Origin of the sequence: Streptomyces sp. NBC_01546 (assembly GCF_045208355.1) — a bacterium.
Lineage (GTDB): Bacteria > Actinomycetota > Actinomycetes > Streptomycetales > Streptomycetaceae > Streptomyces.
The window spans coordinates 1637204-1694874 of the sequence record NZ_CP109379.1; the positions used below are offsets into that span (position 1 = coordinate 1637204).

Annotated in this window: 47 protein-coding genes, 1 tRNA gene and 1 pseudogene (2 of these 49 running past the window's edge); 27 read left to right on the forward strand and 22 right to left on the reverse strand. The window is 72.3% G+C overall.

Features of this window, described 5'->3' with window-relative positions; genetic code table 11:
• Window positions 1-544, reverse strand: the 5' portion of a protein-coding gene (locus OHA89_RS07865; protein WP_215142109.1) for a VOC family protein. 263 nt of this gene lie to the left of the window's left edge; the window shows 544 of its 807 coding nt (coding positions 1-544); it begins with the start codon at window positions 542-544; its stop codon lies beyond the left edge, outside the window.
• Between the two features lie 123 nt (window positions 545-667).
• Between OHA89_RS07865 and OHA89_RS07870 the strand changes: the two genes are divergently transcribed.
• A complete protein-coding gene (locus OHA89_RS07870) occupies window positions 668-1333 on the forward strand; it encodes a TetR/AcrR family transcriptional regulator (RefSeq protein WP_406365759.1) in 666 nt (221 codons plus the stop codon).
• A 25-nt stretch (window positions 1334-1358) separates the two neighbouring features.
• Here the strand turns inward: OHA89_RS07870 and ligD are convergent, their stop codons facing one another.
• Complete coding sequence (gene ligD, locus OHA89_RS07875) at window positions 1359-2378, reverse strand: non-homologous end-joining DNA ligase (RefSeq protein WP_215142105.1); 1020 nt, start codon at window positions 2376-2378, stop codon at window positions 1359-1361.
• Window positions 2379-2453: 75 nt separating this feature from the next.
• On the opposite strand from ligD, the gene OHA89_RS07880 reads away from it, so the two are divergent.
• A complete protein-coding gene (locus tag OHA89_RS07880; RefSeq protein ID WP_257553394.1) occupies window positions 2454-3527 on the forward strand; it encodes an ATP-dependent DNA ligase in 1074 nt (357 codons plus the stop codon).
• Window positions 3528-3537: 10 nt separating this feature from the next.
• On the opposite strand, the gene OHA89_RS07885 is transcribed toward OHA89_RS07880, so the two are convergent.
• Together OHA89_RS07885 and OHA89_RS07890 are read right to left on the reverse strand one after the other, a co-directional pair.
• Window positions 3538-4920 carry an NAD(P)/FAD-dependent oxidoreductase gene (locus tag OHA89_RS07885; RefSeq protein WP_266613811.1) on the reverse strand — a complete coding sequence of 461 codons (1383 nt, stop codon included), beginning with the start codon at window positions 4918-4920 and terminating at the stop codon, window positions 3538-3540.
• Between the two features lie 144 nt (window positions 4921-5064).
• Window positions 5065-6060: an NAD(P)/FAD-dependent oxidoreductase gene (locus tag OHA89_RS07890; protein WP_406365760.1), complete on the reverse strand. Its 996-nt coding sequence runs from the start codon at window positions 6058-6060 to the stop codon at window positions 5065-5067.
• 81 nt (window positions 6061-6141) lie between these two features.
• Here OHA89_RS07890 and OHA89_RS07895 point away from each other — a divergent pair, with 81 nt between their 5' ends.
• Together OHA89_RS07895 and OHA89_RS07900 are read left to right on the forward strand one after the other, a co-directional pair.
• Window positions 6142-6759 carry a helix-turn-helix domain-containing protein gene (locus OHA89_RS07895; protein WP_266613813.1) on the forward strand — a complete coding sequence of 206 codons (618 nt, stop codon included), beginning with the start codon at window positions 6142-6144 and terminating at the stop codon, window positions 6757-6759.
• Window positions 6756-7244 carry an NUDIX hydrolase gene (locus OHA89_RS07900; protein WP_266613814.1) on the forward strand — a complete coding sequence of 163 codons (489 nt, stop codon included), beginning with the start codon at window positions 6756-6758 and terminating at the stop codon, window positions 7242-7244. Before OHA89_RS07895 ends, OHA89_RS07900 begins: the two co-directional genes overlap by 4 nt.
• Before the next feature lie 238 nt (window positions 7245-7482).
• Here the strand turns inward: OHA89_RS07900 and OHA89_RS07905 are convergent, their stop codons facing one another.
• The 5 genes from OHA89_RS07905 to OHA89_RS07925 form a co-directional block, all read right to left on the reverse strand.
• Entirely contained in the window at window positions 7483-8895 is a 1413-nt protein-coding gene (locus tag OHA89_RS07905) for a hypothetical protein (RefSeq protein ID WP_406365761.1), read from the reverse strand.
• Between the two features lie 253 nt (window positions 8896-9148).
• Window positions 9149-9808, reverse strand: a complete 660-nt coding sequence (locus OHA89_RS07910; protein ID WP_266613818.1) for a GPP34 family phosphoprotein — start codon at window positions 9806-9808, stop codon at window positions 9149-9151.
• 67 nt (window positions 9809-9875) lie between these two features.
• Window positions 9876-11945 (reverse strand): MDR family MFS transporter, encoded by a 2070-nt coding sequence (locus OHA89_RS07915; RefSeq protein WP_406365762.1) that lies wholly within the window; start codon window positions 11943-11945, stop codon window positions 9876-9878.
• Window positions 11946-12018: 73 nt separating this feature from the next.
• The gene (locus OHA89_RS07920) at window positions 12019-13374 is read right to left on the reverse strand and encodes a 6-phospho-beta-glucosidase (protein ID WP_266613820.1); all 1356 of its coding nucleotides are present in this window, start codon (window positions 13372-13374) and stop codon (window positions 12019-12021) included.
• Between the two features lie 135 nt (window positions 13375-13509).
• Window positions 13510-14496, reverse strand: a complete 987-nt coding sequence (locus OHA89_RS07925; RefSeq protein WP_257553403.1) for a helix-turn-helix transcriptional regulator — start codon at window positions 14494-14496, stop codon at window positions 13510-13512.
• 218 nt (window positions 14497-14714) lie between these two features.
• Here OHA89_RS07925 and OHA89_RS07930 point away from each other — a divergent pair, with 218 nt between their 5' ends.
• From OHA89_RS07930 to OHA89_RS07940, 3 genes are all read left to right on the forward strand, one after another.
• Entirely contained in the window at window positions 14715-15383 is a 669-nt protein-coding gene (locus tag OHA89_RS07930; RefSeq protein WP_266613822.1) for a helix-turn-helix transcriptional regulator, read from the forward strand.
• 64 nt (window positions 15384-15447) lie between these two features.
• The gene (locus tag OHA89_RS07935; RefSeq protein WP_215142087.1) at window positions 15448-16005 is read left to right on the forward strand and encodes a toxin-antitoxin system, toxin component; all 558 of its coding nucleotides are present in this window, start codon (window positions 15448-15450) and stop codon (window positions 16003-16005) included.
• A complete protein-coding gene (locus OHA89_RS07940) occupies window positions 16002-17189 on the forward strand; it encodes an MAB_1171c family putative transporter (protein ID WP_266613824.1) in 1188 nt (395 codons plus the stop codon). The genes OHA89_RS07935 and OHA89_RS07940 overlap by 4 nt, the downstream gene beginning before the upstream one ends.
• Window positions 17190-17195: 6 nt before the next feature.
• Here OHA89_RS07940 and OHA89_RS07945 read toward each other — a convergent pair whose 3' ends face one another.
• Both OHA89_RS07945 and OHA89_RS07950 read right to left on the reverse strand, forming a co-directional pair.
• Window positions 17196-17972 (reverse strand): DUF4239 domain-containing protein, encoded by a 777-nt coding sequence (locus OHA89_RS07945; protein ID WP_266613826.1) that lies wholly within the window; start codon window positions 17970-17972, stop codon window positions 17196-17198.
• 97 nt (window positions 17973-18069) lie between these two features.
• A complete protein-coding gene (locus OHA89_RS07950) occupies window positions 18070-18222 on the reverse strand; it encodes a hypothetical protein (RefSeq protein WP_406365763.1) in 153 nt (50 codons plus the stop codon).
• Window positions 18223-18879: 657 nt separating this feature from the next.
• Here OHA89_RS07950 and OHA89_RS07955 point away from each other — a divergent pair.
• The gene (locus OHA89_RS07955; RefSeq protein ID WP_406365764.1) at window positions 18880-19878 is read left to right on the forward strand and encodes an alpha/beta hydrolase; all 999 of its coding nucleotides are present in this window, start codon (window positions 18880-18882) and stop codon (window positions 19876-19878) included.
• Here the strand turns inward: OHA89_RS07955 and OHA89_RS07960 are convergent.
• Together OHA89_RS07960 and OHA89_RS07965 are read right to left on the reverse strand one after the other, a co-directional pair.
• A complete protein-coding gene (locus OHA89_RS07960) occupies window positions 19800-20675 on the reverse strand; it encodes a helix-turn-helix transcriptional regulator (protein WP_406365765.1) in 876 nt (291 codons plus the stop codon). The genes OHA89_RS07955 and OHA89_RS07960 overlap by 79 nt on opposite strands.
• A gap of 27 nt (window positions 20676-20702) precedes the next feature.
• Window positions 20703-21122, reverse strand: coding sequence for a DoxX family protein (locus tag OHA89_RS07965; RefSeq protein ID WP_266613831.1), 420 nt, complete (start codon window positions 21120-21122; stop codon window positions 20703-20705).
• 153 nt (window positions 21123-21275) lie between these two features.
• Between OHA89_RS07965 and OHA89_RS07970 the strand changes: the two genes are divergently transcribed.
• On the forward strand, window positions 21276-22715 hold the full coding sequence (locus OHA89_RS07970) for a M20/M25/M40 family metallo-hydrolase (protein ID WP_406365767.1): 1440 nt from the start codon (window positions 21276-21278) through the stop codon (window positions 22713-22715).
• Between the two features lie 89 nt (window positions 22716-22804).
• Here the strand turns inward: OHA89_RS07970 and metG are convergent, their stop codons facing one another.
• Window positions 22805-24520 (reverse strand): methionine--tRNA ligase, encoded by a 1716-nt coding sequence (gene metG / locus OHA89_RS07975; RefSeq protein WP_257553409.1) that lies wholly within the window; start codon window positions 24518-24520, stop codon window positions 22805-22807.
• 438 nt (window positions 24521-24958) lie between these two features.
• Here metG and OHA89_RS07980 point away from each other — a divergent pair, with 438 nt between their 5' ends.
• The gene (locus OHA89_RS07980) at window positions 24959-25537 is read left to right on the forward strand and encodes an RNA polymerase sigma factor (protein WP_406365768.1); all 579 of its coding nucleotides are present in this window, start codon (window positions 24959-24961) and stop codon (window positions 25535-25537) included.
• Window positions 25538-26358: 821 nt separating this feature from the next.
• A pseudogene (locus tag OHA89_RS07985) lies at window positions 26359-27078 on the forward strand (IclR family transcriptional regulator C-terminal domain-containing protein); the annotation flags it as partial.
• Between the two features lie 402 nt (window positions 27079-27480).
• Here OHA89_RS07985 and OHA89_RS07990 read toward each other — a convergent pair.
• The 3 genes from OHA89_RS07990 to OHA89_RS08000 form a co-directional block, all read right to left on the reverse strand.
• Window positions 27481-28944 (reverse strand): serine/threonine-protein kinase, encoded by a 1464-nt coding sequence (locus tag OHA89_RS07990; RefSeq protein WP_406365769.1) that lies wholly within the window; start codon window positions 28942-28944, stop codon window positions 27481-27483.
• Window positions 28945-29141: 197 nt separating this feature from the next.
• A tRNA-Leu gene (locus OHA89_RS07995) sits at window positions 29142-29226 on the reverse strand.
• Window positions 29227-29384: 158 nt separating this feature from the next.
• Window positions 29385-30326: a beta-ketoacyl-ACP synthase III gene (locus OHA89_RS08000; RefSeq protein ID WP_215146668.1), complete on the reverse strand. Its 942-nt coding sequence runs from the start codon at window positions 30324-30326 to the stop codon at window positions 29385-29387.
• Window positions 30327-30529: 203 nt separating this feature from the next.
• Here OHA89_RS08000 and fdhD point away from each other — a divergent pair, with 203 nt between their 5' ends.
• A complete protein-coding gene (fdhD, locus tag OHA89_RS08005; protein ID WP_406365770.1) occupies window positions 30530-31357 on the forward strand; it encodes a formate dehydrogenase accessory sulfurtransferase FdhD in 828 nt (275 codons plus the stop codon).
• A 63-nt stretch (window positions 31358-31420) separates the two neighbouring features.
• Here the strand turns inward: fdhD and OHA89_RS08010 are convergent, their stop codons facing one another.
• On the reverse strand, window positions 31421-31852 hold the full coding sequence (locus OHA89_RS08010) for a (2Fe-2S) ferredoxin domain-containing protein (protein ID WP_257553413.1): 432 nt from the start codon (window positions 31850-31852) through the stop codon (window positions 31421-31423).
• Window positions 31853-31861: 9 nt separating this feature from the next.
• A complete protein-coding gene (locus tag OHA89_RS08015; RefSeq protein WP_406368442.1) occupies window positions 31862-32902 on the reverse strand; it encodes a bile acid:sodium symporter family protein in 1041 nt (346 codons plus the stop codon).
• Window positions 32903-33040: 138 nt separating this feature from the next.
• On the opposite strand from OHA89_RS08015, the gene OHA89_RS08020 reads away from it, so the two are divergent.
• From OHA89_RS08020 to OHA89_RS08050, 7 genes are all read left to right on the forward strand, one after another.
• Window positions 33041-33892, forward strand: a complete 852-nt coding sequence (locus OHA89_RS08020; protein ID WP_266613851.1) for a LysR substrate-binding domain-containing protein — start codon at window positions 33041-33043, stop codon at window positions 33890-33892.
• 115 nt (window positions 33893-34007) lie between these two features.
• Window positions 34008-35831, forward strand: coding sequence for a long-chain fatty acid--CoA ligase (locus OHA89_RS08025; protein WP_266613852.1), 1824 nt, complete (start codon window positions 34008-34010; stop codon window positions 35829-35831).
• Window positions 35832-35990: 159 nt separating this feature from the next.
• Window positions 35991-37259, forward strand: coding sequence for an ABC transporter substrate-binding protein (locus tag OHA89_RS08030; RefSeq protein ID WP_406365771.1), 1269 nt, complete (start codon window positions 35991-35993; stop codon window positions 37257-37259).
• Between the two features lie 9 nt (window positions 37260-37268).
• Window positions 37269-39965, forward strand: coding sequence for an ABC transporter permease subunit (locus OHA89_RS08035; protein ID WP_406365772.1), 2697 nt, complete (start codon window positions 37269-37271; stop codon window positions 39963-39965).
• On the forward strand, window positions 39962-40735 hold the full coding sequence (locus OHA89_RS08040; protein ID WP_406365774.1) for an ABC transporter ATP-binding protein: 774 nt from the start codon (window positions 39962-39964) through the stop codon (window positions 40733-40735). Before OHA89_RS08035 ends, OHA89_RS08040 begins: the two co-directional genes overlap by 4 nt.
• A 91-nt stretch (window positions 40736-40826) precedes the next feature.
• Entirely contained in the window at window positions 40827-41675 is an 849-nt protein-coding gene (locus OHA89_RS08045; RefSeq protein WP_266613855.1) for an aldo/keto reductase, read from the forward strand.
• A gap of 11 nt (window positions 41676-41686) precedes the next feature.
• Window positions 41687-42112 (forward strand): RICIN domain-containing protein, encoded by a 426-nt coding sequence (locus OHA89_RS08050; protein ID WP_406365775.1) that lies wholly within the window; start codon window positions 41687-41689, stop codon window positions 42110-42112.
• An 88-nt stretch (window positions 42113-42200) separates the two neighbouring features.
• Here the strand turns inward: OHA89_RS08050 and OHA89_RS08055 are convergent, their stop codons facing one another.
• Entirely contained in the window at window positions 42201-42506 is a 306-nt protein-coding gene (locus OHA89_RS08055; protein WP_406365776.1) for a 4a-hydroxytetrahydrobiopterin dehydratase, read from the reverse strand.
• A 188-nt stretch (window positions 42507-42694) separates the two neighbouring features.
• Between OHA89_RS08055 and OHA89_RS08060 the strand changes: the two genes are divergently transcribed.
• Both OHA89_RS08060 and OHA89_RS08065 read left to right on the forward strand, forming a co-directional pair.
• Entirely contained in the window at window positions 42695-44476 is a 1782-nt protein-coding gene (locus OHA89_RS08060; RefSeq protein WP_406365777.1) for an FAD-dependent oxidoreductase, read from the forward strand.
• 33 nt (window positions 44477-44509) lie between these two features.
• Window positions 44510-45304 (forward strand): helix-turn-helix domain-containing protein, encoded by a 795-nt coding sequence (locus tag OHA89_RS08065; protein ID WP_266613857.1) that lies wholly within the window; start codon window positions 44510-44512, stop codon window positions 45302-45304.
• Here the strand turns inward: OHA89_RS08065 and OHA89_RS08070 are convergent.
• Window positions 45290-45706, reverse strand: a complete 417-nt coding sequence (locus tag OHA89_RS08070) for a hypothetical protein (protein WP_266613858.1) — start codon at window positions 45704-45706, stop codon at window positions 45290-45292. The two genes, OHA89_RS08065 and OHA89_RS08070, sit on opposite strands and share 15 nt — an antisense overlap.
• 475 nt (window positions 45707-46181) lie before the next feature.
• Between OHA89_RS08070 and OHA89_RS08075 the strand changes: the two genes are divergently transcribed.
• From OHA89_RS08075 to OHA89_RS08100, 6 genes are all read left to right on the forward strand, one after another.
• Complete coding sequence (locus OHA89_RS08075) at window positions 46182-52400, forward strand: DNRLRE domain-containing protein (RefSeq protein WP_406365779.1); 6219 nt, start codon at window positions 46182-46184, stop codon at window positions 52398-52400.
• A 12-nt stretch (window positions 52401-52412) separates the two neighbouring features.
• Window positions 52413-52928, forward strand: a complete 516-nt coding sequence (locus tag OHA89_RS08080; RefSeq protein WP_257553424.1) for a hypothetical protein — start codon at window positions 52413-52415, stop codon at window positions 52926-52928.
• Window positions 52929-53137: 209 nt separating this feature from the next.
• The gene (locus tag OHA89_RS08085; RefSeq protein WP_266613860.1) at window positions 53138-54175 is read left to right on the forward strand and encodes a hypothetical protein; all 1038 of its coding nucleotides are present in this window, start codon (window positions 53138-53140) and stop codon (window positions 54173-54175) included.
• Entirely contained in the window at window positions 54172-54750 is a 579-nt protein-coding gene (locus OHA89_RS08090) for a toxin-antitoxin system, toxin component (protein WP_406365780.1), read from the forward strand. The genes OHA89_RS08085 and OHA89_RS08090 overlap by 4 nt, the downstream gene beginning before the upstream one ends.
• Window positions 54751-54822: 72 nt before the next feature.
• Window positions 54823-56322, forward strand: coding sequence for an NAD(P)/FAD-dependent oxidoreductase (locus OHA89_RS08095; protein WP_406365781.1), 1500 nt, complete (start codon window positions 54823-54825; stop codon window positions 56320-56322).
• Window positions 56319-57476: a DUF6545 domain-containing protein gene (locus tag OHA89_RS08100; RefSeq protein WP_266613862.1), complete on the forward strand. Its 1158-nt coding sequence runs from the start codon at window positions 56319-56321 to the stop codon at window positions 57474-57476. The genes OHA89_RS08095 and OHA89_RS08100 overlap by 4 nt, the downstream gene beginning before the upstream one ends.
• Before the next feature lie 133 nt (window positions 57477-57609).
• Here OHA89_RS08100 and OHA89_RS08105 read toward each other — a convergent pair whose 3' ends face one another.
• A protein-coding gene (locus OHA89_RS08105) for a bifunctional 5,10-methylenetetrahydrofolate dehydrogenase/5,10-methenyltetrahydrofolate cyclohydrolase (protein WP_215146742.1) crosses the window boundary here: on the reverse strand, window positions 57610-57671 show its 3' portion. Its footprint extends 784 nt past the window's final position; only the last 62 of its 846 coding nucleotides appear in the window; its start codon lies off the right edge, out of view; it ends in the stop codon at window positions 57610-57612.

Below are 57671 nucleotides of genomic sequence, written 5' to 3' on the forward strand. Positions count from 1 at the left end.
TCGTGCCGGCCGGTCTGACCGTCGTGTACGTGCCGCCTTCGAACGGCACGCCGCCGATCTGCCAGCCGAGCACCGCGTGGTAGAACTCGGCCGCCGCGTCCAGGTCGCCGGTGTACAGCTCGGTCCAGCACAGGGAGCCGACCTCCGTCACCGCGCCCAGGCCCCTGTTCTTCCTCGGCTGCCACACCCCGAAGCCCACGCCCTCCGGATCGGTGAACATCGCCATCCGGCCGGAGTCCATGACGTCCATCGGCTCGAACGTCACCGTGCCGCCCGCCTCGGCCACGGCCGACGCCGTCGCATCCGCGTCGGCCGTCTGGAAGTACATCTGCCAGGCAGCCGGACCCTGTGCCGCCGGGACGGTCATTCCGCCCGCGACCGTCTTGTCGCCGAGGTGGAACATCCCGTATCCACCGGCCTCCTCGCCGCCCGCCCGGAAGTCCCAGCCGAACAGTCCTTCGTAGAAACCGGCGGCCGCGCCGATGTCCGGGGTACCGAGGTCCACCCAGTTCGGGGAGCCGTCCTTGTAGTCCGTGGTGAGCATGGTCCGCGCCCCTTCCGCTGTCCTGTCGTGTCCCGTCCCTCTTCGAGCATGGCACCCGCCACTGACAGCGGCCCCGGGCCCGCTCCACAAGGTGAACGACCGTGCGTTCGATAAAATGGCGAGATGGCAGACGGACGCGTGGAACGCGGCAACCGGACGCGGCGAACCGTTCTCGACCGGACCGTGGCCATCGCCTCCGTGGACGGCCTGGAAGGCCTGTCCCTGGGGAAGATCGCCGCGGATCTCGGCCTGAGCAAGAGCGGTGTGTTCGCCCTCTTCGGCTCCAAGGAGGACCTCCAGCTCGCCACCGTCCGCGCCGCCGTGGACGTGTTCGTCGAGGAGGTCGTGCGGCCCGTACGCCACGACCCCGCGGGCGTCGCCAAGGTGTGGCGGGTGTGCGAGCGCTGGCTCGGCTACTCCGCACGCCGCGTCTTCCCGGGCGGCTGCTTCTTCTGCGCGGTCTCCGCGGAGTTCGACGCGCGCCCCGGCCCCGTACGCGACGAGATCGCCAAGGTCCGCTCGGACTGGACGCGTTACATCGAGCGGGTGCTGGACGAAGCGCGGCTGACGGGCGGGCTCAGGGACGGGGCCGACGCGGCGGACGTGCCACAGCTCGCCTTCGAGGTGATCGCCCTGATGGAACTGGCCAACGCGCATTCCGTCCTGCACGACGACCCGATGGCATACGAGAGGGCCGGCCTAGGCATCCTCGACCGGCTGCGGGCGGTGGCGGCCATGCCGGAGGAACTCCCGCAACGGCCGCCCGCGTCAGCGGGTGACCACCGATGACGTGGCGGAAGCGGCGCCCGGCGGGTCAGTCCTCGTGCTTTGCCCGGCTCGGCTGGACGCGCTTGGGTTCCCCCGGCATCTTCGGGTAGTCCGGGGGGTAGGGCATGTCGCCCAGGCCGTGTTCGTGTTCGTCGCGGGCGGCGAGTTCGAGTACGGCGTCCAGGGTGAAGGCGTGGTCGTCCATGTCCGCGTGGAGGTCGCCCAGTTCGGCGAAGCGGGCCGGCATCGTCACGATGTCGAAGTCGCGCGGCTCGGCGTCGTCCACCTCGTCCCAGCGCAGCGGCGCCGACACCGGGGCGTGCGGGCGGGGGCGGACGGAGTAGGCGGAGGCGATCGTGCGGTCGCGCGCCGTCTGGTTGTAGTCGACGAAGATCCGCTCGCCGCGCTCCTCCTTCCACCAGGCCGTCGTGACCTTGCCCGGCATACGGCGTTCCAGTTCCCGGCCGAGGGCGATGGCGCACCTGCGGACCTCGGTGAAGGTCCAGCGCGGCTCGATCGGAACGAAGACGTGCAGGCCGCGGCCGCCCGAGGTCTTGGGCCAGCCCCGCAGCCCCAACTCCTCCAGCAGAGCGCGCAGTTCATGTGCGGCTGCCACCGCGTGGTGGTAGTCCGTGCCCGGCTGCGGGTCCAGGTCGATCCGCAGCTCGTCCGGCCGGTCGGTGTCCTCGCGCCGCACCGGCCACGGGTGGAAGGTGAGGCAGCCCAGGTTGGCGGCCCACAGGACGGCGGCCGGCTCGGTCGGGCAGATCTCGTCGGCGCTGCGTCCGCTCGGGAAGGCGATGTGGGCGGTCGGGATCCAGTCGGGAAGGTTCTTCGGCGCCCGCTTCTGGAAGAAGGACTCGCCCTCCACCCCGTCCGGGAACCGTTCCAGGGTCGTCGGCCGGTTGCGCAGGGCGCGCGTGATGCCGTCCGCGACCGCGAGGTAGTACTCGGCCACGTCCCGCTTGGTGAGTCCGCGCTCGGGGAAGTACACCTTGTCCGGGCTGGACAGCCGTACCGTCCGCCCGCCCGCGTCCAGCTCGATGGCATTGCCGGCAGCACCCATGTGCGCCACGGTAGGCGGGTCCGGCCGGGTGCGCACACCGGGCGGGCCCGGACGTACCACCGCAGAATCGAAGACATGGATCTGCCGGTGATGCCGCCCGTGAAACCGATGCTCGCCAAGTCCGTGGCGAAGATCCCGCCTGGGATGCAGTACGAGGCCAAGTGGGACGGTTTCCGGGCCGTCGTGCACCGCGACGGAGACGAGATCGAGATCGGCAGCCGGACGGGCAAGAGCCTGACCCGGTACTTTCCCGAACTGGTGGCGGCCCTCAAGGAGAACCTGCCCGACCGCTGCGTCGTCGACGGCGAGGTCGTGATCGTCAACGGCGGGCGTCTCGACTTCGACCGGCTGACCGAGCGCATCCACCCCGCCGCGTCGCGCGTGAAAATGCTCGCCGAGACGACCCCCGCCAGCTTCGTCGCCTTCGACCTGCTCGCGCTCGGCGACGAGGCGCTCCTCGACACCCCGCTCACCGAGCGCCGCAGCGCCCTCGCCCGGTCCCTCTCCACCGCTCGGCCCCCCGTTCACCTCGCGCCCGCGACCACCGATCCCGCGCTCGCGCAGGAGTGGTTCGAGCGGTTCGAGGGCGCCGGGCTCGACGGGGTGATCGCCAAACCCCTCGACCTCCCCTACCGGCCCGATGCCCGCCTCATGTTCAAGATCAAGCACGAGCGTACGGCGGACGTCGTCCTCGCGGGTTTCCGTTTCCACAAGAGCGGTCCGATTGTCGGATCGCTGCTGCTCGGGCTGTACGACGGCCACGGCGCCCTCCAGCACGTCGGCGTGTGCGCGGCGTTCCCGATGAAACGCCGCGCCGAGCTGGTCGAGGAGCTCGAACCGCTGCGCATGCCGGACCCCGAGGGCCATCCGTGGGCCGCCTGGGCCGACGAGTCCGCCCACGAGAGCGCCCGGCTGCCCGGCGCGCAGAGCCGCTGGACGGGGAAGAAGGACCTGTCCTGGGTGCCGCTGCGCCCCGAGCGGGTCCTCGAGGTGAAGTACGACCACATGGAGGGCGACCGGTTCCGGCACACCGCCCAGTTCCGCCGCTGGCGGCCCGACCGGGCGCCGGAGAGCTGCACCTACACCCAGTTGGAGGAGGTCGTCGGATACGACCTCGCCGAGGTGCTCGGCCCAGCCCCGACCGGCTGAACGCCCGGGCTCACCCTGCCGTCAGCTTCTCCCACTCCGCCCGGTCCGGTCCCACCGCGTTCGGCTCGTAGTCCGGCCGCGCGGCCAGCCAGCGCGCCACCCGGGCCCGGATCTCCGGATCCGCGTACGCCCGCTCCGGGGGATCCGCCAGGTGCCGGACCCTGGCCCGTGCCCGCATCACCTCCGGATCCTCCAGCGCGCAGTCGAACAGCGCCGCCACCTCACGGGCCGTCCCCGTACGCCCGACCCGGGTCGCGAACCGCTCCCCGATGGCGGCGTCGGCGATGACCTGGAAGTCGAACCACGGCTTCAGGGTGCGCACCGCCCAGGCATGGTGGTCGGCGGCGAACCGCTCCGATTCCGGGTCCTGATGCGCCGTACGGGCCACCCTGCGGGCAGCCCACAGAGCGAGCGAGGTGCCCTGCCCGAGGGTCGGGTTGGTGTGCGTGATCGCGTCCCCGACCGGCACCATCCCGGTCACCACCGGCCCCCGCTCGTCGACCAGCGCGCTCCACCGGTTGTCCAGGCTCGCGGTGGCCAGCACCTCCGACAGCGGTTCGGCGCCCAGTGCCAGCCAGGCCGCGCCGGGCGGGAAGGAACGGGCCGCGCCCTCGAACACGGCGGGGTCGCGCAGCGCCGAGCGCGTGGCGTCCGTGGTGTGCACGAACAGCGTCACGGCGAAGACCCGGTTGTCGGCGGGGAAGACCGCGCACCCCGCGAAGGCGCCGCCCGTCACCGCCCAGGGGCGGCGCGGCCCCTCGTCCATCCCCTCGGGCAGCCGGTACCAGCGGCAGAAGTACGCGAGCCCCGTGCGGTGCCGCTCCACGACCGGCGGACGGCAACCCGCCGCGGTGAGCCAGCGCTCGACGCCGCCGCGCCTGCCTCCCGCGTCGACGACGAGGTCCCCCGGGTAGCCACCGACCTCCGTGGTCACTCCCGTCACCCGGTCCCCGGGGGCCGTGAGCAGCCCGGTGACCGGTTCCCCGTACCGCGAGACGACACCCGGTTCGGCGCGCAGGGCGGTGGCCAGCGCGCTCTCCAGAACGATGCGACGGGCCTGGAGCATGACGAGGTCGTCGTCGCCGGGGCGCGCGGGCGGCCGTACGTCGAACCAGTCCAGCTCGTGCCGCTCGCGCGCTCCGAGCCTGAGCATCTCCGCGTGGACATCGGGCAGTTCCTCGCGCAGGACGTTGCGCGCGGCCCCCAGCAGCGCGTGCGGCTGACTCGCCTGCGGCACGGCCGGGCGCCGCCAGCCGAAGAAGTCGCGGTCGAGCGCGGTTCCCGGGGCGCGCGTGTCGCGCTCGAACAGTTCCACCGTGTGGCCCTGCCGTGCCGCGAGCAGGGCGGTGGCAAGCCCTCCGACACCTCCGCCGATGACGAGTAGATGTGCCATTGCGCCCCCCCTGAGCCGATGAACCGTACGACGATCACACCGCCCAGAGCCTGCGCGATCGAGAGGCGGCCGAAACCCGCACGATTGTCCGAGACGGCGGTCGTACGCAGGCCCGCTCGGCCCCGTCTCCGGCCTGCGGCCCGCCTACCGCGCGCCCGCCGCCGCGCGGTACGCCTCCACCGCACGCCGGGTCTCCGCCTCGATCAGCTCGGTGTTGATCGCGACGGCCGCGCGCACCCCCTGGGCGGCCGCGCCCGCGACCTGCTCCATCGGGGAGGTCACGTTGCCCGCCACCCAGACACCCGGGTGCGCGGTGGCCCCGGTCACGGGGTCGGACTCGACGCAGGTGCCGATGACGTGGCCGTCCCGCTCCAGGGCCGCCGTCGGCAGGCCCAGCCCGGTCAGGACGCCGGAGCGGGCGGTGAACCGGGGCGCGACCACGAGCGCCCCGCACCGGGCCGCGCCCCCGCCGGCCAGGCTCACCCCGGTCAGCCGGTCCTCGTCGACGAGGAGCCCGGTCACCTCGCCCTCGACGACATCGACGCCCCGGGCGGCCAGCAGCTCCCGGTCCTCGGCGGTGAGCCGCCAGGTGTGGGCGAGCAGGGTGGTCCGCGCACTCCACTGCCGCCACAGCCCGGCCTGGAACACGGCGAGGGGGCCGTCGGCCAGCACCGCGACCGGCTCGTCCCGGACCTCCCAGCCGTGGCAGTACGGGCAGTGCAGCACGTCCCGCCCCCAGCGCGCCCGCAGCCCCGGCACGGCAGGGAGCTCGTCCACCAGGCCGGTGGTGACCAGCAGCCGCCCCGCCCGGACGGTCGATGCGTCGCCGCAGCGGACGAGGAAGCCCCCGTCGGGCAGCCGGTCCGCGGCGACGACCGTGCCCGGCCGGATCCGCCCGCCGTAGCCGGTGACCTCCGCCCGCCCCTTGGCCAGCAGGTCGGTCGGGCTCTGCCCGTCGTGGCCGAGGTACGCGTGCATGTGCGCGGCGGGGGCGTTGCGGGGGCTGCCGGAGTCGATCACCAGCACCGAACGGCGGGCGCGGACCAGGGTCAGCGCCCCGGCAAGCCCGGCGGCTCCCCCGCCGACGACCACCACGTCGAACCGTTCCGTCATCGCGTCTTCGTCCCTGTCGGTATCCATACGGTCGGTATCCATACGGTGAGAATCTTCCCGCCGGCCCGAACTTGACAAATGTTGTTGCCGAAGCGGCAAATAGGAGTCATGGCCACCGAGAACCAGGATGAGGAACTCGCCGGCGTGCTGACCGCCGTCGGCCCGCGGCTGCGCGCCCTGCGCCAGGAGCGCGGCACCACGCTGGCCCAGCTCAGCGAGGCCACCGGAATCTCGCTCTCCACCCTGTCCCGGCTCGAATCCGGACAGCGCCGGCCCACGCTGGAGCTGCTGCTCCCGCTGGCCAAGGCGCACCGGGTGGCGCTCGACGAGCTGGTCGGCGCGCCGGAGACCGGGGATCCGCGGATCCGCCCGCGCCCCATCGTCCGAGGCGGCAGCACCATCGTGCCGCTGACGCGCCACTTCGGCGGGGTGCACGCCTTCAAGCAGATCTTCCCGGCCGTCGAAGGCACTCAGCCCCTGCCGGAACTGCGCGTCCACGAGGGTTACGAGTGGCTGTACGTGCTGTCCGGGCGCATCCGGCTGCTGCTGGGCGAACACGACCTCGTCCTCGGCGCCGGGGAGGTCGCCGAGTTCGACACGCGCACCCCGCACGCCTTCTTCAACGCGGGTCCGCAGGCGGCGGAGTGCCTCAGCCTCTTCGGACCGCAGGGCGAGCGGATCCACGTCCGCGCCCGGCCCACCACCTCACCGGAAGGACGTCCATGAGCACCACCGACGAGCGCCCCGAACGCCCCGAGAGGGCCGTCCCGCAGCCCAACGCCGTAGTCGGCGTCGGCCTGGTCGTGGTCGGCCCTGACGGCCGGGTCCTGCTCGGCCAGGCGCACGACGGCCGCTGGGAGCTGCCCGGCGGCAAGGTCGACCCCGGGGAGGGCTTCGAACAGGCCGCCGCCCGGGAACTCGCCGAGGAAACGGATCTGCGGGCGGACCCCGAGGGGATCCGTGTGCTCTCCGTGCAGATCGACGCGAAGTCGGGCCTGACCCGGCTGACGGCGGCCGCCGTGACCAGCACGGCCCACGGGGTCCCCGCCGTCACCGAGCCGCACAAGATCACGCGCTGGCAGTGGTTCGCCCCGGCCGACATCCCCGAGGCCCTCTACGCCCCGTCCGCGGCGGTACTGCGCACCTGGCGCCCGGACCTCACGACACTGCCGCACGTGCCCTCGTACGACTACCGTTGCTATGCGAGTTGACCGGTGTTGGCCGAATCGCCATGAACCGGGCCAGACGCGGGACGTCTGGCACCGGGTGTCTCCCGAACGGTCTTGGAGACAGGGAACAGCGCAAGCTGATCGCTTCGGTCCCGGCAGGTCCTGTCACCCTGGTGGGGTGTGCCTGTGGTCCTTGGCGGGCTTGTGGTCCCGCGTGCCCTGGGGCGGGGGACGGTCTGGCCGGTAGCTCTCCGCATCACGATCCTCTGGTCGTGTGCGGTCACACCTGGCCGACGCCGTATCCCGTAGCCGAGGGCCCGCCTGCCGATCGCCACCGGGCGGCATGGTGCCCGGTGACGGTGGTCTTGGATTGTTGCTGGAGTGGGGCCTGCCAGTGCTGCCCGCCCCAGCGTGAGGTGTAGGCAGGATCGACCGCGACAACGACGAGCCCGGCGTGATGGGCCATCCCGCGCAGGCGTTCCCGGAAGCGCGCGGTGGGCATGCCTGCGACGGTGCGGCGAAACGTCTTGCCGCGTTTGCCACGTCCCATGGTTTCCCGGCCGATGGCGCGGGCGTCGTCGAAACCGAGGTTCTCGATGGCGAGACCGGCGCATCCGTGTGTCTTGGCGAGGTCGGTCAGTTCGGTGATCGCGGCACGCAGGCGACCGTCGCGCTGAGATGCGGGTCCGGTCAGGCTGGTGAACACCGTGAACGGTTCACCGACCGGATTGCCGTGTGGGTCCACGACGCAGGCGGCGAGGTGGCCGACGTTGAGGTCCACGGCGAGCAGCCGCGCGCCGCCGGCGGTGAGCTCGTCCGGGGTGGGCCGCACTGCCTTCGGGGTGGACCAGGAGGCGTCGAGGTACCAGCGGCCGCGCACGGGGTCGTGGGTGATGTCGTAGCGGACGGCCTGGTTGGCGGTGACCCGGTCCACCCACTCCTCCCCGCGATGGTTGAACATGACCGTGCAGGCGAGCCGGTAGCGGCCGCGCGGTGCGTTCGCGAGGTGCCTGAGCGGTTCCGGCAGGACGATCGTGACCGTGCCGTCGGCCGGGTCCACGCTGATCGTGTAGTTGCCGTACGGCGCCCCCGACTCGCCGTCCGCGGTCAGGAACAGACGGGCCGCATCCCACCGCTCCCGCCACTCGCGTTCGCCAAGCCCGGCGTCAGCGAGGCTGTGCCGGTTCTTCACCAGCCGACGGCCACCGACAACGATCGCCGGATGCCCGGCCTGGATGCGCGCCTCTAGCTCGGCCAAACGGGCCGTGAGTAACCGTAACCGGTACTGCTTCTGCGCGCGCTCGGCCTGGTCCGAGTATCCGCGGACACCGCCCACGCGTTGCCCGCACGGCACCGCCACCCGCTTACCGATCTTCGCGATGGCCCGGCGTAGGGACGCCCGCTCATCGAACAGGCATCGCAGGCTGAGCTGGAACTGGTCCTCGCTGGCCCGGGTGATCGCACCCGCCCACCGAGACGACGACACCTTCGTCAGCGCCCGCTTACGCTCCGCCCGCCGATTGTCCTCGACCGCCACCCTGCCAATACGGACACGCTCCGCCAGATCGACACGGGCGTGATGACCGAGGTGCTCACCCAGGAGCGTCAGGACCTTCTCATCCGCCGAATACAGGCGCAGCCGGTCACGGATACGCGCACCAGCAGGGGCCGCGATCGTGAACGGAGGAGCCAACGCCCGCAGTTCAGGGCGCCCCCTCCGTGCACCGCGTCTCACAAGCCGCCTCGCCTCCACCCGCCACAGACGGGACATTCCGACCCCCACAGGCAACCAGTCCAGCAAGCCCCGGCGCCCTGTCACGCCGTACCTTCACCCAAACGAGGTATCCGACGGCCAACAATGGCCTACAGCCAATCCAACAGCCGTCAACCCGCCCGGAACCGGGACGGCGGCACCGGCCCCCGGCGCGCCAGAGACCCCGACCACCTCAGCTCACCGCGGCGACCGTCACCACCGTGACCGCCGCCATCGCCGCCTGCATATCGCGGATGGCGGCGCGCACCCTCTCGGCCGCCCACTGGCCGGCGGCTATCTCCGCCATCCGCGGGGTGACCTGCCCGCGAGGCAGGTCGGGGAAGGCGAGCCGGTGCAGCTTGGCCGCGTGCAGCAGGGCGACGAGACCCGCCGTGCGCTCGTCCGGTTCGGCGCCCGTCAGTACGGCGGCGGCGAGCCGCTCCCGCAGCGCCCGCTCGGCCGCACCGTCGGCCTCGGGGTAGCGGCGCCGCGGGAACACCCCGAGCACCTTGCTCTCCTCGACCACGACAATGCCGCGCGCACGCAGCCGCTCCACGGCGGCGCCGACCGCCTTGGCCTGGTCCTTCGTCAGCCAGTCCGTCACCCGGCGCTTGCTGCGTCCGCGCAGCCACGTCCCGATCAACCGGAGCCGGCCGTCGAGCAGTTCCTCCCCGGTGGGCGTGTCGTCCGCCAGTTCCAGGTACTTGCCCTTCACCGACACCCGCTCCGCCAGGACGAGTTCGAGCAGGATCCCGCCCGCCACGGCCCAGCCCACCGCCTGCCGCTGCCTCGTCGCCCCGGACTCGTCGTCCAGGGAGAGCAGCATGATCTCCTCCGCCAGCGTGATGCCCATGAGCGATACCCCCGTTGCTCGCACTTCCCGAAGGGAATGACGCCCGACGGCCACCGGAAGTTCCCCGCTACGTCACCGCCCGCGGCGCGAAGTTGCCCTCGCGCAGGTCCTCCGCCAGCAGTCGCTTCGCGATCGCGTCCGCCGCCACCCGGAGCTCGGCGCTCCGCGGGCGGCCGCGGTCCTTCTCCAGCTGGTCGCCGAGCCAGTGGGCCCACGCCGCCGAGATGACGTCGGCCTCCCGCTGGCCGGCCGGGGTGAGCGTGAAGAAGCTGTCCTCGCGGCTGAGGTAGCCCTCCTCCACCATCCGGTCGAAGACCGGGAGCAGTACCTCCGGCGGCACGGAGCGGCGCCCGGCGATCAGGCCGAGGCTGGCGTGACCCACCGTCCGGGTCATCAGGTCCACGTGCATCACCGCCCACGCGCCCGCGATGTCCAGCCGGGTGTCCGAGCCCGCGACGATCGCGCGCGCCGTCTCCGGCCCCATGGTCCGTACGAGTTTGCCGACGGCCAGCTCCAGCAGCTTGGCCGAATCCCCGGAGGCCGTGGCCGGCGAGCCGAAACCGTCCCCCATGTCCGTCGATCCGGCGCGGGCGCTGTCGCGCAGGTGCACCTGCTTGAGGAAGAGCGCGACGACGAAGCCGACGACCGCCACCGGCACGGTCCACAGGAACACCGTGTGCAGGGCCTGGGCGTACGCGTCGATGACCGGGCCCGCGGCCACGGGATCGAGCCCGTGCACCCCTTGCGGGCTGGACGCGGCCTCGGCCAGCTGCGCCGGGTCCTGTCCGGTGAGCCGCGCCGCCTCCGCGACGGCCGCCTCCAGTTCGGGCCCCAGGGTGTTCGCGTAGATCGTTCCGAAGACCGCCGTCCCGAAGGCGCTGCCGAGCGTACGGAAGAACGTGACCCCGGAGGTGGCCGTGCCGAGGTCCGCGTAGTCGACGGTGTTCTGCACGGCGATCGTCAGCACCTGCATGGACAGGCCGATGCCCGCACCGAACACGAACATGTACAGCGACTCCAGCAACGTGTTGGTCCCCGGCTGCATCCGCGACAGCAGGTACAGGCCGACCCCCATGACCGCGTTGCCCACGATCGGAAAGATCCGGTACTGGCCGGTCCGGCTGGTGGCGTTGCCGCTGAAGACCGACGCGAGCAGCAGCCCGAAGACCATGGGCAGGGTCCGGACGCCCGAGATCGTGGCCGAGTCCCCGTCGACGTACTGGAGGTAGGTCGGCAGGAACGTCAGCGCGCCGAGCATCGCGAACCCGACGATGAAGCTCAGTACCGAGCACACGGAGAACACCGGGTTGCGGAAGAGCCGCATCGGCAGCATCGGCTGGGCGGCCCGTGTCTCGACCAGGCAGAACAGGGCCAGCGCGAGCGCACCGCCCGCGAACAGGCCGATGATCACGGGCGAGGTCCAGGCGTACTCGTTCCCGCCCCAGCTGGTGGCCAGGATCAGCGCGCTCGCGCCGATCGCGACCAGGGCGATGCCCAGGTAGTCGATGACCGGCTTGCCCGAGGCACGTACCGCCGGGATCGTCCGGGCGGCCGCGACGACGACGAGGATCGCGATCGGGACGTTGACGTAGAAGCACCACCGCCAGCTGAGCTGGTCCGTGAAGAACCCGCCGAGCAGCGGTCCGATCACGGTGGCGACGCCGAAGACGGCGCCGATCATGCCCTGGTACTTGCCGCGTTCGCGCAGGGGCACCACATCGGCGATCAACGCCATCGCGGTGACCATCAGGCCGCCGGCTCCGATGCCCTGGACGCCGCGCCACACGATCAGGAACGTCATGTTGCCGGCCAGGCCGCACAGGAAGGAGCCGCTGATGAAGACGACGGCAGAGATCTGGAAGATCAGTTTCCGGCCGAAGAGGTCACCGAACTTCCCCACCAGCACCGTCGCCACGGTCTCCGCGAGCAGGTAGGAGGTCACCACCCACGACATGTGGTCCCCGCCGCCCAGATCCGCCACGATCGTGGGCAGGGCGGTTCCGACGATCGTCTGGTCGAGTGCCGCGAGCAGCACGCCCAGCATGATCGTGCCGAAGATGACGTTGCGCCGCTGCCGGTCGAGCACCGGTGGCGCGGCATGCTGTGCGGCAGAGGTGTCGACGGGGGCAGTGGTCACCCTCGCACTGTCACAGCGCCCCCGCCGCACCGCATGCCGCGCTGAGCCGTACGGGGGAACCGCGCGCCGGAGGTCAGCGCAGGTAGGCCAGGCCCGGGTGCTCCGACGCGTACCCCTCGAGCAGCCTCCGGGCCACCCCCACCGAGTCCACCAGCGGATGCAGTGCGAAGGCCTTCACCGCCGCCGCCCGCGAGCCGCTCGCCGCGGCCGCCAGCACCTCCCGCTCGACCGCCTTGACCGCCGTCACCAGCCCGACCGCGTGCAGCGGCAGCGGGGCGACGCCCACCGGGTGGGCGCCGTTGGCGTCGACCAGGCAGGGCACCTCGATGACGGCTTCGGCATCGAGGACGGACAAGGTCGAACCGTTGCGGACGTTGAGGATCAGCGTGGCTCGCTCGTCCCGGGCGATGGCCCGCATCAGCGCGAGCGCCACCTTCTCGTAGCCCCCGGACTCCAGGTCGCTCTCGTCGCGCTCGCCGACGCCCGCCGCCTCGCGGTTCTCGGCCATGTACGTGGCCTCGCGCTCGGCCCGGGTCCGGTCCCAGGCGGCCAGCGCCGCCCCGGCCGGCAACCCGGCCCGGCCCGCCTCGGCGTAGAACCCGCGCTGCTGGTCGCGCAGGAAGGCCCCGCGCGTCTGCTTGGCCTCCTGGTACGCCCGTACGGTGTCACGGTTGAAGTAGTAGTAGTGCAGGTACTCGTTCGGGATCGCGCCGAGCGAGCGCAGCCACTCGGCCCCGAAGAGCCGGCCCTCCTCGAACGACTCCAGGGCCTCGGTGTCGGCCAGCAGCCGGGGCAGTTCGTCGCGGCCGCCGACGCGCAGCCCGCGCACCCAGCCCAGGTGGTTGAGGCCGACGTAGTCGATCCAGGCCTCCTGCGGCCGGGCCCCCAGCAGCCGGGCGATGCGCCGGCCGAGCCCCACGGGCGAGTCGCAGATGCCGATCACGCGCTCGCCGAGCTCCTCGGCCATCGCCTCGGTCACCAGCCCGGCGGGGTTGGTGAAGTTGATGACCCAGGCGTCCGGGGCGGCGCGGGCGATCCTGCGCGCGAGTTCCCGGGCCACCGGCACGGTCCGCAGCCCGTACGCGATCCCGCCCGCGCCCACCGTCTCCTGACCCAGCACTCCCTCGGCAAGGGCGATCCGCTCGTCGGCGGCCCGCCCCTCGAGCCCGCCGACCCGGATGGCGGAGAACACGAAATCGGCCCCGCGCAGGGCTTCGTCGAGGTCCCCGGTGGCCGTGACGGCCGGCGCGTCGGGCACGCCGGCGGCGGCCGCCTGGTCCGCGAGCACCCGGGCCATGGCGCCGAGCCGCGCGGGGTCCTCGTCGTACAGGGTCACCTCGGTCACCCGGCCCTCGGCACGGTCGCCGAGGAGTGCTCCGTAGACGAGTGGTACCCGGAACCCGCCCCCGCCGAGGATCGTCAGCCGCACGCCCTTACCGCCCTTCACCCGACACCAGTGCCACGATCGGTGACACGGAACCGGCAGTGAACCGGCACTGAACCGGCACGGGACCGGCCGGCATCCGTGGCACGCGACCTACGGGTACCAGTCTCCCCCGGCCGCTCACTCCCCCAGCGGCGGCACGGCGCGCAGTCTGGCGCCCTGCTGCTGGGCGAGCCCGCCGCCCCGGACCGGGCCCGCGGGCGCGCCCTGCGGCGCCGAGAGGATCAGGGTGATCCGGGTCAGCCCCATCTCGTCCAGCATGCGGCTGGTCTCGGCCACCATCCGGCAGCGCACCAGCCCCGACCGCGGGTCGGGGTGGCGCACGGTGCGCACCGCCCCGTCCTGTTCGGCCGCCTCGGCTCCGCGCATGCTCAGCCAGTGCGGCACCCCGTAGCGGTAGGCCGCCTCCATGAAGGGGTCGCGGGCCACCTCCTGGCGGATGCTGCGCAGCCCCTCGTCCTCCGGGGCCGCGGCCAGCGCGCCGGCGAACTGGGCCAGCAGCGGTACGCACCAGGCCGGTTCGTGGTCCTCCAGCACGCCCGCGGCATCCGGGTGGAACAGCACGAAGCGCAGGAAGTTGTCGTCCGGCAGGGCCGTCGGGTGCGGCCGGACCGACTGGAAGAGCTGGTCGAAGGCCGAGTTGGTGAGCGCGACGTCCCAGCGGTGGTCCACCAGGAAGCTCGGGTAGGGGACCGCTTCCATGAGGGCCGCGTAGTCGCACAGGTAGTCGCGCTGCGCGGGGTCCTCGGGCAGCCGGTTCTCCTCGGCCGCCCGCCAGGTGGGCGGGGGGTCACGGTCGACCATGACGCGGAAGAGCCAGAAGCACTGCCGCTCGCTCATCTCCAACGCCTCTGCCAGGGCCAGCAGTTTGCGGTCCGTCCACTCCTTGACCAGGCCGCGTTCCCAATTGCCGTACGCGCGCACGCTGATGCGCAGCCGAGCGGCGAGGTCCTCCTGGCTCAGCCCCAGCTCCTCGCGACGCTGGCGCAAAATCTCCTTGCGTCGCTCCGACCGCACGGCGCCGCGTGCGGACTCCTCGCCCGCCAGGCGCTCCTCACCGGCTCGGGCGAGGCCATCGGACGGGCCCACCGCTGCGAGATGTGGCACCGAGAGCTCCCCCTCCTCACGGTCTGGATCTTCATTTCCCTGCCGCGATCCTGCTACCGACTTCATTCGAGTGTCAACTATTGTGGCAATTCCAGCCTCTTGACAGCTCATTCCCGCCACAGCTGTGGCACGTTCTAGCCCTTCGGGGCGATAACGGCTAGATTCCAGAAGCCGACCATGTGCCCGTACCGACTTCGCGCGATCTAGGAGAACCCCTGGTGACAGACGGCTTCCCGGCTCCCGTCGCGGTGGCCCACGCACCCCTGGCAGCCACCGTCACGCGCGTCGCCGAACTCGCGGGCAAGCTGGGCCGCGACCTGAACCAGGTCTTCGACCTGCGGCGTCTCTCGGAGGCGTCAGGCGTGCCCACGGACGTGGTCAGGATCCTGCTCGACGGCAGGCCGGCCGGCGAACCCGATCTCCAGACCCGTTTCCTCCAGCGCCTCGACCTGCTGCGGCGCACCCGGGTCAAACCCAACGGCCGCCGCTACACGCAGCAGGAGATCGCGGACGGCGCCGGGATGTCCCGGCAGCAGGCCGGCGCCCTGATCAACGGCGACCGCCGCCCCACCATGGAGCACTGTGACGCGATCCAGCGCTTCTTCGGGGTGCACGCCGGTTTCCTCACCGCCCACGACGCGGACGCCCTCACCGACGCGCTCCAGCGGACCGAGCAACAGCTGCTCCAGGACTTCGCGGGCCGCGCGCGGGAAACCGTACCGGCCGCGGCCGCTTCGGCGGGCGATCCGCTGGCAAGACTTCTCCAGAACCACGGCGTGCGGGGCATCGCCTGGAGAGCCGCCCAACTGCCCAGCGACAAGCACCGGGACAAGGTGACCGAATGGCTGGACATGCTCCTCGAAAGCGTCAACCCGAACGAATCCTGACCCAGTCGAGAGTCTGGGTCTGATCCTTGAGTCCTGATCCGGATCCGCGCCGACGGGGAGAACGGTGAGCATAGGCAGAGAGCAGCGGCGGTTGTGCGGGGAGCTGGTGGCCGGGATCCGGCTGACCGCCCCCGTGGAACCCGTGGACCTCTACGCCGCCCTCTGCGAGGGCATGAGCAGACACCGCGGCCGCCGGGTGGAGTTCCGGATGGCCTCGTTCCCGCCGGGGACGGCCAGCGGTCTGTGGCTCGACATGGCGGACCGCGATCTCGTGGTCATCGAGGAACGCACGGCACCCGACCACCAGTTGGTGATCCTGGGCCACGAGTTGTGGCACATGAAGGCCGGCCACTGCAGCCACCACGTCGACGGCGCCGCCGTCGCCGCCCGGCTGCTGACCGACCAGGCCGACATCGGCGAGACCGTCCGCCGCGTCGCCGCGCGCACGCGTGCCGACGTGCGGGAGGAGAGCGAGGCCGAGACCTTCGGCTTACTGCTGGGGAGCCGGTGCCGGACCTGGCTCGCCGGGTCGGCGAGTCACCGGGCCCCGGCGCAGCGCGACCAATTGGCGGGCCGGATCGAGGCAGCGCTGGGCTATCGGGGGCACAGGAACGAGCGTTGAACGGCCAGGACTACTACATACCGGCAGCCGCGATGGCGGTCTCGCTCGCCTTCAAACTGCCTGCCCTGCGCAACAACTGGCGCGATCCGCTGCTTCGTGCGGTCTGCGCGCTGCTGACGCTGGCCGGAGCCGTGTTCGCCTTCGCCGCCCCGCCCACCATCGCGGCGGTCAACCGCTGGACCGGGGTGCCCAACATCTCGGCTCCGCTGGTGTACTGCCTGATCACCGCGTTCAGCGCCGCCTGCCTGGTCCTGGTCGTCAACTGGCGGGGCGGACCGCCCGAGGAGACCCGCCGCGTCTCGCAGCGCTGGATCCTGGGCTACAGCGTCGTGATCGTGGCCCTGATCGTGCTGTTCGCCCTGGGTGACGCTCCGGAAGAGCGGCTTCGCGACCTGGACACCCACTACGCGAACACCCCGTACATCCGCGAGATGATCGCCCTCTACCTGGTGGCGCACAACGTGGCCGCGGTGGTGATGGTGGCCATGTGCTGGCGCTGGTCGCTCCAGGTGCGCGGCTGGCTGCGGGTCGGCCTGATGATCATCGTCGCGGGCTACATGTTCAACCTCAGCTACGACGCCACCAAGATGTCCGCGGTGATCGCCCGCTGGACCGGCCACGACCTCGACTTCCTCAGTACGCTCGTCGCCCCGCCGCTGGCCTCCGTCGGAGCGCTCATCAGCGCGATCGGCTTCGTGCTCCCTCTCGTCTGCCAGCGTTTCTCGGACAACTGGGAGACCTGGACGGCGTACCGGAAGCTCGGCCCGCTGTGGCAGGAGGTGCAGATCTCCGCGCCCGGCGGCACCCCCTCCGTGCAGATGGCCTGGTGGTCCGCCGCCGAGCTGCGCGTGATCCAGCGCGAGTCGGACATCCACGACGGATTCCTGCACCTCGGCCCGTACTTCGACCGGCGCCTGCGCGACGACGCCTACGAGCGCGCCCTGGCGGCGGGGGCCGACGAGACGGCCGCCCGCGCGGTCGCCGACGCCGCCATGGTCGCGGCCGCCGTACAGGCCCGCTCCGCGGACCCCGAGGGCAAGGTCATCGGCTCCGGCGAGGAGACCGTGCTCGACACCGCGGACGGGCCGCGCGACCTGCTGCGGATCTCCCACGCCCTGCGGCATTCGCCGGTGGTGCAGGCGGTCCGGCAGCAGGCCGCGCTGTCCGGGAGCGGCCAGGCCTGAGCCGGCTCAGCGCGCGGCGGCCACCGCCGTCGCCGGGAACAGGTCCTGGAAGGGGCCCGCGGAGTCGTTGTCGTCCCGGCCGTAGGGCGCGTCGAAGCTCCACACCATGAACAGCAGGAACACGATCAGCGCACTGAACAGTCCGGCCAGCAGCAGCTCCCGCCCGGAACGGCGGATCTGCAGGGTGAAGATCAGCCCGACCGTGACCACCCCGCCGACCAGCAGCCCGAACCACACCACGCCCGGCAGCGTGGACTCCGAGCTCTGGATGCGCGAGTGGCGGGCGTCGTCGGCGGCGGCGATGTGGTCCAGCAGCGGCTGGTAGGCCTGCGCCTGGAGCTCGGTGGACGGGCTCTGGTGGGTGACGTCGGTGCGCAGCTTGCCGAGCAGTTGGGCTCCCTGGGGCGACGCGCTCTCCCCGGAGGTCAGCAGCGGCCAGTCCACGGCGACCGTGTGGGAGACGTACGCGTCCACCTCGCCGCGGATCCGGTCGCGGACGGCGGACGGGTAGACGTCGGCGCGCTGGGTGACCTCGTACAGCGCCTGGGCCTCGCGGCGGACGCTGTCCTCGGCTGCGCCGCGCGCCTCCCAGACGCCCGCGATGGCCAGACCCAGCACGATCGCGTAGACCACGCCCACCATCATGGTCATGTACTCGATGACATCGGGGGTTTCGCTGGTGTCCTCGTCGTCGGCGACCCGGCGGTGCCGGATCAGGGTGATGGCGAGGACGAGGGCGCAGACGAGCGCCATGGCGATGGCCAGGACCAGCCATTCGGACACGTGGATTCTCCCGTGGTGGATCGGTGCGTGGATCCGTGCGTGGATCGGTGCGTGGATCAGTACATGGATGGGTGCGTACGTGGATGTGCGGCGGGGCTCAGCCGCGGCTCTTGGAGCGGGGGCGCAGGGCCGCGGCCGCCAGTACGGCCGGGGTCGTGACGACGACCATGAGCATCATGGTGGACATCCCGCCCGGGCCGCGCCGCTCCAGGGCCACCGCGCGGTACGGACGCACGTGGAAGGCGCTCACGGCCGCGGCGGCGGCCCTGGGCCGGGGCGGGGCGGGTGCGTCCGCCCGCTCCGGTCCGGGATCGGACCCGGGATCCGGCGCGGGCCCCGGCGGCTCCGTCCCCGCGGCCCGGGCCTCCGCGGCAGGCCCCGCCGGACTCGGCGGCTCCGGCACCCCGGACGGCCGCGACGGCTCCGGCCGGTCCGCGACGGCGGGCGGCTCGGGGACCGCCCCGGGTGGTGCACGGTGGGCCGCTCGGCCCCGGGCACGCCCGTCCGTACGGAGGGCGGCCGGAACACGGGCCGCCCCGGCTCGCCGCCCGGCACGCACAGGTCGACCCGGGCGCCCCGGCCGTGCCCGTCGCTCGCGACCGCCACATGGCCGTGCAACGGGCAGAGGGCCGCCACCAGGCCCGCCCCGGCGAGGTACTGCCAAGCGGTCACCGCGTGTCCTCCCGATCTCCGCAGCGCACATGAGGTTCATGAGGGTTACGGCTGAAGAAACGATCACGGCGCGGCTTCGACACGCGGCAGACAGGACAAGATCGTTGACTGGTCGGATCGGATCGGGTTCGGCGCGTCACGTCATGAATACGACAATCCGAGCGCAGGATGCTCCCGTGGACACGGACGTCATCATCGTCGGCGCCGGGCCGGCTGCCGACAGGGCGGTGCCGGCATGAGCACGGCGCCCGCCGAGCTGTCTCCGGGGGTGCGCCGGATCAGCCTGGACGCCGCCGGCACCGCCTTGTCCGCCCTGCTCTGCGAACCGGCCGAGGGCCCGCCGCGGGCGACGGTGGTCGCGGTGCACGGGGCGGGCATGAGCGCCGGATACTTCGACAGCCAGGCCCTCCCCGACTTCTCCCTGCTCACGCTGGGGGCCCGGCTCGGGTACACGGTGGTGGCCCTCGACCGGCCGGGCTACGGCCTGTCCACGGACGCGCTCCCCGACGGACAGCCGGTCGCCGAGCAGGCGGCCACTCTCGCCGCCGCCGTGCGGGACTTCGGCGCCCGGTACCCGACCGGGGCCGGCACCTTCCTGCTGGCCCACTCGTTCGGCGGCAAGGTCGCGCTGCTCACCGCCGCCGACCACGCCCCGTCCGACCTGCTCGGCGTGGAGATCTCCGGCTGCGGCCACAGCTACGCGCCGGACGCCTTCACCGGCACGGGCGCGTCCCGGGGAGGCCGGCGCAGCTGGGGGCCGCTGCGCCTCTACCCGCCGAGCACCTTCACCACCTGCGGCTCGATCGTCGCCCCCGTCCCGTCCCGGGAACAGGCGGACATCGTCCGCTGGCCCGAGGTCTTCCGGGGCGCCGCGGGCCGCGTCCGCGTGCCCGTACGGTTCACCTTCGCCGAGCACGAGCCGTGGTGGCGCTGCGACCGGGACGCGCTCGCCGAGCTGAGGGCACGGCTCACCGCCGCCCCCGGGGTGCACACCGACCGGCAGCCGCAGGCCGGGCACAACATCAGCCTGGGCTACGCCGCCCGCGCCTATCACCTGCGCTGCCTCGGCTTCTTCGAGGACTGCCTGGTGCGCGGGAGCGTCGCCTACCCGCCGCCGGAGGCCGGTCCGCCGCGACCGGGCCCGCCGGGATCCGATCAGACCCGGCCGGAGGCAGCGGCTCCCGCCAGGATCCGCAGCGCGTCCTCGGACGGGGAGCCCGCCTCGGCGGTGTAGGTGATCAAGGACTGGTCGGGGTCGTCCGGAAGGTTCAGGCTCTCGTAGGCGAGCGCGACCTCACCGACCAGCGGGTGGCGCAGGTGGTAGCCGCCGTGCGTCTTGTCCCGCACCTCCTGGGCCTCCCACAGCCTGGTGAACTCCGGGCTGCGCTCGGAGAGTTCCGCGATGAGCGCCGCGAACCTCGGGTCGTGCGGGTGCCGTCCGAGGTCGAAGCGGAGGAAGGCGACCAGATCGCGTGCCTTGCGCTCCCAGTTGACGAAGCGTCCGCGCACCTCGGGGTCGAGGAAGACCAGCCAGGCCTTGTTTCGCCGCTCCGGGGGCAGCGCGCCGAAGTCGGTGACCAGACGGGCGAAGAGCGGGTTCCAGGCGAGGATGTCGGTACGCCGGCCGATGACGAAGGCGGGGGTCTGCGGCATCGACTCCAGCAGCCTGAGCAGCCCCGGCCGGACCTCCTGCGGCTCCTCCGCCTCCGGCTCAGCGGCCTGCCCGGGGCCGCCTCCTCGCCCTGCCGTGCGTACCAGACGGGTCAGGTGGGCCCTCTCCGCCGCGTCCAGCCGCAGGGCCGCGGCGACTGCGCCGAGCACGCCGTCGGAGATGTTCTCCGCGCGGCCCTGCTCGAAGCGCGTGTAGTAGTCCACACTGACCCCGGCGAGCTGGGCCAGTTCCTCCCGGCGCAGGCCGGGCACGCGGCGGCGGCCGCCGAAGGTGCGCAGGCCCGCGTCCTCGGGACGGATCCGCGCACGGCGGGACCGCAGGAAATCGCCCAGCTCTGCCTTGGTGCCCGTCCGGTTCATGTCCCCGATCCTACGGCCGGGGACTCCTCAGCTGATCAACAGTGCGGGGCCGGTGACCATGAGGCCCAGGTCATGGCCCGCGTAGGCGAAGAACGCGAACAGCACCAGGCCCGCGCCGCCGAGCGCGATGTCCTTGAGGAACTGGGTCTGCTCCATCATCTGCGCCTGCGGGTCGCTCTCCTTCCAGAAGCCGTGCATCAGCACGGCCGCCGAGAAGGAGAAGCCCGCCAGCGCCAGAGCCCCGAGGTCGGCCCACAGTCCGACCGCCACGCTCACCGCGCCCGCCAGCATGACCACACCGCTCAGGACCGTCGACGCGACGGGCATGGGCACCCCGCGGGAGGCGGTGTATCCGGCCATCTGCTGGGTCTTGGTCAGGTGCGCCACCGCGGAGGTGGCGAACAGACCGATGTACAGCAAGCGGCCGATGAGCACCAGGACGTCCATCACGACCTCCGAACCGGGCCCGGGAGGGGCTCTTGTCCCCGCCCTTTTTTTGTCCCCACTCAACATGGTTCACCCGCCCGGCTCAGCCCGCCACGGCGCCCCCGCCCGCCCCGCCACATGATCGGAACACCAGCAGTGGAGGGAGGGTGCCGGATGGAACCGGAGGGTCGGACCAGCCCGGAGGGCCCCGAGACCCCGGAGAGCGCCGAGACCCTGGAGCCCCCGGAGACCCTGGTGAGCAGGGCCGACGCCCTGATGGAGGGCCTGCGGGCGGATCTGGAGCGGCTGGCGGCCATCCCGTCGGTCGCCTTCCCGGGTTTCCCGCCCGAGCCGGTCCTGGAGGCGCACGATCTGATCGTCTCCCTCCTGCGCGAGGCGGGCGTGCCCGCCATCGAGCGGATCGACCTCCCCGGCACGGCCCCGGTGATCTACGCGGAGATCCCCCCGCCGGAACCGGGCGCCCCCACCGTCCTGCTGTACGGGCACTACGACGTCCAGCCGGCCGGCGACGAGGCGCTCTGGCTCTCCCCGCGCTTCCGGCCGACCCCGGTGCCCGGCGGCGGGCTGCGGGCCCGCGGCGTCGCCGACGACAAGGCGAACGTGATCGCCCACCTCGGCATGCTGCGGCTCTACGGCGGCCGCCCGCCGGTCGGGATCAAGCTGGTGATCGAGGGGCAGGAGGAGTACGGCAGCCCCTTCGACGACCATCCGCCCTCCGACCCGGGGCGGTTCGCCTGCGACGCCATGGTGATCGCCGACCTCGGCAACCTGCGGCCCGGCACCCCGACCCTGACCACCGGGCTGCGCGGCACCTGCGAGGTGCTGGTGGAGGTGCGCACCCTCGCCGAGCCCCGCCACAGCGGTGCCTTCGGCGGCGCTGCCCCCGACGCCCTGCTCGTCCTCCTGCGGGCGCTGTCCACCCTGCACGACGCCTGCGGAGACGTGGCCGTGCCGGGCCTGCGCCGCGACCCCTGGGACGGGACGACCCACACCGAGGAGGAGTTCCGCGACCTCGCCTCCGTCCAGGACCACCTCCCGCTCATCGGCACCGGCTCCCTCGGCGAACGGCTCTGGAGCGGTCCGGCCGTCACGGTCACCGGCCTCGACGCGCCCGGCGTGGACCACGCCGCCTCGGCGGTGGTCCCGTACGCCCGGGCCAAGGTGAACCTCCGCTTCCACCCGCTCCAGGACCCGTACGAGGCGCGGGCCGCACTGGTGGACCACCTGCGCGCGCAGCGCCCCTTCGGGATCCCCCTCACCGTCACCCCGGGCGACACCGGCCCCGGCTTCGAGGCCCGCACCGGCGGGCCCGCGTACCGCGCCGCGCTCACCGCGCTGAAGGAGGCCTGGGGCACGGAGGCCTCGTTCGTCGCCACGGGCGGCTCGATCCCGCTGGTGAACGGCCTGGCCCGAGCGGCTCCGGACGCCGAGGTGCTGCTCTTCGGGGCGCAGGACGGCATGTGCAATCTGCACGCCCCCAACGAGCGGGTGCTGCTGTCGGAGCTGCGCAACACGGTGGTGGCGATGGCCGCCTTCGTACGGGAGTACGCGGCGGACTTCGCGGCCGCCCGCGCGGCGCGAAACCTCGGATGACCGCGTAACGGCACGCGGTACGCGGTACGGGCGGGTACGCCGAAGGGGCGCGACCTGGGAAGGTCGCGCCCCTTCGCAAACCGCGGTGCTTACGCCTCCGGCGAGCCGCCGAACCGCTCGCGGTAGGACTCGAGGTCCTCCTCGGTGACCCGGGCGAACAGCACCGGCGGCACGGTGAACGGGGTGCCGGCCGGAACCGCGTCCAGGGACCGCGCCTGCTCCGGGGTGACCCACGTGGCGGTGTCGTCGGCGAGCGCGAACGAGGAGCGCATGGCGCGCGCCGAGGCCGGGATGAACGGCTCGGAGACCACCGAGTAGAGGTGGATGAGGTTCATCGCGGTGCGCAGGGTGAGCGCGGCGCCCTCCAGGTCGGTCTTGACCTCCGTCCAGGGGGCCTTCTCGTCGAGGTAGGCGTTTCCGGCCGACCACAGGGCGCGCAGCGCGGCCGCGGCCTTGCGGTACTGGAGGGAGTCCATGTGGCCCTCGTACTCGGCCAGCAGCTCGGCGATCTGCTCGCCCAGCTTGGCCTCGGTCTCTCCGGCCGCGTTGCCGGCGGGGACCTCGTCGCCGAAGCGCTTGCGGGAGAAGGTCAGCACGCGGTTGACGAAGTTGCCGAGGGTGCCGCCGAGGTCCTTGTTGACCGTGGCCTGGAAGTGCTCCCACGTGAAGGACGAGTCGTCGGACTCGGGCGCGTTGGCGATGAGGAAGTAGCGCCAGAAGTCGGCCGGGAGGATCTCCAGCGCCTGATCGGTGAAGACGCCGCGCTTCTGCGAGGTGGAGAACTTGCCGCCGTAGTACGTCAGCCAGTTGAAGGCCTTGACGTAGTCGACCTTCTTCCACGGCTCGCGGGTGGCCAGTTCGGTGGCGGGGAACATCACCGTGTGGAACGGGACGTTGTCCTTGGCCATGAACTGGGTGTAGCGGACGTCCTCGGCCTCGTACCACCACGACTTGTAGTCGCGGTTCGCCGGGTCCAGGTCCGACCACTCCTTCGTCGCGCCGATGTACTCGATCGGGGCGTCGAACCAGACGTAGAAGACCTTGCCCTCGGCGGCCAGCTCGGGCCACGTGTCGGCCGGGACCGGGACGCCCCAGTCGAGGTCACGGGTGATGGCGCGGTCGTGCAGACCCTCGGTCAGCCACTTGCGGGCGATGGAGGAGGCCAGCTGCGGCCACTCCTCCTCGTGCTCGGCGACCCAGGCCTCGACCTCGTGCTGGAGCTTGGACTGCAGGAGGAAGAGGTGCTTGGTCTCGCGGACCTCCAGCTCGGTGGAGCCGGAGATGGCCGAGCGGGGCTCGATCAGGTCCGTGGGGTCCAGCACGCGGGTGCAGTTCTCGCACTGGTCGCCGCGGGCCTTGTCGTAGCCGCAGTGCGGGCAGGTGCCCTCGACGTAACGGTCCGGCAGGAAGCGGCCGTCGACCGGCGAGTACACCTGCCGGATCGCGCGCTCCTCGATGAAGCCGTTCTCCTGGAGCCCCCGCGCGAAGTGCTGGGTGATCTCGCGGTTCTGCGCGGACGAGCTGCGGCCGAAGTAGTCGAAGGACAGCTCGAAGCCGTCGTAGACCGCCTTCTGGGCGTCATGGGCCTGCGCGCAGAACTCGGCGACCGAGATGCCGGCCTCCTTGGCGGCGAGTTCGGCGGGGGTGCCGTGCTCGTCGGTGGCGCAGATGTAGAGGACGTCGTGGCCGCGCTGGCGGAGGTACCGGGAGTACACATCCGCCGGAAGCATCGACCCGACCATGTTGCCCAGGTGCTTGATCCCGTTGATGTACGGAAGCGCGCTGGTGATCAGGTGTCGAGCCATCCTCGGATGCTCCATTTCCTCTGTGCGGTGCAACGTGACGTGACGGACTGTGAACGCGGTTCATCGTATCGAACCGCCGAAAGGCCCCGCGCCGCATTTGTTCAGGGTGGACGTAACGCAAAAGCGAGGGTGGTGACCTCTCCGTCACGGCCCTCGCGATGGCGCCCATGGTACAGCCGGTCGGCCGCGCCGTGCACCGCCACCTGCAACCGGCATATGCATACGCGCTGGTTGAACGGCTGCGTGATCGCCATCGATCACGAGTCGGTCATCACCGAACGTAATATTTCCAGGTTTCTTCTCTGCGCCCTGTGAGTGCGCCCGCGCTGATTTCCTGTTCCGCGGCACAGGGGATGAGGTGGAACGGTGAGCGATGGCGGACCGGAGGAGTCCGGTGGGGCCGTGGGACTGCCGAGCCGGCGCCGGCGGCCGACGCCCATGAGTCAGTGGGATCCGACGGCGCGCCTGTCGTACTGGGCCTTCCACGCCAATCGGCGGCCCGCGTACATGCGCTTCGCGTATCTGCAGCTGGGCTCGGACGAGGCGGCCGAGGACGCGGTGGACGCCACCTTCGACTCGATCATGGGCGAGTGGCTCCGCATGCTCCACATGGACAGGCTGGACGCCTACGCGTGGACCGTGCTCAAGCAGTGCCTGATCGAAAGCCGGAACCGACGCCACCCCTGGCAGCCGCACCGGCCCGAGCCGATGGACATCAGCGCCTTCGAGGCCGCCCTCAAGGAGGCCCACGCCGATCAGTACGAGGTACTGACCGACACCATCCGCTTCTACTCGGCCGTCTCCCGGCTCGCCGAGCGGCAGCGCGACGCCGTACTGCTGCGGTACGGGCTCCAGTGCTCCCCCGGTGAAGCCGGTGCCGTGATGGGCGTCGACGAGGCCACGGTCCGCTCGTACCTCGGCCAGGCCCACCGGCGCCTCGCCCGGCTGCTCGACACCTCCGAAGAGGCCGCCGACCCGACAGAGGCCGCCGACCCGACCGAATCAGCCGAATCATGAGGCCCCACGAACGCCGGCAGCCCCAGGACGGCGAACAGACCCCGCGCTCGCTGGCCGACTTCCTCGCCCGGGCGAGCGTCCGCGACCGCTATCCGCACTACGACCTGGGCGCGGCCGAGGCCCGGCTGCTGCGCGCGACACCGCACGCGCCCGCCTCCGGCCACCGCACCCGCCGCCGGTCGGTGTTCGGCTGGAGCGACCCGGCGCGGGACTGCCCGCTCGACTCGGAACGGGCCCGGCGCGACCTCAAGGCCGCCTGCCTGGCCTCCGTGTGCGCGCCGAAGGCCGAAGCGCAGCTCGGCTCCTTCCTCTCCGGCGGGCACACCGACCTGGCCGGGGCGGTCGTCTTCGGCTGTCTGCTGTTCCTGGCCGGGCTGCGCGAAGGCGCCCGGTTCTGGTGGCAGTTCGCCGCCGGTTCGGGCAGTGCGCGGACCGCCCCCGCCGCGTACTGCCTCTTCCTCGACCACTCCCGGCGCGGTGAGCACCACGACGCCCGGCTGTGGGCGCGCGAGCTGGGCCGCCGCGGCTTCCGGCCGGGCGGCCGCCGGGATCTGCGGGACGTGCGGCTGTGCGCGCAGGCGGCCGTCCTGCGGTACCTCGACCAGCTGGACGATCCCGATCTGGGACCGGTGCCGCTGCCCAGGCCCGGGCTGCCCGGGGTGCTGGCCGCGTTCCGGCCGCCGACGGTCGCGGTCACGGCCGCTGCCACCGCGGCCCCGGCGGCCGTGACCGTACCGCCGCTCGCGGCCGGCCCGCTGCGCCACCCGGCGCTGACGGCGGCGGCGCGCGGGACCGTCGTCCAGGCCGGGACGGGCGAGGCCCTGGCAGAGGCCCGGCGCGCGCTGGCCGTCGTACGGGTCCTGGAGCAGCACCCCCTGGGAGTGCGGGCCGCCCAGCTTGCGCGGACGGCGGGCCTCACCGCGGAGGAGCTCGGCCCGCTGCTGTCGATGCTGTGCGAGGAGGAGTACGCGTACCGCCCGGCCGCGGGGGTGTACGCGCGCGGGCCGGCCCTGGACCGGCTCGCGGCCCCCGGCGGCCACGGTCTGGCGGGCCAGCTCCAGCGCACCCTGGCCCTGGCCCGGGACAGCGCCGGCGCCGCCGTGTACCTGAGCCGGTACGCGGAGGGCGAGGTCCGGATCACGCAGATGGCGGACGGGCCCGGAACCCCGCCGGTGCGGGAGTGGGTGGACTTCCGGGCCGCCGCCCACGCCAGCGCCGTGGGCAAGTGCCTGCTGACCCAGCTCGACCACGACCGCCGCGCCGACCACGTGGCCCGGCACCGCCCGGCCCGGCTCACCCCGCAGACCATCACCGACAGCCGGGCCCTGTTCACCGCGCTGGACGCGGTGGCACCGGGCGCGCCCGTGTTCGACCTGCTCGAGTACTCCCCCGGCGTGGTCTGCTCGGCGGTCCCGATCGCCACCGGCGACGCCGCCGGGAGCCTCGCGCTCTCGCTGCCCGCGGCCCATGCGCACCGGCTGCCCGCGGCCACCGCGGCCCTGCGCCGCAAGGCCGTCCCGGTGCTGCTCGCGCTTCTCCTGTCGGGCGCGATCCCCCCGGACGCCCCGGCTGCCCCGTCCGCCTCGGACGCCCCGTCCGCCTCGGACGTCCCGTCCGCCTCGGACGCTCCGGACGGTTCGGGCGCTGCGGACGGTTCGGGCGCCGAGTCCCCGGCCCGACCGCCCCAGCCCGAGCCGAGGCGGGCCCCGCTCACTCCGGAGACCCTGCGCCACCTCCGGCGCCTCTTCCGCACCCGGCTCACCGGCACGACCGGCTCCCCCGCCGGCCCCCACCTGGTCAGCGACACCACCTCCGCGGCGGCGTACCTCTTCGACGCCCTCCCGGACACCGGCCAGCCGTGTCTGTCCCTGCCGCACACCTTCACCCAGGTCGCCCCGGGCACCCTGGCCACGCCGACGGGTCTGGTGGTGCTGGGCACGTGATCAGGGGCGCACGGACGCCGCCCCGCCCGGGACGAAGGAATCCAGCGCCGCGTCGAAGCGGCTCCTGGCCTCGGCGAGCCGGCTGACGGGGGCCGACACCCAGACGTCGTACATGCGGCCGTCCTCGTCCCAGCAGAGGTCGAAGGTGTGCCGGGCGCCTTCGGCCCGTGTGAAGCCGTCCCAGGTGAACTCCCAGAGGGCGGCGGGCAGTCCGTTGTGCGTCGTCGCGACGACCGAGCGGTCGCGGTATCCGGGATTGGTGTCCGGGCCGGCGGCGTCGGCGCGCCGCATCGCGCCGAGCGGGCCTTCGGACGCCGACGGCGTCACCTTGATGCCGATCCGGATCGCCCCGTCCGGGGAGCTGTGGAAGACCCGCTGATCGTCGGTGGTGCGCTGGTAGCCGCTGGGTACGGCGAGGGCGAAGCCCTGCGGATCGGTGACGATCCGGTACCCGGTGGGCGCGGGCTTGGGCGTCACGCCGGCGCCGGGTGAAGCGGTCGCGGGAGTGACGGTCGCGGGGGTTGCGGTCTCGGGTGAGGCGCTCGCGGGGGCGCTGGGCGTCACCTCGTGCGCCCGGCCCTCCGTGCGGTCCCCGAGCAGGGACGCGGCGGCCACGCCACCGGCGACGGCCACCACGACGAGCGCCGCCGCGATCAGCCACAGGCGGCGGACCGGCCGGACCGCCCGCGGCGGCGTCGGGTCGGGCACCCGGTCGACGAGGGGCACCGTGCCGGTGGTCACGTACGCCGACAGCAGCCGCTCGGCTTCCGCCGCGCCCAGCCGCCGCTCCGGGTCGCGTTCCAACAGGCCCCGGATCACCGGGAGCAGCGGCCCCGCCTGAGCCGGCGGCCGGATCTCGTCGTACACGACGGCGTGCAGGACGCCGCCGAGCGAATCCCGGTGGAAGGGCGACTCCCCGGTGAGTGCGGCGCACAGCAGTACGCCGAGGGACCACAGGTCGGCCTCGGGGCCGGCGACGGCGCCCTGCATGCGCTCGGGCGAGGTGTACTCGGGCGAGCCGACGAAGGCGCCGGTCTCGCTGATGGTGGTGGCCCCGGCGAGGCGGGCGATGCCGAAGTCGGTGAGCACGACCCGGCCGGTTCCCGCCTCCAGGAGGACGTTGGCGGGCTTGATGTCGCGGTGGAGCACGCCGCGGGCGTGAGCCGCGTTCAGCGCGCCGAGCAGGGCGAGCCCGGTACGGGCGGTCTCGGCGGGATCCAGCGGCCCGTCGGCGGCGAGCCGGTCGGCGAGCGAGCGGCCTTCGACGAGTTCCATGACGATGCAGGGGCGCCCGTCGTGCTCCACGACGTCATGGACCACGACGACGTGCGGGTGCTTGATCTGCGCCACGGTGCGCGCTTCCCGCAGGGCGCCCGCGGACTCCGTCCCGTCGCCGACGTGGAGTTCCTTGACGGCGACGGAGCGTCCGAGCAGTTCGTCGGAGGCCTCCCAGACGGTGCCCATCCCGCCCCTGCCCAACCGCTTCCCCAAGCGGTAACGCCCAACAATCACGATGCTGTTGCGTGGATCGTCCTGCGACACGTTGCTCCCCTTGGCCCATTCGCGCCCATGATGCCGCAGAACGGATCCACCCCGGGCCGCATGACCCACAACGCACGGCGAGGGCCGTGACTCTTGGAGTCACGGCCCTCGCCGATCTGTGTCCGAGGGGGGACTTGAACCCCCACGCCCGATAAAGGGCACTAGCACCTCAAGCTAGCGCGTCTGCCATTCCGCCACCCGGACCAGGTGGTCGGCCCCGGTTTCCCGCGGCGACATGGACAACAATAGCAAAGGATCGGCGGGGCTCCGACCACTTATCCGGGCGGCTGCCGTCCGCCACGCCGTGCTGACCTGCACGCATGCACCGGCGGGCATGGCGAGACGGTACGTCTCGCCATGCGTTACGGGCAGCGGATGACCTGACCCGCGTACGAGAGGTTGCCGCCGAAGCCGAAGAGGAGGACGGGGGCTCCCGTGGGGATCTCGCCGCGCTGCACCAGCTTGGACAGGGCCATCGGGATGCTGCCCGCCGAGGTGTTGCCCGAGTCGACGACATCGCGGGCGACGACGGCGTTGACGGCGCCGATCTTGGCGGCGAGCGGTTCGATGATCCGCAGGTTCGCCTGGTGCAGGACGACCGCGGCCAGCTCCTCCGGCAGGACCCCGGCCTTCTCGCACACCTTGCGGGCGAGCGGCGGGAGCTGGCTGGTGGTCCAGCGGTAGACGGACTGGCCCTCCTGCGCGAAGACCGGCGGCGATCCCTCGATCCGGACGGCGTTGCCCATCTCGGGGACCGAACCCCACAGCACCGGGCCGATGCCCGGCTCGTCGCTGGCCTCGACCACGGCCGCGCCGGCGCCGTCGCCGGTGAGAACGCAGGTGGTGCGGTCGCTCCAGTCGGTGATCTCGGTCATCTTGTCGGCGCCGATGACCAGGGCGCGGGAGGCGGAGCCGGCCCGGATGGCGTGGTCGGCGGTGGCCAGGGCGTGCGTGAAGCCCGAGCAGACGACGTTGATGTCCATCACGGCGGGGCCGCCGCCCATGCCCAGCTTGGCGGCGACGCGCGCGGCCATGTTGGGCGAGCGGTCGATCGCGGTGGAGGTGGCGACCAGGACGAGGTCGATGTCGTCGGGGGTCAGGCCGGCGCCGGCCAGGGCCTTGCCCGCCGCCTGGAAGGCCAGCTCGTCCACCGGCTCGTCCGGACCCGCGATGTGGCGCGTCTTGATGCCGACCCGGGACCGGATCCACTCGTCCGTGGTGTCGACCATGGCCGCGAGGTCCTCGTTGGTCAGCACTTTCGCGGGCTGGTAGTGCCCCAGCGCCACCACGCGTGAACCGGTCATGGGCAGGATCCCCCTCGTAGGAAGTCAGGATCACCCAGCTTTGCCTGCTACTGACGGGTACGTGTGCGTGTGACCCGACAGGATTCCGGTGCCGGAATTTGGAGATTCCCGAGGATCAGGCAGCCGGGGACGTTGCGGGAAGCGGAACCGCGACAATGAGGTTGTCGGATACAGGCAAGAACCGAAGGGGTGGGCTGATCGCCATGGGACGGGTCACCGAGCGTCGCCGTGTCGTCCGGATCCGGAACGGCGTGGCGGGGGTCCGTCCGGACACGCTGGTCGCCGAGGAGCCGCTGGAGATACGGCTGAACGGCAAGCCGCTGGCCATCACGATGCGCACCCCGGGGGACGATTTCGCGCTGGCGGTGGGCTTCCTGGTGAGCGAGGGCGTGCTCGCCGCGGCCTCCGACATCAGGGCCGTCACCTATTGCGAGGGGGCGGCCGAGGACGGCACCAACACCTACAACATCGTCAACGTGCAGTTGGCGAACGGGGTTCCCGTGCCGGACATCACGCTGGAGCGGAACGTCTACACCACCTCGTCCTGCGGCCTGTGCGGCAAGGCCAGCCTGGACGCGGTCCGTACGGCGACCCGCTTCCCGGCGACGGCCGCCGACCCCGTACGGATCTCCGCGGATCTCCTCGGCTTGCTGCCGGACCGGCTGCGCGCGGCCCAGAAGGTCTTCGACCGTACGGGCGGACTGCACGCGGCCGGTCTGTTCACGGCGGACGGGGAGCTGCTGGACCTGCGCGAGGACGTGGGCCGGCACAACGCGGTGGACAAGATCGTCGGGCGGGCGCTCCAGTCCGGCCGGCTCCCGCTGACCGGCGCGGTCCTGCTGGTGTCGGGCCGGGCCTCCTTCGAGCTCGCCCAGAAGGCCGTGATGGCCGGCATCCCGGTCCTGGCGGCGGTCTCGGCCCCGTCCTCACTGGCGGTGGACCTGGCGCTGGAGTCGGGCCTGACCCTGGTCGGCTTCCTGCGCGGCCCGAACATGAACATCTACGCGGGCGAGGAGCGGATCACGATGTGACCACCGGGCCGGCGCCGCTACCGGAGCCGGCCGGGCGCCGCTACAGGTGCGGCCGCTGCCGTCTCATCGCCCGCGGCGCCCGCGGCGGGTGGTGGGTGCGGTGAGCTTGGGATCCGGCGGGGTGATCCGGTGGAGGTCCAGGGTGGGCGGGACCGGGGTGGTTCCGGGGCCACCGGATTCCGCCCAGGCGATGATCTCGTCGGTGGCGGTGTCGTCCAGGGCCCAGCCGAACCAGGCCGCGCGGGCTCCTCGGCGGCGGGCCTCGGTGGTGGGCTGGACCACGATGACATTGGCCTGGGCGCACGGCCCGAGGCACTCGCTCGTACGGACGGCCAGGCGGCCGCCGGAGGCGGCGGCGGCCTCGCGCAGCCGGGCCAGCTGGCCGGCGTGGTCGGAGCCGGGGTTCTTTTTGGGGTCGCCGCAGCAGCAGCCGCGGCAGACCACCAGGGTGCAGGGGCGTTCGGCGTGGGCGCCGTTCGGGCGTATCCAGGTCACCACCGAACGTTATCGGGCCTGGCCCGTGGGCTGTTGGGGCGGGGGCGAGACCTCTGCCACACGGTCGGCGGCGAGTTCGGGCCCGGGGTCCTGGGCGCGGCGGCGGGCGAGGACCGCGCAGACCATCAGCTGCATCTGGTGGAACAGCATCAGCGGCAGCACCGCGAGGCTCGCCTGAGCTCCGAACAGCACGCTGGCCATGGGGAGTCCGGCGGCGAGGCTCTTCTTCGACCCGGCGAACTGGATGGCGATCCGGTCCGCGCGGCCGAAGCCGAGGCGCTGCGCCCCGTACCAGCTGACGAGGAGCATGACGGCCAGGAGCACGGCCTCCACCGCCAGCAGGGCGCCGAGGCGCGGAACGCTCACCTGGTGCCAGACGCCGGCGGCCATGCCCGCGCTGAAGGCGGCGTAGACGACGAGCAGGATCGAGCCGCGGTCCACGTAGCCGAGGACCGGTCGGTGGCGTGCCAGGAAGCCGCCGACCCAGCGGCGCAGGAACTGCCCGAGGAGGAAGGGCAGGAGGAGCTGGAGGACGATCTTGATGAGCGAGTCCGGCGAGAAGCCGCCCGCGCTGTTGCCGAGCAGGCCGGCGGCGAGGAGGGGGGTGAGGAGGATGCCGGCGAGGCTGGAGAAGGAGCCCGCACAGATCGCGGCGGGGACGTTGCCGCGGGCGATCGAGGTGAAGGCGATGGAGGACTGGATGGTCGAGGGGACCAGGCAGAGGAAGAGCAGGCCGCTGTAGAGGGGCTCGGTGAGCACCCCGGGCACCAGACCCCGGGCGGCGAGGCCGAGGAGGGGGAAGAGGAGGAAGGTGCAGGCGAGCACGGTCACGTGCAGCCGCCAGTGGCGCAGGCCGTCGAGGGCCTCGCGGGTGGAGAGCCGGGCGCCGTAGAGGAAGAAGAGCAGGGCCACGGCCGCGGTGGAGGCGCCGTCGGCGACGGTGGCGGCCGGGCCGCGTGCCGGGAGCAGGGCGGCGAGGCCGACGGTGCCGAGGAGCGCCAGGACGTACGGGTCCAGGGGCAGCCGGGCGGGGAGGTGCGGGCGGCGCATGTGCGGGGTGCTCACTTGCTGTCGGGAGTGGCCTCGAGTGGTCTCCTCTCATCGTCGGGGGTGGAGTGGTGATCGGGAAACCTGTACACCGCACTCACTGTCATCACGATCCGCGATGAGCGCGGTAGCGTGGGCGGTATGTACGACCCCGTCCAGCTGCGCACGTTCCTCACGGTGGCCCAGACGCTCAGCTTCACCCAGGCCGCCGGGCGGCTCGGCGTACGGCAGTCCACGGTCAGCCAGCACGTGCGGCGGCTGGAGGAGGCGACGGGGCGGCCGCTGTTCGTACGGGACACGCACAGCGTGGAGCTGACGGAGGACGGCGAGGCGCTGCTGGGCTTCGCGCGCACGATCCTGGAGGCGCACGAACGGGCGGCGGCCTTCTTCACGGGGACCCGGCTGCGGGGGCGGCTGCGGTTCGGTGCCTCGGAGGACTTCGTGCTGACGCGGCTGCCGGAGATCCTGGAGGGGTTCCGGCACGAGCATCCCGAGGTGGACCTGGAGCTGTCGGTGGAGCTGTCGGGGACGCTGCACGAGCGGCTGGACGCGGGGCGCCTCGACCTGGTGCTGGCGAAGCGGCGGGGGCCGGGGGACGAGCGGGGTCGCCTGGTGTGGCGGGACCGGATGGTGTGGATCGGGGCGGAGGGGCTGCGGGTGGACCCGGAGCGCCCTGTTCCGCTGATCGTCTTCCCGTCGCCGGGGATCACCAGGGCCCGGGCGCTGGAGGTGCTGGAGCGGGAGGGGCGGCCGTGGCGGATCGCCTGTACGAGCGGCAGCCTGAGCGGTCTGATCGCGGCGGCCCGGGCCGGGCTGGGCGTGATGGCCCACACCCGGGGGCTGATCCCGCCGGGGCTGGTCCGGGTGAGCGGGCTGCCGGAGCTGGGCTCGGTGGAGTTCGCGCTGCTGCGCGGTGCGCGCGTCTCGGCCGCCGCCGAGGCCTTGGCCTCGGCGGTCCTGTCGGGAGCGGACCGCCTCAGCCGCACGGCGTGACCGGCCTGCCGCTCGGGGCCGCCGCTGCGGAGGTCTTGTGGAGGAATCCGCAGGCTGATCAACTGCCGTCCGGCGTGGGATAGCGTCGCCGCGCCGCACGGAGAGGAGCGGGGCCTTGCGCGAGATCACCGTCCCACCGGTCGTCACGGGCGCGCCCGTCGGCGGTCTGGCCGACACCGTCTTCCGGCATGCGCACGAGGAGCCCGGCCGGGTGGTCCTCGGACGCAAGACCGACGGCGTCTGGCGGGACGTGACCTCCGGGGAGCTGGCCGCGGAGGTGCTGGCGCTCGCCAAGGGGCTGCTGGCCCAGGGCGTGCGCTTCGGGGACCGGGTCGCGGTCATGTCCCGTACCCGATACGAGTGGACCCTCTTCGACTTCGCGCTGTGGGCGATCGGCGCCCAGCCCGTCCCCGTCTATCCCACCTCCTCCGCCGAGCAGGTGCAGTGGATCCTGTACGACTCCGAGTGCACGGCCTGCGTCGTCGAGAACGAGGACCAGGCCATGACGGTGGGTTCGGTAGTCGACCGGCTCCCCCGGCTGCGGCTGCTGTGGCAGCTCGACGCGGGGGCCGTGGACGCCCTCGTCGCCGACGGGCGCGGGGTCTCCGAGGACGTCGTGCACCGCCATCGCGGCGCGGTGACCCCCGACGCGGTGGCCACCGTCATCTACACCTCGGGAACCACCGGGCGGCCCAAGGGATGCGTGCTCACCCACGCCAACTTCATGTTCGAGGCCGACACGATGGTGAGCCGCTGGGAGTCCGTCTTCCAGGCCGGTCCGGGCGAGCAGCCCTCCACCCTGCTCTTCCTGCCGCTGGCGCACGTCTTCGGGCGGATGGTGGAGGTTGCCGCCATCCGGTCGCGGGTCAAGCTCGGACACCAGCCCGTGCTGACGGCGGCCGAGCTGCTGCCGGACCTCGCCGCGTTCCGGCCGACCTTCGTGCTCGGGGTCCCGTACGTGTTCGAGAAGGTCTTCGCGGCCGCCCGGCGCAAGGCGGAGGCGGAGGGGCGTACGGGCCCCTTCGACCGGGCGGTGGAGACGGCCGTACGGTACGCGGAGGCGCGGGAGCAGAAGGCCTTCGGCATCGGGCCGGGACCCTCGGCCGGGCTGCGGGTGGAGCACCAGGTCTTCGAGAAGCTCGTGTACGGGAAGGTCCGCGAGGCGATGGGCGGCCGGGTGCGGCACGCCATGTCGGGCGGGTCCGCGATGTCGCGCCGCCTCGGGCTGTTCTTCGACGGGGCCGGGATCACCATCTTCGAGGGGTACGGGCTGACCGAGTCGTCCGCGGCGGCCACGGCGAACCCGCCGGGGGCCACCAAATACGGCACGGTGGGCCGGCCGATCCCGGGCGGCACGGTGCACATCGCGGAGGACGGGGAGGTCTGGCTGCACGGCGGCCACATCTTCTCCGGGTACCTCAACGACCCCCGCGGCACGGAGGCGGTGCTGCGCGGCGGGTGGCTGGCGACCGGGGACCTGGGGCGGCTGGACGGGGACGGCTACCTCACCATCACCGGCCGCAAGAAGGAGATCCTGGTGACCTCCAACGGCAAGAGCGTCCAGCCGGCCGCGCTGGAGGAGCGGGTCCGCTCGCATCCGCTGGTGGCCCAGTGCGTGCTGGTGGGCAACGACCGGCCGTACATCGCGGCCCTGATCACCCTGGACCCGGAGGGGATCGCGCACTGGCTGTCGATGCGCGGCCTGCCGCAGCGGCCGGCGGCGGAACTGGTGCACGACGCGGACCTGACGGCGGAGGTCCGGCGGGCGGTGGTGGCGGCCAACACCCTGGTCTCGCAGGCGGAGGCGATCCGTACCTTCCGCGTCCTGCCCGAGCAGTTCAGCGAGGAGCGGGGACTGTTGACCCCGTCGCTGAAACTCAAGCGCCGGGCGATCGAGAAGGCGTACACGATGGAGGTGGCGGCCCTGTACCAGCCGTGAGCGGCGGTGGCGTTGCCGTCGGATCACGGCTGGTCCCGGCACCTGCCGAGCCACCCCCGAGCAAAACTGACGGTCCGTCATTTCACTTTGTCATTGATATTGACGGTGCGTCAGCTCACGCACAGAATGCGGGGATTCCGACCGGAGGGGATCCCCGACATGTTGCGCCCGATCCGCACCCTGGCCGCCGCGGCAGCGGCCCTCGCGCTCGTCTCCGCCTGCAACTCCGCCTCCACCAACGGCACCCTGCCGGGCACGCCCGGCGACGCGCCCGGCAACGCCCGTGGGGTGAGCGCCGACTCGATCAAGGTCGGCGGCATCGTCTCGATGACCAGCGCCAGCGGCTACAGCAAGAAGGACACCGATCTCGGGGCCAAGGCGCGGTACATGAGGGCCAACGCCGAGGGCGGCGTCAACGGCCGCAAGATCGACTACCTCGGCGCGGAGGACGACGGCCAGGACCCCGCGAAGAACATGTCGGCCGCCCGCAAACTCGTCCAGCAGGACAAGGTCTTCGCGGTCTCCCCCATGAGCTCGGTGACCTTCTCGGGCGCCGACTTCCTGGAGCAGGAGAAGGTCCCCACCTTCGGGTGGGGCACCCTGCCCTCCTTCTGCGGGCCGAAGTACATCTACGGCTTCAACGGCTGCCTGGTCCCCACCCCCGGCGGCACCCTCAACCAGACCTGGCCCGAGGGCATCGGCAAGCTCCTCGGCGGGGCCCAGGGCAAGTCCGTCGCGATCATCGCCAACGACAGCGACGCCGGCAAGTTCGGCATCCGCACCTTCCAGCAGGGCTTCACCAGCACCGGATTCACGGTCTCCTACGCCAAGCCCTCGGTGCCCGCCACCGCCGTGCCGAGCGACTGGTCGGCGTACGTGAAGGAGATCCTGGGGAGCAACGGCGGCAAGGCGCCGGACGCCGTGGTCTCCGTGATGCAGACCCCCAACAACATCGGGCTGTTCACCGCGCTCAAGCGCAGCGGCTACAAGGGGCTGCTCTCCGACCCCACCGACTACGACCCGGGCCTGCTCGCCAAGGACGCCACCAAGCAGGCGCTCGACGGGGTGCACGTACTGCTGCAGTTCCAGCCCTTCGAGTCGGCGGATCCGAAGATGGCGCAGTTCAAGGCCGACATCAAGGCGGCCGCGGGCGGCCAGGACGTACCCCTGAACATGCACATGTTGACCGGGTACATGTCGGCCGACCTGTTCGTGTCCATCGCGCAGAAGGCGGGGAAGAACCTGACCGTCGAGTCCTTCCAGGCCGCCGCGCAGGGCTTCTCCGACACCGGCACGCTCGTCGGCGACCGGGCGGAGCCCAAGGGGCAGAAGGACAGCTTCGGCTGCGGGGCGCTCGTACAGCTGAAGAACGGCTCGTACGAGGTCTCCGTCCCGTTCGAGTGCCACGAACCCATCCCCTTCAAGTAGGGCCGCGGCATGGGAGATCTGCTCGTCTTCGTACTGAGCGGTCTGGTCTCCGGCGCCCTGTACGCACTGCTCGCCAGCGGGCTGGTGCTGTCGTACTCGGCGTCCGGGCTGTTCAACTTCGCGCACGGGGCCACCGCCTACCTGTGCGCGCTCACCTTCTACGAGTTGCACTCGGGCCTGGGCTGGCCGGCCGTGCCGGCGGCGCTGCTGGTGGTGTTCGTCCTGGCCCCCGGCCTCGGCTGGGGGCTGGACCGGCTGATGTTCCGGCGGCTCGCGCGGGTCGGCGAGACGGCGCAGATCGTGGCGACCATCGGGCTGCTGGTGGCCCTGCCGGCCGCCGGGCTGTGGGCGGTGGAGCTGCTCGCGGACACGGGCGCGCCCGTGAAGCCCGCCGAGAACCAGTTCGGGCTGCCGGGCGTCGGGCCGAGCCCGGCGAAGTCCTGGCAGCTCGCGGAGGGCGTCGGCATCGACTCCGATCAGCTGATCACCTGGGTGGTGACGGCGGTGGTGGCGATCGCCCTGTGGGTGCTGATGCGGCACACCCGGCTCGGGCTGCTGCTGCGGGCCGCCGTCGACAACCGCTCGCTGACCGAGCTGCGCGGGATCCGCGCCGACCGGCTCTCGTCGGTGGCCTGGATGATCGCCTCGGGGCTGGCCGGGCTGGCGGGAGTGCTGGCGACGCCGCTGCTGGGGCTGTCCGCACACGATTTCACGCTGTTCCTGTTCGTCTCGGCGACGGCGGCGGTCATCGGGCGGTTCGCGTCCGTGCCGCTCGCCTTCGCGGGCGGGCTGGGTCTGGGGGTCCTGCAGAACCTGGTGGCCGGGTACGCGTCCTTCGCCGAGGGCATCACCGGCTTCCGCACGGCGGTGCCGTTCCTGATCCTGTTCGGGGGCCTGCTGGTGCTGACGCGCAGGGCGCGGACGGCGGGGATCGCGGCCGTGGACGCGCCGCCGGTGGACCATCTGGCCGGGGCGTCGTGGGGACGGCGCTGGGGGGCGTGGGCAGCGGGCGCGGTGGTGGTGTGCGTCGCCTTCTACACCGTGACCACGCCGTTCTGGAGCGGGCTGCTGGCCCAGGGGCTGGCCATCGGGCTGGTGTTCATGTCCTTCACCGTGGTGACCGGGCTGGGGGCGATGGTCTCGCTGGCCCAGGCCACCTTCGTGACCGGCGCGGCGCTGGTGGCCGGACTGCTGATGAGCCGGGGCTGGCCGTTCGTGGCGGCGCTGGCCGTGGGGACGTGCGCGGCCGCCCTGCTGGGGGCCCTGGTCGCCCTGCCGGCGCTGCGGCTGGGCGGGCGGTCGCTGGCACTGGCGACTCTGGCGCTGGCGTTCCTGGCCGACCAGGTGCTGTTCCAGCTGCGATGGCTGCGGAACGGTGATTCCGGGTGGTCGATCCCGAGGCCGGTGTTCGGGCCGGTGGACCTGTCCGACGACCGGGCGCTGGGGGTGGCCCTGGTGGTGCTGGTCGCGGTGGTGGCCGCCGGGCTGAGCGCGCTGCGGAGCTCCCCGTCGGGGCGGGCGATGCTGGCCGTACGGTCGGCGCCCGCGGCGGCGATGGCGTCGGGGGTGTCCGTCCTGCGGACGAAGCTGCTGCTGTTCACCCTGTCGGCGGGGCTGGCCGGGTTCGGCGGCGTGATGTACGCATCGTTCAACACCCGGATCACGGCCACGGACTTCACGGCGATGACGGGGCTGGTGTGGCTGGCGGTGGTGGTCGCGGCGGGTGTTCGGCGGCCGCAGTACGCGGTGGTCGCGGGGCTGGTGTTCGCCGTTGCGCCGCGGCTGCTGTCGGACTACGTGACGGCGTCGGCCCACCTGCCGGTGATCCTGTTCGGCCTGGCGGGGCTGGCGCTGGCCAACGATCCCGACGGGTACTGCGCGGCCGTTCCGGTGCGGTTGGCGCGGCGGCGGGCAGCGGGCCCCGCGGGGGCTCCGCCCCCGAACCCCAGCCCTTTGCAGCCCGCCCGGCGTTTGAGGGCGGGGGGCGGGGTGGGGGAAAGCCCCGCAGGGCCCGCGCCCGCGCTCGAGCTGCGCAGCGTAACGGCCGGGTACGACGGGGGGTTGGTGCTGCACGGGGTCGATCTCGCCGTCCGGCGAGGGGAGATCCTCGCCGTGCTCGGGCCCAACGGGGCCGGCAAGAGCACCGCGTGCCGGGTCGCCGCCGGGCTGCTGCCCGTCACCGGCGGCGAGGTGTGCGTACACGGGCGGGACGCCACCCCCGACGGCGCCGTGCGGCGGGCACGGGCCGGGGTGGTCCTCGCCCCCGAAGGGCGGGGGATCTTCCCGGCGCTCACCATCGAGGAGAACCTGGCCCTGTACCTGCGGGAGGCCGACGCCCGGGCCGCCGTCTACGACCGCTTCCCACGGCTCGGGGAACGGCGGGGGGTGGCCGCCGGGGCGCTGTCCGGCGGGGAGCAGCAGATGCTGGCCCTGGCGCCGCTGTTGCAGCGCCCGCCCGAGGTGCTGATCGCCGACGAGCCCTCCCTCGGGCTCGCCCCGCGCGTGGTGGAGGAGGTGTACGCGCTGCTCACCGAACTCCGCGACGCCGGGACAGCGCTGCTGCTGGTGGAGGAGAAGGCGGCGGAGATCCTCGGGATCGCCGACACCGTGGCCTACCTCTCCCAGGGCCGGGTCTCCTGGTGCGGTCCGCGCGCCGAGGTGGAGGCGGACCGGCTCACCGAGGCTTACCTGGGGATGGCGACATGAGCGGCGAGTACGTGCTCCGGGCGAGCGGGGTCAGCGTCCGGTTCGGCGGGGTGAGGGCGCTGACCGGGGTGGATCTCGGGATCCGTGCGGGCGAGGTGTGCGGGCTGATCGGGCCGAACGGGGCCGGGAAGACCACCCTGTTCGACGTCCTGTCCGGGATCCGGCGGCCCGATCAGGGGCGGATGCTGCTGGACGGGGTGGACATCACCCGCCGTTCCCCCGTCTGGCGGGCCCGGCACGGGATGCGCCGGACCTTCCAGCGCCAGCAGCTGTTCGGCCGGCTCAGCGTGGCCGACAACCTGCTGGTGGCGCAGGAGTGGCGGGGCGGCGGGGGCGGACTCGCCGCCGATCTCGTCGCGTTCCCGGCCCGGCGGTCCCGGGAACGGGCGCGCCGGGAGCGGGGCGAGCGGGTGCTGGCCGGCTGCGGGATCGGCGCGCTGGGGACCTCGTACGCCGACGGGCTGCCCGTCGGGCAGGCCCGGATGGTGGAGCTGGCCCGCGCGGTGGCCGATCCGCCGAGGGTGCTGCTGCTGGACGAACCGGCGTCCGGGATGTCGGCCCCCGAGCGCGAGCAGCTCGCGGCGGTCGTCCGGCGGCTGGCGCGGGAGGAGGGCTGCGCCGTACTGCTGGTCGAGCACAACGTGGCCTTCGTGATGGACCTCTGCGCACGGGTGGTCGTACTGGACCTCGGGACGGTGCTCGCCGAGGGTCCGCCGGCCGAGGTACGGGCGAATCCGCTCGTGCGGGAGGCGTACCTCGGGACGGCGTGAACCGTCCGGGGATGGCGGGAATACGTCGTACGAGGGGCCGGTTGTCGCCCCTCGTACGACGCCGCCCATCGACCCTAGGGAACGACCAGACGTGAACCAGGTCCCCACCGTCAAGCTCAACAACGGCTCGCTCATGCCCCAGCTCGGCTTCGGCGTCTGGCAGGTGCCGGACGCGGAGGCGGAGCGGGCCGTCGCGACCGCGCTGGAGGCGGGCTACCGCAGCATCGACACGGCGGCGGTCTACGGCAACGAGGCCGGCACCGGCAGGGGCGTCGCCGCCTCCGGGGTGGCGCGCGAGGAGCTGTTCGTCACCACGAAGCTGTGGAACGGCCCGAAGCAGACCTGGAACCGGGACGCGGTGCTGCGCGCCTTCGACGATTCGCTCCGCAAGCTGGGCCTCGAGCACATCGACCTGTACCTGATCCACTGGCCGCGCCCGATGCGCGACGACTTCGTCGCCATCTGGCAGACCTTCGAGGAGATCGCGGCGAGCGGGCGGGCCAGGGCGGTCGGCGTGTCGAACTTCCGCCCGGCGGACCTGGACCGGCTGGCCGGGGCGAGCGCGCTGGTGCCGGCCGTGAACCAGATCGAGCTGCACCCGCTGTTCCCGCAGGACGAGCTGCGCGCCGTGCACGCCGAGCGCGGGATCGCCACCGAGGCCTGGTCCCCGCTGGGCCAGGGCAAGGAGCTGCTGACGCTCCCGGAGGTGGCCGGGATCGCGGCCAAGCACGGGCGCAGCGCCGCGCAGGTGGTGCTGCGCTGGCACCTCCAGCACGGGAACATCGTGATCCCGAAGTCGGTGACCCCGGCCCGTATCCGGGAGAACCTGGACGTCTTCGGCTTCGCGCTGGACGCCGCCGACATCGCCGCGCTGGACGCCCTGGGCGCGGGCGCGGCGGCGCGGCGGATCGGTCCGGACCCGGCCGTCTTCGACGTGTGAGCGGGGTCCACGTGAACCTTCCCGAAGGGGTCTACCGGATCCGCAACGTGGACAGTGGCCTGGTGCTCCAGCTGGAGGGCGCCTCCCGGGTACGGGTCGGCCCCGACGGGCCGCCCGCGCCGGAGACCGCCCGCCGGTGGCGGATCTCGCCGGTGCACAGCGGCGGCGGGATCTTCCACGTGGTGAGCGAGGACAACGAGCGCCGCCTCGACGTCGCGAACGCGTCGACGGACAGCGGCGCCCGGGTGCAGGTGTGGCGGGCGAACGCCTTCGGCGCGCAGGAGTGGATCGTCGAGCAGCACCTCGACGATCCGGGCGTGGTGTCCCTGATCGCGTGCATCAGCGGCCTGCCCCTGGAGGCCGACGCCGAGGGCCGCGCCCGCCAGGGCGAGGACAGCGACTCCCCGACCCAGTGGTGGCGCCTGGAGCCGGTGTAGCCGGCCCGCGCGGAGCCCTCAGGCGCGTACGGAGCTTCGTACGCGGTCCGTCGGCTCCGCGCGGGGTGTCGCGTCGCAGGCCTCGGCTTCAGCTCGCGCCGTGGGCCGGGGCGAGGGATTCGACCCGCTCGGCGAGCTCGAAGTCGTTGACCGTCACCACGCCTCCCGCGTCGTGGCTGTTCACCGACAGGCGGACCGTGTTGTAGCCGAGCGTCAGGTCGGAGTGGTGGTTCAACTCCTCCTGGACGGTGGCGATGTGGACGACCAGGGCGCTCGCCGCGAAGTGCGTGCCCAGCCGGTAGGTGCGGGAGATCCGGTCGTTCTCGAAGGCCCAGCCGGGCAGTTCCCGCAACCGGTCCTCGATCTCCTTCTGTGACAGCGGTTCACTCGGCATCCACCGGCTCCTTTGTTCCCCGTGACGTGGAGTCAAGGTTCCCACAGCGCGGGCCGGAGCGACCCTTTCGCGCCATAGTGCGCCCGGGTACTTTCCCGGCCTTCCGCGCCCCACCCGGCCCCCCTATGCTCCTGCGCCGGACGTGACTGTTACCAGCGGTAACAAAGGAACGAAGGGGCGGCACCACAATGGCGAGCACAGGCAGTTCCAGACGTACGTTCATCGCGGGCACCGCGGCCGCCGCGGCCGGCGCCAGCACCCTGTCGGCGGGCCTGACAGCAGCACCGGCCGCGGCCGCGACACCGCCGAACGGCCGGCGCGTCGCCGTCCTCGGCGGCGGGGTGGCCGGGCTGACCGCGGCGCATGAACTCGCCGAGCGCGGCTACGCCGTCACCGTGTACGAACGCCGGGCGCTCGGCGGCAAGGCCCGCAGCATGGACGTGCCCGGCAGCGCCCGGGGCGGCCGCCGGCCGCTGCCCGCCGAGCACGGCTTCCGCTTCATCCCCGGCATCTACCACAACCTGCCCGACACCATGCGGCGCATCCCCTTCCCCGGGAACGCGAACGGCGTGTGGGGCAACCTCGTCGCCCCGCGCGAGATGATGTTCGCCCGGTCGGCCGGCCGCGAGGACCTGCGCGGGCCCATCCCCTGGCCGGAGCACTCCCCCGCCGAGCTGACGCCCGACGAGCTCCGGCGCGCCCTCACCGGCATCCTGCAGTCGCTGGTCCGGCTGCCCCTGCACGAGACGGCGTACTTCGTGAACCGCGTGCTCGTCTTCCTCACCAGCTGTGACGAGCGGCGCAACGAGGTCTGGGAGCACACCCCTTGGTGGGAATTCGTGCGCGCCGCACAGATGTCGGCCGAGTACCAGCGCATCCTCGCCATCGGCATCACCCGCAACATCGTGGCGACCAAGGCCGAGGAGGCCTCCACCCGGACGGTGGGCACCCTCGGCGAGGCATTCGTCTTCAACCTGCTGGGCCGCGGGGCGGACGGCCCGCCGGACCGGATCCTCAACCTGCCCACCAACGAGGCGTGGATCGACCCGTGGGAGGCCCATCTGCGCTCCCTCGGGGTGGAGTTCAAGATCGGCTGGACCGTACGGGAGGTGCAGTACGGGAACGGCCGGGTGAGCGGGGTCGCCGTCCTGGACCCGGCCGGCGCGCGGCAGACCGTCACCGCCGACCACTACGTCTCGGCCCTGCCCGTCGAGCACGCCCGGCGCACCTGGAGCACCGCGCTGCGGGCCGCCGATCCGATGCTGGGGCGCTGCGACAAGCTGGAAACCGACTGGATGACCGGGATCCAGTTCTATCTCACCGAACGGGCCCCGCTGGTGCACGGCCACCTCAACTGCATCGACTCCCCCTGGTCGTTGACGGCGATCCAGCAGGCCGAGCACTGGCCCTCCCGGAACTTCCCCGCCGACTACGGCGACGGCGCCGCGGTCGACTGTCTGTCGGTGGACATCTCCGAGTGGGACAAGCCCGGAATCCTGTACGGGAAGACGGCCAAACAGTGCACCCGCGAGGAGGTGGCGCGCGAGGTGTGGGCGCAGCTGAAGGCCTCCCTGAACGACACCGGGAAGACGCTGCTGAGCGACTCCGCGCTGCACTCGTGGTTCCTGGATCCGGGCGTGGACGGGCTGGGCACCCCGAACCCGACCAACCAGGACGAGCTGCTGATCCACCCGACCGGCACCTTCCACAACCGGCCGAGCGCGGGCACCCGTATCCCCAACTTCTTCCTCAGCGGGGACTACGTGGCGGTCGACATCGACCTGGCCACGATGGAGGGGGCGAACGCCTCGGCCCGGGCCGCGGTCAACTCCCTGCTGGACCACGACGGTTCGAAGGCCGCGCGGTGCACGGTCCAACCGCTGTACCGGGCGCCGGAGGTCGAGTCCGCCAAGCGGCACGACCTGTGGCGCTACCGTCTCGGCCTGCCCAACGTCTTCGATCTGGGCTGACCCGGTCCGACGGGCTCGGCTACCGTCGAGGGCATGACCACCACGATGCCCACGGTCGGCGCCCTGCTGCGTACCTGGCGGGAGCGGCGCGGCATCAGCCAGCTGGAGCTGGCGGGCCGCGCCGACTCCTCGTCGCGGCACATCAGCTTCATCGAGACCGGGCGGTCCCGGCCGAGCGAGGAGATGGTGCTGCGGCTCGCCGACCGCCTGGACGTTCCGGTGCGCGAGCGCAACGCCCTGCTGCTGGCGGCGGGTTACGCCCCGCACTACGCGCATACCGCTCTGGACGACCCGTCGATGGAGACGCTGCGCGAGGGCATCGAGCGGCTGCTGACCGGGTACGAGCCCTACCCGGCGCTGGTGGTGGACGCCACGTACCACGTCGTCGCCGCCAACCGGGGCATCCTGATGCTGCTGGACGGGCTGCCGGAGCACCTGCTGACCCCGCCGCTGAACGCCATGCGGATCACCCTGCACCCCGAAGGCCTGGCTCCGCGGATCCGCAACCTCAAGGAGTGGCGCGGGCACCTGCTGGCGCAGATGGAACGCCAGATCGCGCTGGCCCGGTCCGAGCCGCTGCGCGCGCTGTACGAGGAGGTGTCGGCCTATCCGGTCGCGGAGCGCACCGGCGAAGCCGAACCGGAGGAGGCGGTCCCGTACATCGCGCTCCCGCTGGTCATCGAGCACGACGGCCACGTGCTGTCCTTCGTGTCGTCGATCGCTACCTTCAACACGCCGATGGACGTGACCGTCGCCGAGCTGGCCATCGAAACGCTGCTCCCGGCCGACCCGGCGACGGTGAAGTACCTGCGCTCACTCGGCGACTGAGCGCAGGGCGAGCTGCTGGAGCAGGGCGAAGCCGGCGACGGTGAGGCCCTGCACCGGGATCCACACGGTCCCCGCGGCCGTCGGCGAGAACCAGACGGCGAGGGCGATCAGGCTCAGGGCCGCCCAGGCGTAGTTGGTCTCGATCACGAGCTTCACCGGCAGGGCCTGCGGCCGCCTGCGCGAGGCCAGCAGGCCCACCGCGGCGCCGTACGCGACGAGCAGGATCCCGAGCCCCAGCAGCAGCCCCTGCCCGACCCCGAGCAGCCGGCCCAGCGGGGCCGAGAAGGCCACGTACGCCAGCCCGTTGCCGGTGGTGACCACGGAGTCGAGGGCGAGGAAGCGGCGCAGCACGGCCTGCGGTTCGGCGGTGCGGGCGATGCTGCCGAGAAGGGTTGCGGACATGGGAAATCAGCCTCCGTCGAGGTCGAATGCGCGGATGGGACACGGGCCCCGGAACCGAGTGCGCGGCCCCGGACCCCGATGCCCCCACCATGCCGCCCGGCCCCGACGGGGTCGATTACCTCCGGGGTAAGGCGCGGTCCAGGGTGGTCCGTCGGCGCGTCGGCGAGCCTACCGACCAGTAGCTTTGCGTGGGTTGAGTGCGTCTCGGCCCAACAGGGGGCTCCGTGACCGAAATGAGATGCAATTTCATCTCCGGGAATCGATCATTTCGCGCCCTTGGTGGCCATTTTTGATCTTGTAGGGACGGCTACTTTCAAGCCGGTGATCGCTTGCGATGTGCAGGGCGGTCGAATCGTCATCCCCTGGGGGGATCTTGCGTTACCGGAGAAGACCGGACGGGCCTATGTGGCACGTCCGTTCGTCGTTCAGAGCACCGTCCGGGCTGCGTGCCACGGCGACGGCGCTGGCTGTCGTGATGTCCGTCTCGACGCTCTACGGAGCCGAGGCAGCCGTCGCCGCTCCCGCGGCCGGCAAAGTTCAACAGGCCAAGGAGACCGCGCAGTCCGCGGCGGACGTGCCGTCCGCCCGGGTGGCCGCGCGGCTGTACAAGCACCGCGTGGAGGCGCTCTCGGAGCGTTCCGAGACCTCGACGACGTGGGTGAATCAGAACGGATCGCTGACCACCGAGGTGGCGGCGGGCCCGATCCGTTTCAAGGACCCGGCCACGGGCGAGTGGCGAGACGTCGATGTGAACCTCGCGGCGGCGCCGGACGGTTCGGTCGCTTCCAAGGCGCACCCGCAGGGCCTGCGTCTGTCCGGGAAGACGGGCACGAAGGTGTCCTTCCTGAAGTCGACGCAGCCGGCTCAGCCGGCCGAGGCCACCGACCTGGTGACGCTGGGCACCGGCGACGAGGCGATCACGCTGCAGTGGCGCGGCGGTCTGCCCGCGCCGAAGCTGGACGGCACCCGCGCCACCTACGAGGGCGCCGTGCCGGGCGCGGACATCATCGTCGAGGCGACCCGTACCGGTTTCGAGCAGTTCGTCGAGGTCAAGGCCAAGCCCGAGGCGGGCTTCGGCTACACGCTGCCGCTGAAGACCAAGGGTCTGAAGGTCGAACAACAGCCCGACGGCAGCGTGCTCTTCACCGACAAGAAGTCGAAGAAGACCGCGACCATGCCGGCCCCGGTCATGTGGGACGCCACCGTCGACGCCGCCTCCGGTGAGCACACCCGGCGGGCGAAGGTCGGCCTGAAGGTCGTCAAGACCAAGGACGGCGTCGACCTCGTCATCACCCCCGACGCCGCCTTCCTCGCCGACCCCGCGACGAAGTACCCGGTGACCGTCGACCCCTCGACGTCCTCGCTGGGCAACCTCTTCGACACCTACGTCCAGCAGGGCGAGACCGTCGACTGGTCCAACGACACCGAACTGGACCTCGGCAACCCGGGCACCAAGAACGCCGACGGCACCTGGCGCACCGCCCGCTCCTTCATCACCTGGAACACCGCACCGGTCGCCGACGCGCTGATCTCGGACGCCAAGCTGTCGCTGTGGAACTTCCACTCCGGCAACACCGACTGCACCGCCCAGCCCTGGGAGGTGTGGACCTCCAACGGGCCCACCACCGCCTCCCGCTGGACGAACCAGCCCGCGATGGTCACCAAGATGGCCACCTCCACCGAGACCAAGGGCAACCCCGGCTGCACCTCCCAGCCCGACGGCTGGGTCAACGCGGACGTCACCGGCCTGGTCCAGCACTGGTCCAACAACAAGTGGACGTTCTCCAGCATGGGCCTGCGGGCCACGGACGAGAACAACATCAAGCAGTGGAAGCGGGTCAACTCCGCCAACGCCGCCTCCAACGTCCCCAAGCTGACCGTCACCTACAACTACCGGCCCCGCACCGGCACCAAGCAGGAAGCCGGTCCCCCGTTCTTCTCCTACGGCGGCGCCTACACCGTCAACACGGTGACACCGACGCTGCGCGACACCTTCGTCGACGCCAACGGTGACCAGGTCAACGGCACGTTCCAGATCTTCGACTCGGCCACCGACACCCAGGTCGGCAACGTCATCGTCTCGCCGTTCGTCTCCTCCGGCGAGGCCGCCTCGGTCACCGTTCCGGCCGGGGTGCTGACCAACGGCAAGACATACAAGTTCCGTTCCAACCCCTACGACGGCAGCCACTACAACCTGGGCTGGTCGGCGTGGAAGACGTTCACCGTCGACACCACCGCCCCCTCCGCCCCCACCGGGCTGACCTCGACGGACTACCCGTCCAACTCCTGGGTCAAGGGCGCCGGCCAGGCGGGCAACTTCACCGTCTCCCCGCCCTCCGGCACGGACCACCAGTGGCTCGAATGGTCCCTGGACGGCACCGAGTGGACGCGCGTGCCCACCGACGGCACCCCCGGTACCCGGACCCTGTCCGTCACCCCGCCGTCGGACGGAACCCACACCCTCCAGGTGCGCACCGTCGACAAGGCCGACAACGAGTCCGAGGCGGTCGAGTACACCTTCCACGCCGGACCGGGCGGATTCGTCCAGCCCGCGGAAGGCGAGCGTACGGCCCGCCGGCTCCCGCTGACCGCCGAAGCCGACGGCGCCACCTACAACGCGGCGTCCTTCTCCTGGCGCCGTTCCGAGGCCGACCCCTGGGTTCAGATCCCGCCGGGGCACGTCACGGACGGCGGCACGCCGCTGACGGCCTGGCCCGTGTCCCTGACCGCGGGACGCACCCCCGCGCTGGTCTGGAACACCACCGACACGGTCGACCCGGACGGCAGCGTCCAGATCAAGGCCGACTTCACCGGTCCGGCAAGCGCGACCGGCGCCACGCAGCCCCTCGTGGTGGTCGTCGACCGCAACGCGAGCGGCGCCGCCGCCAGCCCGGTCGGTCCGGGCTCGCTGAACCTGCTCACCGGCGACTACGAGATGTCGGCCACCGACGTGTCCGCCTTCGGCATGGCCGTCTCCCGCACCACGTCCTCGCGCGACCCGCACAAGGGCACCAAGCAGGAGGGCCAGGCCGCGATCTTCGGCCAGGAGTGGGCCTCCGGCACCGCGGCCGAAATCGTCCAGTCCGACTACTCGCACGTCGCGCGGGTCTCGGACACGGCCGTGGACGTCGTGACCAGCTCGGGTGACGCACTGCACTTCACCGCCAACGCGGCACGCACCGGCTGGGTCTCCGAACCCGGCGCCGGCAGCATGACGCTGACCGGCAGTGTCACCGGCTCGTTCACGCTGACCGACGACAGCGGTACGGTCACCGAGTTCACCCGGGCCGATCCGGCGATGACCACCTGGCAGGTCGCCAGCAGCCTGGTCAGCGGAGTCGAGAACTCGACCACCACCGTGGTCTCGGAAACGGTCACCGCCGACAGCAAGAAGCTGGCCCGCCCCAAGCGGGTCATCGCGCCGACCTCCGCCGCGACCGCCTCGGCCTGCGCGACCACCCCCCAGACCAAGGGATGCCGCTCGCTGGAGTTCGTCTACGCGACCGCCACCACCGCCACCGGATACAGCACCTCCGCCGACTTCGGCGACTTCGCCGGGCAGGTGAAGGAGATCCGGCTGTGGTCCACCGAGTCCGGCGCCGCGAACGCCACCTCGAAGGCGGTCTCCACCTACCGCTACGACGCCGGCGGCAACCTCCGCCAGCAGTGGGACCCCAACCTGGCGCAGAGCACTCAGACGCAGTACGCCTACGACACCGCCGATCGCATCAACTGGCTGCAGGCCAAGTCCGAACTGCCCTGGTCGTTCACGTACGGCCAGGCGGGATCCTCACCCACGGCCGGTGACGGCATGCTCCTCAAGGCCTCCCGGTCCGGTCTGAAGCCGGGCACGGCGGGCGAGGAACAGGGCACCGCGACCACCAGCGTCGTCTACGGTGTCCCGCTGAACGGTGGCGCGGCCCCGTACCCGATGGGCGCGGCCGACGTAAAGGCGTGGGGGCAGACCAGCGCACCCACCGACGCGACCGCCCTGTTCCCCGCCGACTCGGTCCCTGCCTCCCACTCCGGTACGTCACTCGCCGCCGCGGCCTACACGCGGGCGGCCATCACCTACCTGGGCGCCTCCGGACGGCCCGTCAACAGCGCGGCGCCCGGCGGACACATCACCACCACCGAGTACGACCGGTACGGAAACACCGTCCGCGAGCTCTCGGCCGCCAACCGGGCCCTGGCCCTGGGCACGAGCCCCGCGGACCAGGCCGCACAGGCCAACCTGGGCATCGGCCAGCTCACCAGCGCCGAACGCGCCCACCAGCTGAGCACCTCGACCGTGTTCGACGCGGCCGGAGAGCGGCAGCTCGGGAAGTTCGGACCGCTGCGCCGCGTCGACCTGACCGCCGACCTGAAGTCCGGAGCGACCCTGCTGGTTCCGGCCGGCACCTCGGTGACCGCCCGCGACTGGTCGGTCCTCGAATACGACGCCGGGCGGCCCACCGACGGCACCGCCAAGGTCAAGGACCAGGTCACCAAGGCCACCGTCGGCGCCCAGGTCCGCGAGCACCCGACGGTATTCGGCGAGCCCCGCGCCACCGAGACCGTGTACGACTGGGCCAGGGGCCTGCCGACCCGGACCGTCAGGGACCCGGGCGGCCTGGCCATCACGGAGACCACCGAGTACGACGCCAAGAACCGGGTCTCCAAGCAGCTCCTCCCCGGCGCGAACGGCAGCGACGCCGCCACCCGCGTCACCACGTACTGGTCGGCGACCGGCACCGGCACCTGCCAGGGCCGCCCCGAGTGGGCCGACCTGGTCTGCTCGGTCGGTCCTGCCGGTGACATCACCGGAGGCGGGTCGAACCCGGGCAAGCTTCCGACCACCACCACCGAGTACAACTGGTGGGGCAGCCCGGCCAAGCGGATCGAGACGGTGAACGGGTCCACCCGGACCACCACCACGGAGTACGACGCGGCCGGACGGACGACCAAGGTCACGACGGCCGGCGGCTCCGGCCAGGCCGCTCCGGAAGCCACCACCGAGTACGACGCGGTGACCGGCCGGGCCGTCAAGAACACCTCGCCCACCGGCGGGACCATCGTCAAGCAGTTCGACAAGCTCGGCCGGACGATCTCCTACACCGATGCCGACGGTGGTGTCACCACCACCGAGTACGACCTGCTCGACCGGCCGGCCAAGATCGCGGACAACGTGCCGTCGAGCGTCACCTTCACCTACGACCACGCCGCCGAACCCCGGGGCCTGCCGACGAAGACGACCGACTCGGTCGCCGGCGAGTTCCGACCGTCGTTCGACGCGGCGGGAGCCGTCCGCAGCGAGAAGCTGCCCGGCGGGTACACGCTCAACATCAGCACGGACCCGGGCGGTGACGCCACGAAGCGCAGCTACGTGCGCGACAGCGACTCGACCGTCGTCTACAGCGACACCGTGAACGAATCCGCCCACGGCCAGATCACCACGCACTCCGGTCTCTCCGACCAGCGCTTCCGCTACGACACCGCGGGCCGCCTGGCCTCCGTCGAGGACACGGCGGACACCGTCTGCACCCGGCGCGGTTACACCTTCGACGGGCGTTCCAACCGCACCGCCCTGTCCACGGCAGCCGGCGCCCCCGGAGCGGACTGCCCGGCCACCGGCGGAACCACCACCACCCACACCTACGACAGCGCCGACCGAATCGTCGACAGCGGCTACGTCTACGACGAGTTCGGGCGCACCACCGCCGTCCCCAACCAAGGCACCGTCGCCTACTACAACAGCGACCGCACCCAGCAGCAGACCCTGTCCAACCAGCGGCAGACCTGGGGCCTCGACGCCGCCCAGCGCTACCGCGGGTGGACGAAGGAGTCGTACAACGGCTCGGTCTGGACCCAGACCGCGTCCCGCGTCAACCACTACGGCGACGACGCGGACAACCCGCGCTGGATCGTCGAGGACACCGCGACGGGTGCGGTGACCCGCAACGTCGCCACCGCCGGCGGACTGACCACCACGAGCAAGACGGGGGACGTCGTCCTGCACCTGACGACGATCCAGGGCTCCGTCGCCGTCCAGCTCCCGCTGAACGTCTCCCAGGCGCCCGTGGCCCTGGACACCGACGAGTACGGCAAGCCCCGCGCGGGGCAGGCCGCGGCCCGCTACGGCTGGCTGGGCGCGCACCAGCGCTCCAGCGAGACCCCGAGCGGTCTGACCTTGATGGGCGCGCGTCTCTACAACCCGTCCACCGGCCGCTTCCTCTCCTCGGACCCGGTCTACGGCGGCAGCGCGAACGGGTACGAGTACGCCAACGCCGATCCGGTCAACCAGCAGGACCTGGACGGCCGGATGTCCAAGTCCTGGCGCAAGAAGATCATCGAGGCCAACGCGTGCATGACGCTCGGATGGCGCGGCTGCGCCTGGGCCTCAACGATTTCGGGAGCGCTGCTCGCGACCTTCCGGAGCGGCAGGAAGAACAACGCGATCCGGCACTTCATGTGGCAGGCCAGCCTCACCTTCTTCTTCGGCGCGCGAGCGGCCAAGCGGCTGGGAGACGCGCATGAATGGGGCGAGAGCGGGATCGACACCCAGATTGACCAGCACAACAACTCCGTCGCCCGGAACTTCACCCTGCGGAACTTCTGGAGCATGCTGCACTGGTACTACCAAGGCTGGTTCTGGGCGGGCCTCTACGCCTACGCACGCTTCTACATCTACAAGGGCTGGCTGCGGACGGAATAGGAAGGGAACCCCTTGATCACGGCACATTCCCCGCGTCGCGGGCTGTTTCTGGGCCTGGCCGTCACCATCGGCTGCCTGACCGGCCTCGCCTTGCTGGCCGGGTCGATGTACCTGCTCTTCTACGGGTCGGAAGGCTCGTGCGAGGAGAACAAGGCGGTTGAGCGCATGGCTCAGGTCTCGGCCGCGGCGCCCGCCGCCCCAGCCGGTACCACGCCCGTGGCGGAGCGAACCGGTGTGGAGTGCATGGACGACAGCGGCGACCCCTGGGTCGCCGCGGACAGCGCCTACCTCCACGACGTGGACGCTCAGTCGCTGGTCGCCCACTACTGGGACACCGCGAGGAAGGAAGGATGGAAGGCGGTCGGCACCCGGGCGCAGGCCCCGGACGGGTTCCGGAGCGGCCTCGGCATGTGCTTCCACAAGGAGGTGGCCGGCGCGCCGGCTCTGCTCCGGGTGGGGGCCGACGGGCCGAAGGAGTTCACCGTGACCGTGGAATCCGCACTCGACGGATCCACGATCTCCTGCTGAACCGCTGACAGCGCACGAGGCGCCCGGCGGGCCGACGGCCCGCCGGGCGCCTCTTTCACGGCCCTGCCCCAACTCCACGGCGATGCCAACCTTTTTTGAGCCGTACGGCAGGAAATGTTGCGTTACCGCTGGTTCGGCTGAAGGCGGGAGGCTAGGCTTCACGCAGCCCAAACCCTCGAACGTCTTGTCGACTTACGGAGAAGCAGCCGGTGCGAGCCACCGCCCGAACCGATCTCGCCGCGCTCCGGCATCGCGTGGAGGAGCTGTCGGAGCGGGGCGGGCAGGACCCGGCCCAGGTACTGGCCGCCGCGCGGCTGAGTCACCTCTCCGGGGTCGAACCCGCCCGGATTCCAGGGGTCATCGCGGGTACGGCCGCCGAGCTGCCGCTCGAACAGCGCGTGCACCAGCGCTTCCTGCGGCTGCGCGCCACCCGCCGCGACAAGAACGGCCGGGAGTGGCCGCTCGCCGCCATAGCGGACGACTTCGACGCACCCGGGGCCTCTCTGGGCCCCCTCAACGCGGGGACCGGACTGCTCCGGCTCGGTCACGCGGCCGGTGTGCAGCGCTTCTTCGGTGTCTACGCCGGTTTCCTGCTGGCCGACAGCAAGAGCGCGGTGGAGCGGGCCCTCGCCCTCAGCTCGGAGGGTCGCGACGATCTGGAGCACCTCTCCCACCTCACCGGCATCACCCCCCAGGCCATCCGGCTCACCCTCGACGGCAAGCCGCCCCGGCTCCCGTTGAAGGAGCAGGTGCACCAGCGGTTCGAGCACCTGCGCCGCACCCGCGTACGGGAGGACGGGCAGGCCCACTCACTGGCGGCCATCGCCAAGTCCTTCGACGCGTCGGGCCAGTCGCTGACCCGCCTCGCCCAGGGCGAGGGCCTGCCGAACCTGGCCGCGGCCGCCGGGATCCAGCGGTTCTTCGGCGTGGAGGGCGGCTTCCTGCTGGCCGACGACGCCGAGGCGCTCGCCACCGCCCTCACCGCCCTCACCCGCGAACTGGAGTCCGCGGAGCGGCGGCAGGAGAACCCGATGCTCGCCGTGATGCGGGCGCACGACGTACGGAGCATCGTCACGCGGGCCGGACGGCTCTCCCCGCGGGGCTGGAAGTCCCTCGCCGACCACCTGGACGATCTGCTCGCCCGCGAGGGCCAGCTCGGCCGTCCGGCCGGCCCCGACACCGTCGCGGATCCGACGACCGCGGGACCGACGACCGCCGGCCCGACCGCCGAGGGGGGAACGCCATGAGGACCACACGGGCGATGCGCAGCCTCGCCGCGGATCTGCTGGCCGACGCCCGCCTCACGCCCCCGGCCGATGTCAGCGAGATCATCGGCGGCCTGTGCGCCGCCTACGCCCGCCGCCGCGGCGGCCGGAAGGTCGATTTCCGCTTAGCCTCCTTCCCGCCCGACACAGCCAGCGGGCTGTGGCTGGAGATGGACGAGCGCGACCTGCTGGTCATCGAGGAGCGCACCCGTCCGGAACACCAGCTCGTCATCGCCAGCCACGAGTTGTGGCACGTCGACGAGGGAACCTGCGGCAGCCATGGGCCGGGCATGGCGGTGGCCGCGCGGCTGACGGGGCGCCACGGCGACCTCTCCGAACTGCTCTACTCCGAGACCGGGTTGACCGAGGTGATCCGGCAGGCCGCCGCCCGGGCCGACCACGGGGATCCGGCGGAGATCCGGGCCGAGATCTTCGGCCTGCACCTCGGCAAGCTGCTCAGGCCGTACCTGCCACCACCCCGGGAAGAGCAGTTCCCCGAGGCGATCGAGCGCATCAAGACCTCGCTCGGCTGGGGGAGCCCCGTGTCACGCCGGTGACCGGTGCCCGCCCAGCCGCCGCAACCCTCGCGCCGATGCCCTCAGCACGGCCCTGACAGAGAGCACGACACGATGACCCAGTCTTCCCCGCCCCGCCACGCCGTCGTCATCGGCGGCAGTCTGGCCGGCCTGCTCGCGGCCGCCGTACTCGCCGAGTACGCGACGGTCACCGTCGTCGACGCGGACCCGCTGCCCGAGGGCCCGGCGCCGCGGCGCGGACTCCCGCAGGCCCGGCACACCCACCTCCTGTGGTCCGGTGGCGCCCGCGCCATCGAGAAGATCCTGCCCGGCATCACCGACGACTGGACGGGCGCGGGCGCCATCCGCCGCAGCCTGCCCACCGATCTGGTGACCAAGACCGCGCAGGGCTGGATCCCGCGCTGCGGGGAGAAGCAGTTCAACATCTCCTGCAGCCGCGACCTCCTCGACTCGGTGGTCCGCGCCCGGGTGACCGGCCTGAAGGGCGTCTCCACGCTCGAGCAGAGCCGGGTACGCGCACTGGAGGGCACGGCGGCCCGGGTCACCGGCGTCCGGGTCGACACTGCGGACGAGGAGGGCCTGCTGCTGGCCGCCGACCTCGTGGTCGACGCGAGCGGACGCGGCTCGCGCGCCCGGACCTGGCTCCAGGCACTGGGCGTGACCGGTATCCGGCAGGCCGAGGTCGACTCCGGCCTCGTCTACGCGACGAGGATCTTCGAAGCCCCGGCCGGAGCCCACGAGATGGGCTTCCCCATCGTCAACGTGCAGTCGGACCCCCGGGTGCCCGTCCCCGGGCAGACGGCCACGATCGTGCCCATCGAGAACGGCCAGTGGCAGGCCACCCTCTCCGGCACCCGCGGCGGCCAGCCGACCGGCGACCCCGACCGGTTCATCCCCTTCGCCAAGGGCATACGGGACCCGATCGTCGGCGAACTCCTCGAGGGCAAGAAGCCCCTGACGGACGTCGCCGTCACCCAGGGCACCGCCAACCGCCGGATCTACTTCGAGAAGGCCGACCTGCCCGACGGCTTCTTCGCCGTCGGCGACTCCGTCGCCACCTTCAACCCGCTGTACGGGCAGGGCATGACGGTCGCCGCCCAGGGGCTGCTGGCCGTACGCTCCCTGCTCCGGCAGAAGGGGCTCGCCCACCCCGGCTTCGGCCGCGAGGCGCAGCGCGCGATCGCCCCCCAGGTGAGCACCGCCTGGGAGCTCGCCACCTCGCAGGACATCCTGTACCCGGGGGCCACCGGGATGAAGCCGCGCGCCGGAACCGGCCTGCTCAACGCCTACGTCAACCGGCTGATGACGGGGGCCACCACCCACGAGGCGCTCACCGCCGCCCTGTTCAAGGTGCTCACCATGAGCAGCGCGCCCACCCACTGGCTCAGCCCTCCGGTGGTCTGGCACGTCCTGCGCGCCTCTGACCGGGACGCTCTCAAGGCGCCGCCCCTCACCGCCGCCGAGCGGGCCGTCGCCGGGCTCGGCCCGGTGCCCGGCCCGTCCGGACCCGTGACGGGCCCTGTGGACCCGGTGGACCCGGTGGACCCGTCGGACCCGGTCGGCCCGGCCGACCCCGTCGGACAGGCCCGGTGAGCGGCGGACTCCTGCTCTACCTGCCGGGATCCGTCATGATCCTGGCTCTGCTGATCAAGGCGCCGACGCTGCGCAGGGACTGGGACCAGCCCCTGATCCGGGCCGCGTGCGCGCTGCTGGTCGTGGGCGCCCCCCTCACGTTCCTGGCGTCGCCGTCGACGATCTCCAAGGTCAACCGGCTCACCGGCGTGGTCAACTTCTCCGCGCCGCTGGTTTTCGGTCTGATCACCGTCTTCTCGGGGACGTGCGTGGTACTGGTCCTGCAGTGGCGCGGCGGCCCGCCCGCGACCGTGCGGCGGGCCACCCGGCTTACCGTGGCCACGTACGGCGCGGCGACCGTGGCGATCGTCGTGCTGTTCGTGATCGGCGACGCGCCGGTGGAACGGGTCCGGGACCTGGACACGTACTACGCCACGACGCCGTGGATCCGCGAGATGGTCGTCTGCTTCCTGCTGGCCCACACCGTCGGAACCTCGGCGCTGACCCTGCTGTGCGGGAAGTGGCTGTGGCACGCGGACCGATCGCTGCGCCCGCTGCGCACCGGGCTGGCGCTGATCGTGTTCGGCGGGCTGCTGGACCTGACCTACCTCGGGGCGAAGTGGGCCTCGGTGGCGGCCCGCTGGGCCGGCCGGGACTGGGTGGTCTCGGCGGACCTGGCCCTGTGGCTGGCCTCCGGGGCGGCCCTGATGATCGGTGCGGGGTTCCTGGTCCCGCTGGCCGGCGGGTCGGCGGCCTGGCAGGACTTCAGCCGGTACCGGCGGCTGCATCCGCTGTGGAAGGCGCTGCGCGGATGCGCGGCCGCCCGGGTACGGACCGTGCCGCTGGCCTGGTGGTCACCGGTCGGGATCCGCCTCATCCACCGCGAGTCCGTCATCGACGACGGCATCCTGGCGCTGGCCTCCTGGTTCGACCCCGCCGTGCGGCTCACGGCGTACGAGGCGGCGCGCGGGCAAGGCCTGAGCGAGGCCCGGGCGGCCGTGGTCGCGGACGCGGCCATGCTCGCCGCGGCCTGCCGGCGCAGGGCGGCCGCCGGGCAGGGCGGGCACCCGGACCCGTACCGGCTGGGCAGCGGACCGCTGGACGCCCTGGCCCGGGAGTTCCAGACCTCCCCCATCGTCGCCGCGGCCCGTGAGGCGGCCACGGCGGGGACCTGAGCCCCGGGGCAAGGGGCACGGATCGGTCTTCCGGCCCGTTATCGCAGGATACGCGGCACCCGCCGCGGCACCCGCTCCGGCACAGCACGGCGCCCCGGGCCCAAGGGCCCGGGGCGTTCGGCTCTCAGGGGACTCAGAGGTCCGCGAGGGCCAGCCCGGCCTGCGCGGCGGCGGCCTGGACGGTCTGCTCCAGCA

Bases quoted from the DNA above. Each gene is read 5' to 3' on its own strand.
- OHA89_RS07870 (WP_406365759.1), top strand. From the start codon at position 668: ATGGCAGACGGACGCGTGGAACGCGGCAACCGGACGCGGCGAACCGTT.
- ligD (WP_215142105.1), bottom strand. From the start codon at position 2,378: ATGGGTGCTGCCGGCAATGCCATCGAGCTGGACGCGGGCGGGCGGACG.
- OHA89_RS07880 (WP_257553394.1), top strand. From the start codon at position 2,454: ATGGATCTGCCGGTGATGCCGCCCGTGAAACCGATGCTCGCCAAGTCC.
- OHA89_RS07885 (WP_266613811.1), bottom strand. From the start codon at position 4,920: ATGGCACATCTACTCGTCATCGGCGGAGGTGTCGGAGGGCTTGCCACC.
- OHA89_RS07890 (WP_406365760.1), bottom strand. From the start codon at position 6,060: ATGGATACCGACAGGGACGAAGACGCGATGACGGAACGGTTCGACGTG.
- OHA89_RS07895 (WP_266613813.1), top strand. From the start codon at position 6,142: ATGGCCACCGAGAACCAGGATGAGGAACTCGCCGGCGTGCTGACCGCC.
- OHA89_RS07900 (WP_266613814.1), top strand. From the start codon at position 6,756: ATGAGCACCACCGACGAGCGCCCCGAACGCCCCGAGAGGGCCGTCCCG.
- OHA89_RS07910 (WP_266613818.1), bottom strand. From the start codon at position 9,808: ATGGGCATCACGCTGGCGGAGGAGATCATGCTGCTCTCCCTGGACGAC.
- OHA89_RS07955 (WP_406365764.1), top strand. From the start codon at position 18,880: ATGAGCACGGCGCCCGCCGAGCTGTCTCCGGGGGTGCGCCGGATCAGC.
- OHA89_RS07960 (WP_406365765.1), bottom strand. From the start codon at position 20,675: ATGAACCGGACGGGCACCAAGGCAGAGCTGGGCGATTTCCTGCGGTCC.
- OHA89_RS07965 (WP_266613831.1), bottom strand. From the start codon at position 21,122: ATGGACGTCCTGGTGCTCATCGGCCGCTTGCTGTACATCGGTCTGTTC.
- OHA89_RS07970 (WP_406365767.1), top strand. From the start codon at position 21,276: ATGGAACCGGAGGGTCGGACCAGCCCGGAGGGCCCCGAGACCCCGGAG.
- metG (WP_257553409.1), bottom strand. From the start codon at position 24,520: ATGGCTCGACACCTGATCACCAGCGCGCTTCCGTACATCAACGGGATC.
- OHA89_RS07980 (WP_406365768.1), top strand. From the start codon at position 24,959: ATGAGTCAGTGGGATCCGACGGCGCGCCTGTCGTACTGGGCCTTCCAC.
- OHA89_RS07990 (WP_406365769.1), bottom strand. From the start codon at position 28,944: ATGGGCACCGTCTGGGAGGCCTCCGACGAACTGCTCGGACGCTCCGTC.
- OHA89_RS08000 (WP_215146668.1), bottom strand. From the start codon at position 30,326: ATGACCGGTTCACGCGTGGTGGCGCTGGGGCACTACCAGCCCGCGAAA.
- fdhD (WP_406365770.1), top strand. From the start codon at position 30,530: ATGGGACGGGTCACCGAGCGTCGCCGTGTCGTCCGGATCCGGAACGGC.
- OHA89_RS08015 (WP_406368442.1), bottom strand. From the start codon at position 32,902: ATGCGCCGCCCGCACCTCCCCGCCCGGCTGCCCCTGGACCCGTACGTC.
- OHA89_RS08020 (WP_266613851.1), top strand. From the start codon at position 33,041: ATGTACGACCCCGTCCAGCTGCGCACGTTCCTCACGGTGGCCCAGACG.
- OHA89_RS08030 (WP_406365771.1), top strand. From the start codon at position 35,991: ATGTTGCGCCCGATCCGCACCCTGGCCGCCGCGGCAGCGGCCCTCGCG.
- OHA89_RS08035 (WP_406365772.1), top strand. From the start codon at position 37,269: ATGGGAGATCTGCTCGTCTTCGTACTGAGCGGTCTGGTCTCCGGCGCC.
- OHA89_RS08040 (WP_406365774.1), top strand. From the start codon at position 39,962: ATGAGCGGCGAGTACGTGCTCCGGGCGAGCGGGGTCAGCGTCCGGTTC.
- OHA89_RS08055 (WP_406365776.1), bottom strand. From the start codon at position 42,506: ATGCCGAGTGAACCGCTGTCACAGAAGGAGATCGAGGACCGGTTGCGG.
- OHA89_RS08060 (WP_406365777.1), top strand. From the start codon at position 42,695: ATGGCGAGCACAGGCAGTTCCAGACGTACGTTCATCGCGGGCACCGCG.
- OHA89_RS08065 (WP_266613857.1), top strand. From the start codon at position 44,510: ATGACCACCACGATGCCCACGGTCGGCGCCCTGCTGCGTACCTGGCGG.
- OHA89_RS08070 (WP_266613858.1), bottom strand. From the start codon at position 45,706: ATGTCCGCAACCCTTCTCGGCAGCATCGCCCGCACCGCCGAACCGCAG.
- OHA89_RS08075 (WP_406365779.1), top strand. From the start codon at position 46,182: ATGTCCGTCTCGACGCTCTACGGAGCCGAGGCAGCCGTCGCCGCTCCC.
- OHA89_RS08090 (WP_406365780.1), top strand. From the start codon at position 54,172: ATGAGGACCACACGGGCGATGCGCAGCCTCGCCGCGGATCTGCTGGCC.
- OHA89_RS08095 (WP_406365781.1), top strand. From the start codon at position 54,823: ATGACCCAGTCTTCCCCGCCCCGCCACGCCGTCGTCATCGGCGGCAGT.